The sequence below is a fragment of the Mycoplasmopsis agassizii genome, assembly GCF_002276225.1.
GTDB lineage: Bacteria > Bacillota_I > Bacilli_A > Mycoplasmatales > Metamycoplasmataceae > Mycoplasmopsis_B > Mycoplasmopsis_B agassizii_A.
Map to the genome: position 1 here is coordinate 1 of NZ_NQNY01000006.1, position 51,480 is coordinate 51,480.

32 protein-coding genes and 1 tRNA gene are annotated in these 51,480 nt (G+C 27.6%); 17 read left to right on the forward strand and 16 right to left on the reverse strand.

Annotation, left to right across the window (positions count from 1 at the left end; all coding sequences use genetic code 4):
• Positions 1 to 212 precede the first annotated feature (212 nt).
• The 4 genes from CJJ23_RS02255 to CJJ23_RS02270 all read left to right on the forward strand — a co-directional run bounded on the left by CJJ23_RS02255 (position 213) and on the right by CJJ23_RS02270 (position 10,477).
• Positions 213 to 1,208: a hypothetical protein gene (locus CJJ23_RS02255; RefSeq protein WP_095334756.1), complete on the forward strand. Its 996-nt coding sequence runs from the start codon at positions 213 to 215 to the stop codon at positions 1,206 to 1,208.
• 147 nt (positions 1,209 to 1,355) lie between these two features.
• Positions 1,356 to 3,020, forward strand: coding sequence for an arginine--tRNA ligase (gene argS / locus CJJ23_RS02260; protein ID WP_095334757.1), 1,665 nt, complete (start codon positions 1,356 to 1,358; stop codon positions 3,018 to 3,020).
• Between the two features lie 666 nt (positions 3,021 to 3,686).
• On the forward strand, positions 3,687 to 6,254 hold the full coding sequence (locus tag CJJ23_RS02265) for a hypothetical protein (RefSeq protein WP_095334758.1): 2,568 nt from the start codon (positions 3,687 to 3,689) through the stop codon (positions 6,252 to 6,254).
• 203 nt (positions 6,255 to 6,457) lie between these two features.
• A complete protein-coding gene (locus tag CJJ23_RS02270) occupies positions 6,458 to 10,477 on the forward strand; it encodes a hypothetical protein (RefSeq protein ID WP_095334759.1) in 4,020 nt (1,339 codons plus the stop codon).
• Positions 10,478 to 10,512: 35 nt separating this feature from the next.
• Here CJJ23_RS02270 and CJJ23_RS02275 read toward each other — a convergent pair whose 3' ends face one another.
• Positions 10,513 to 11,184: a 16S rRNA (uracil(1498)-N(3))-methyltransferase gene (locus CJJ23_RS02275; protein WP_095334760.1), complete on the reverse strand. Its 672-nt coding sequence runs from the start codon at positions 11,182 to 11,184 to the stop codon at positions 10,513 to 10,515.
• A 38-nt stretch (positions 11,185 to 11,222) separates the two neighbouring features.
• On the opposite strand from CJJ23_RS02275, the gene CJJ23_RS02280 reads away from it, so the two are divergent.
• Positions 11,223 to 11,975 carry a hypothetical protein gene (locus CJJ23_RS02280; RefSeq protein ID WP_095334761.1) on the forward strand — a complete coding sequence of 251 codons (753 nt, stop codon included), beginning with the start codon at positions 11,223 to 11,225 and terminating at the stop codon, positions 11,973 to 11,975.
• A 54-nt stretch (positions 11,976 to 12,029) separates the two neighbouring features.
• On the opposite strand, the gene smpB is transcribed toward CJJ23_RS02280, so the two are convergent.
• From smpB to secG, 3 genes are read right to left on the reverse strand one after another with little or no spacing between them, the layout of a single operon-like run.
• Complete coding sequence (gene smpB / locus CJJ23_RS02285; RefSeq protein ID WP_095334762.1) at positions 12,030 to 12,458, reverse strand: SsrA-binding protein; 429 nt, start codon at positions 12,456 to 12,458, stop codon at positions 12,030 to 12,032.
• 3 nt (positions 12,459 to 12,461) lie between these two features.
• A complete protein-coding gene (rnr, locus tag CJJ23_RS02290) occupies positions 12,462 to 15,443 on the reverse strand; it encodes a ribonuclease R (RefSeq protein WP_095334763.1) in 2,982 nt (993 codons plus the stop codon).
• A 33-nt stretch (positions 15,444 to 15,476) separates the two neighbouring features.
• Positions 15,477 to 15,707 (reverse strand): preprotein translocase subunit SecG, encoded by a 231-nt coding sequence (secG, locus tag CJJ23_RS02295; RefSeq protein WP_084232560.1) that lies wholly within the window; start codon positions 15,705 to 15,707, stop codon positions 15,477 to 15,479.
• 155 nt (positions 15,708 to 15,862) lie between these two features.
• Between secG and CJJ23_RS02300 the strand changes: the two genes are divergently transcribed.
• On the forward strand, positions 15,863 to 19,198 hold the full coding sequence (locus CJJ23_RS02300) for an SGNH/GDSL hydrolase family protein (RefSeq protein ID WP_095334764.1): 3,336 nt from the start codon (positions 15,863 to 15,865) through the stop codon (positions 19,196 to 19,198).
• Between the two features lie 39 nt (positions 19,199 to 19,237).
• Positions 19,238 to 21,628 (forward strand): PTS fructose transporter subunit IIABC, encoded by a 2,391-nt coding sequence (locus CJJ23_RS02305; RefSeq protein ID WP_095334765.1) that lies wholly within the window; start codon positions 19,238 to 19,240, stop codon positions 21,626 to 21,628.
• Between the two features lie 165 nt (positions 21,629 to 21,793).
• Here CJJ23_RS02305 and CJJ23_RS02310 read toward each other — a convergent pair whose 3' ends face one another.
• From CJJ23_RS02310 to CJJ23_RS02325, 5 genes are all read right to left on the reverse strand, one after another.
• Positions 21,794 to 22,447 (reverse strand): hypothetical protein, encoded by a 654-nt coding sequence (locus CJJ23_RS02310; protein WP_095334766.1) that lies wholly within the window; start codon positions 22,445 to 22,447, stop codon positions 21,794 to 21,796.
• An 11-nt stretch (positions 22,448 to 22,458) separates the two neighbouring features.
• Positions 22,459 to 22,668 carry a hypothetical protein gene (locus CJJ23_RS02315; RefSeq protein ID WP_095334767.1) on the reverse strand — a complete coding sequence of 70 codons (210 nt, stop codon included), beginning with the start codon at positions 22,666 to 22,668 and terminating at the stop codon, positions 22,459 to 22,461.
• An 8-nt stretch (positions 22,669 to 22,676) separates the two neighbouring features.
• Positions 22,677 to 22,877 carry a hypothetical protein gene (locus CJJ23_RS02320; protein WP_095334768.1) on the reverse strand — a complete coding sequence of 67 codons (201 nt, stop codon included), beginning with the start codon at positions 22,875 to 22,877 and terminating at the stop codon, positions 22,677 to 22,679.
• A 6-nt stretch (positions 22,878 to 22,883) separates the two neighbouring features.
• Positions 22,884 to 23,045: a hypothetical protein gene (locus CJJ23_RS05025; protein ID WP_180738007.1), complete on the reverse strand. Its 162-nt coding sequence runs from the start codon at positions 23,043 to 23,045 to the stop codon at positions 22,884 to 22,886.
• Positions 23,046 to 23,276: 231 nt separating this feature from the next.
• Positions 23,277 to 25,055 (reverse strand): Vmc-like lipoprotein signal peptide domain-containing protein, encoded by a 1,779-nt coding sequence (locus CJJ23_RS02325; RefSeq protein ID WP_095334769.1) that lies wholly within the window; start codon positions 25,053 to 25,055, stop codon positions 23,277 to 23,279.
• 305 nt (positions 25,056 to 25,360) lie between these two features.
• On the opposite strand from CJJ23_RS02325, the gene hsdR reads away from it, so the two are divergent.
• From hsdR to CJJ23_RS02345, 4 genes are read left to right on the forward strand one after another with little or no spacing between them, the layout of a single operon-like run.
• Entirely contained in the window at positions 25,361 to 27,709 is a 2,349-nt protein-coding gene (hsdR, locus tag CJJ23_RS02330; protein ID WP_095334770.1) for an EcoAI/FtnUII family type I restriction enzme subunit R, read from the forward strand.
• 14 nt (positions 27,710 to 27,723) lie between these two features.
• A complete protein-coding gene (locus CJJ23_RS02335) occupies positions 27,724 to 29,193 on the forward strand; it encodes an HsdM family class I SAM-dependent methyltransferase (protein ID WP_095334771.1) in 1,470 nt (489 codons plus the stop codon).
• Positions 29,194 to 30,534 carry a restriction endonuclease subunit S gene (locus CJJ23_RS05030; RefSeq protein WP_095334772.1) on the forward strand — a complete coding sequence of 447 codons (1,341 nt, stop codon included), beginning with the start codon at positions 29,194 to 29,196 and terminating at the stop codon, positions 30,532 to 30,534. It begins immediately after the preceding gene.
• Positions 30,535 to 30,566: 32 nt separating this feature from the next.
• Entirely contained in the window at positions 30,567 to 33,290 is a 2,724-nt protein-coding gene (locus tag CJJ23_RS02345; RefSeq protein ID WP_095334773.1) for an ATP-dependent DNA helicase, read from the forward strand.
• Between the two features lie 104 nt (positions 33,291 to 33,394).
• On the opposite strand, the gene fba is transcribed toward CJJ23_RS02345, so the two are convergent.
• The 3 genes from fba to CJJ23_RS02360 form a co-directional block, all read right to left on the reverse strand.
• Positions 33,395 to 34,261, reverse strand: coding sequence for a class II fructose-1,6-bisphosphate aldolase (gene fba, locus CJJ23_RS02350; RefSeq protein WP_095334774.1), 867 nt, complete (start codon positions 34,259 to 34,261; stop codon positions 33,395 to 33,397).
• 13 nt (positions 34,262 to 34,274) lie between these two features.
• The gene (locus tag CJJ23_RS02355) at positions 34,275 to 34,544 is read right to left on the reverse strand and encodes a hypothetical protein (RefSeq protein ID WP_180738008.1); all 270 of its coding nucleotides are present in this window, start codon (positions 34,542 to 34,544) and stop codon (positions 34,275 to 34,277) included.
• A gap of 53 nt (positions 34,545 to 34,597) precedes the next feature.
• Positions 34,598 to 34,674: transfer RNA gene (locus CJJ23_RS02360), tRNA-Arg, on the reverse strand.
• A gap of 400 nt (positions 34,675 to 35,074) precedes the next feature.
• Between CJJ23_RS02360 and CJJ23_RS02365 the strand changes: the two genes are divergently transcribed.
• The 5 genes from CJJ23_RS02365 to CJJ23_RS02385 all read left to right on the forward strand — a co-directional run bounded on the left by CJJ23_RS02365 (position 35,075) and on the right by CJJ23_RS02385 (position 42,033).
• On the forward strand, positions 35,075 to 37,537 hold the full coding sequence (locus CJJ23_RS02365) for a lipoprotein 17-related variable surface protein (protein WP_095334776.1): 2,463 nt from the start codon (positions 35,075 to 35,077) through the stop codon (positions 37,535 to 37,537).
• A gap of 85 nt (positions 37,538 to 37,622) precedes the next feature.
• Complete coding sequence (locus CJJ23_RS02370; RefSeq protein WP_143823614.1) at positions 37,623 to 38,045, forward strand: helix-turn-helix domain-containing protein; 423 nt, start codon at positions 37,623 to 37,625, stop codon at positions 38,043 to 38,045.
• A gap of 147 nt (positions 38,046 to 38,192) precedes the next feature.
• Positions 38,193 to 39,062, forward strand: coding sequence for a thymidylate synthase (locus CJJ23_RS02375; protein ID WP_095334778.1), 870 nt, complete (start codon positions 38,193 to 38,195; stop codon positions 39,060 to 39,062).
• A 2-nt stretch (positions 39,063 to 39,064) separates the two neighbouring features.
• Positions 39,065 to 39,535, forward strand: coding sequence for a dihydrofolate reductase (locus CJJ23_RS02380; protein ID WP_095334779.1), 471 nt, complete (start codon positions 39,065 to 39,067; stop codon positions 39,533 to 39,535).
• Positions 39,536 to 39,894: 359 nt separating this feature from the next.
• Complete coding sequence (locus tag CJJ23_RS02385) at positions 39,895 to 42,033, forward strand: S8 family serine peptidase (protein WP_095334780.1); 2,139 nt, start codon at positions 39,895 to 39,897, stop codon at positions 42,031 to 42,033.
• A 68-nt stretch (positions 42,034 to 42,101) separates the two neighbouring features.
• On the opposite strand, the gene CJJ23_RS02390 is transcribed toward CJJ23_RS02385, so the two are convergent.
• The gene (locus tag CJJ23_RS02390) at positions 42,102 to 42,308 is read right to left on the reverse strand and encodes a hypothetical protein (RefSeq protein ID WP_095334781.1); all 207 of its coding nucleotides are present in this window, start codon (positions 42,306 to 42,308) and stop codon (positions 42,102 to 42,104) included.
• Between the two features lie 223 nt (positions 42,309 to 42,531).
• Here CJJ23_RS02390 and CJJ23_RS02395 point away from each other — a divergent pair, with 223 nt between their 5' ends.
• The gene (locus tag CJJ23_RS02395) at positions 42,532 to 43,323 is read left to right on the forward strand and encodes a hypothetical protein (protein WP_095334782.1); all 792 of its coding nucleotides are present in this window, start codon (positions 42,532 to 42,534) and stop codon (positions 43,321 to 43,323) included.
• A 472-nt stretch (positions 43,324 to 43,795) separates the two neighbouring features.
• Here the strand turns inward: CJJ23_RS02395 and dcm are convergent, their stop codons facing one another.
• The 3 genes from dcm to CJJ23_RS02410 form a co-directional block, all read right to left on the reverse strand.
• Positions 43,796 to 45,790, reverse strand: coding sequence for a DNA (cytosine-5-)-methyltransferase (gene dcm, locus CJJ23_RS02400; RefSeq protein WP_095334783.1), 1,995 nt, complete (start codon positions 45,788 to 45,790; stop codon positions 43,796 to 43,798).
• Between the two features lie 444 nt (positions 45,791 to 46,234).
• Positions 46,235 to 48,766 carry a hypothetical protein gene (locus tag CJJ23_RS02405; RefSeq protein WP_095334784.1) on the reverse strand — a complete coding sequence of 844 codons (2,532 nt, stop codon included), beginning with the start codon at positions 48,764 to 48,766 and terminating at the stop codon, positions 46,235 to 46,237.
• A 476-nt stretch (positions 48,767 to 49,242) separates the two neighbouring features.
• A partial coding sequence (locus CJJ23_RS02410; RefSeq protein WP_180738009.1) for a hypothetical protein occupies positions 49,243 to 51,480 on the reverse strand: 2,238 nt, incomplete at its 5' end.

Below are 51,480 nucleotides of genomic sequence, written 5' to 3' on the forward strand. Positions count from 1 at the left end.
CTTGTTTGTATTTCATATTACTTATATTATAAAAAATAACTACAACCTTTCTGTTGCAGTTATTAGGCCGATGCGGGAATGAAAATTTTTTCATTTTTAAGCAGATTTTTACCTTAATTGTAACTAGCTAAATCTTGACTGCTATAATTTAAAATGAAAATGTTGAAAGCAAATTTTAATATTTTCAGCAATTTATGAGAAAGTAGGATTTTATGTTCCGTTCAAAAACTAAAAGCAATAAAAAATGAAAACATCTTTTTCTTGCTTCAACAGCAATAACTAGTGCTGCTTCAATAATAACTTTTATATCATGTAGCCAACATCCTGAAACCATTTGAAAAAAAGCAGCAGTTTATGAGAAAAAAACTGAAGAAGGTGATAAACCATATGTGCAATTAAACACATATGGATTTAAAGATTACACATTCAGCGATTTTAAATGAGCAATTACAACTGAAAGATTTTTAGTTTCAATGAGTGTTCCAATTGTTAAAGCAAATGGCTCGGTGATTACGGGTCAAGGTTTTCAAACTAGTGATGATGAAAAAGCTTTTAATAATGAATTGCTTTTCCAATATTTTGGAATCAAAGCAAAATGAGATTACAAGAAATTTTCGAAACATGAATGATTAAAAAGTAATTTTTATGTAGTTGATAAAGCAACGCAAGAAAGATTTGAAGATTATCAAAAATCAATTAGTTTAATTAAAAGTGATGATGATTTAAAAAAAGCTTTAAGATTAACAGATGAAGAGCAACTTAAATATTTAAATTATTATAAAGAGATCACTCCTGAAATTGATCTTGAAAATGTCAAAGATGAAACTGCTTATTTTAAAGAAAGATATATGCCATGATCAAAAACTTTTAATTTTGATGTTATAAAATCAAAATTAGATTTTAAAAAATATAATTACTTATTTATAAAAGATTTTCATAGGACAATTATAAATAGTGGTGAAGCAGTATCTAGATTAGATGGTGGCATTGATTTAAAAGATTATCAAATTGATGTTACAAACAAAAAGTTAACTTTAAAAACAGGAGCTAAACCCGAAACAAATGAAGGCGAACAATTCATTGTAAATACAGCAGTTTGAGTTGATAAATCTGGGAGATTAAATTCATTCATGATTCCAATTGAAAAAACTGAATTAACTGAATTTGATTTTAACGAATGAGAAATAATTTTTAATCCGAAAAATTAATTATAAAAATTAAATTAAAATTTAGAGAGATTTACTCTCTAGGTTTTTTTTATTCTTTTGATGTGATTAAAAATTAGCAAAAAACTGTTTAAATAAATTAATTAAATCATTAATTTAAAATCGTTTTTTATTGTTAAAATAAAAGATATGAATTTACAAACTCAACTTAAAAATTTAACACTTGAAATTTTAAATAAAATAATAAGAGAATCTAATTTTGAATCAGATTCAGAAATTAAAATAAATGACTTTTTTATCGGTGAAACCAAGATTCCTGATAATTTAAATTTAGAAAAAAAGTTTTATCATTTTAGTTCTAATGCTGCTTTAGTTAATGCTAAAAATTTTAAAACTAATCCATTAAATTTAGCAAATAAAATGAAAACATATTTTGAAGAATCTAATTTAATAAAAGAAGTTTTAGTAACATCTCCAGGATTTTTAAATTTCATTTTTAAAGATCAAATTTTAATTGATATTGTAAATTTAATTAATCAACAAGGATCAAATTATTTAAAAGATTCAGTTGAACATAAATTAAAAATTAATGATGAATTTGTTTCAGTTAATCCAACTGGTTTTTTACATTTTGGTCATGCACGTGGTGCAATTTATGCAGACACATTAAATAATTTTTTAATTCATGCAGGACATGATTTAATCAGGGAATATTACGTTAATGATGCAGGTAATCAAATTGATATAGTTAGTCAAAGTACTTATTTAAGATACTTAGAATTATTTGGAAAAGAAATAACTTTACCTGAAGAATCTTATAAAGGTGAAGACATTATTGAATTTGCAAAAATCATTAAAGATAAATATCAAGATAAATTTTTAAATCAAAAAGATGATTTTTATACTAACCCTGAATTTAAAAATTTAGTTACAGAAATTGCTCTGAATGAAATTAAAAAAGACATGCAACTTTTTAATATTAAGCATGATTTATTTTTTAGTGAAAAAACTTTATATGGTAAACAAATTGAAGATGCAATGGCAAAAATTAAAAAACATACTTATGAAAAAGATGGCGCTTTGTTTTTAAAAACAACTGATTTTGGTGATGATAAAGATCGTGTCTTAATTAAAAAAGATGGAACCTTTACTTACTTTTTACCAGACATTGCTTACCATAATAAAAAGTTTCAAAACGTTGATAAGTTGATTGCTTATTGAGGAGCTGATCATGGTGGTTATGTTAAACGTGTAAAAATTGCAATTGATATTTTAGGTTACGATTCTTCTAATTATGATATTGAAATTATTCAACTTGTAAGGTTAATTAAAGATGGCGCTGAATTTAAAATGTCAAAAAGAGCAGGTACTGGCTTATTTCTTAGAGAGATGCTAAATTATTCTTCAGTTGATGCTTTACGCTGATATATGATTGCTCGTGATTTAAATACAAAAATGGATTTTGATTTAAATAAAGCAAATGAAGCAAGTCAAGATAACCCTGTTTATTCAGTGCAATATTCTTATGTAAGAACCGTTTCTTTATTAGAAAAAGCAAGCACTAAAAATGTCACTTCTAGTCAATTAACTAATGATAAAGAAAGACAACTTATTATGTTTTTAAATGAATTTAAAAACATCTTTGATTTAATTGTTAGAACTTATAAAGTTAACTTAATTATTCCTTATTTAATTGATCTAAAAAATGCTTTTAATGCTTTTTATGCAGAAGAAAAAATTATTGATTCAGAAAATCAAATTTCTAAATTAGCACTAGTAAAAGCAACACAAATAATTATGAAATTAAGTTTTGATCTAATCGGTATTTCTTCACCTAATAAGATGCAAAAATAGATAGAAATTAATTATCTTAAAATATAATTAATCGATTCATAAGTAATATTTATGCAAATTAATCACCCACATTAGTGTTAAAGCTATCACATCAGTATTGCCCGTTGCCGTGATAGAAGTTGCTAAAGAACATAAGATATGAGAAAGAGTTTTTATAACTGTCTAACTAGTATGTTCTCAAGTGTGGAAGGGGCTGACATGCAAGGCGCATGCGTTCAGGTAAAAGAGTCCTAGCGACTCTTTTTTTATTTTAAATTTCAATAACTTTTAACTAGTTTATCTAGCATAAAACCTCTAGAATTTACTATTAATAGCGACTTAATCAGGTTATTTGAAAATAACCTGATAACATTTTTATCAATGAAGATTAACTAACTAAACTTAAACTAAGCAGAAAAAATAAAATTCTGCAAAAAAACCTTGGAAATTAAAAAAATCAGGTTTTTTTAAAAAATAGGGTAATATTTAAAAGTTATTCCAGGATTAAGTTCGCTGATAACAGTTGTAAGAAGACCTGAAATAATAACGATCGTGAAATTTTAAAAGTTTGTAAAAAAAATTAGAACAATTAAAAATATAGACTAATTTTAAAAAACTGGTAAAATTATAATGTAAAAATAAGCCTTAAAACGCAAAATTTTAAGGACACTAGGAGATATATAAAATATGAAGAAAATTAAATTTTTATTACCTTTAGCAGGAATAATGTCTGTTTCTGTAGCGGCAGTTGCCATTTCTTGTGGACAAACAGATCCTAAAAGATCAGATTTAACAATTATTGCTGACATTAAAGTTTCTGTCGATAATAAAACTGTAACAGCAAAAGGAGATAAAACTGCTGCTGAATTTGTAGCTGCTATTAATGGAATTAGTGCAACACAATCGATTACTCAAAAAATTGACTCAGTTTCTGCATTATTAAACGATGCTACAAAGGCACAATTTAATAGTGATTTAAAAACAGCACTTAATACTTCAGGTGTAACAGTTGCTCTAAATGCAGCAGTTGATTCAACAAATGCTAACCAAGTAAAAGTTACATTAAGTTTTCAATTAAATGATGCTAAAGATTCGGCAGTTGTAACAGTAAATGGATTAAAAGTTTCAACAGATGAAACAGCTAGCCAAAAAGCAAACAGAGAATTAACAGCAATTAAAGCAGCACTTGCAAATGTTACTCTAACAGCAGCTTCAAATCAAACTGCTAATAAGTTTTTAACAGACTTTAATGCTGCTGCAGATAACAGTGCAAAATTAGCAGTATTAAAAGCAGCTTCAACAGCAAATGCTAACTTAACTACATTCGAAACTGAATTAGCAAAAGCAACTGTAGTTTCTTTAACTGCAACAATGAGTGGAAATAATGTTGTAATTTCAACAGTTATTAATAAGGAAAATGCTACTGCAGAAGTTGCTGATAGAACTATTTCAACAACTGTAAGTGGTTTTGCAGCTGAAACAGATCCTGAAGTAATTGATAAACAATTACTTGATTTAAAAAATGAATTAACAGGTGTAGCACTTTCTTATAATTCAGGATTAGAAGTAAATACAACTGCAACAATATTTAAAACTACATTAGAAACAAAAACTACAACAGCTGAAAAATTAGAATACTTAAAATCAGTCGTTTTACAAAACGATAACTATACAAAAGTTACTACAGCATTTGATTCAGTTACAGTTTCAAGTATTGAAGCAACAGTTGATGGTACAACTGTTAAATTAAGTACAACAATTACTAGAGATAATGCAACAACACCTCAAACTGTTGAAACTTTAATTAACAACTTCCCAACAGAAGCTAATAAGACTGAAGTTGATGTTGAATTAGAAGCAAAAGTTACAAAACTAGATGCTCTAGATTTAACATATGCTAAAGGTGGAACAACTAACTATACAGTTGCAACTTTAGTAGCAGATAATACTTTAACTCTTGAAAAACTAAGAAGTTTATTAAGTTCTGAATCACAAGCATTATTAACACCTGAATTAGCAGATCTAGAATTAGGTGCTAACTTAACTCTAAAAGCAGTTGAAGGAAATAACACTGAAGTTACTGCAAGTTTCACTATTAATAAAGAAGGCTCAACAAGTGCTAAAACTGTAAGCCTAAAAATTAAAGGTCTATACACAACTGAAGAATTAGGTGCAATTAGTTCTGAACAAGATGCTAAATTAAAAGAAATTGTTGATGCACTTAAAGATAAAACTTTAACTTACGATAAAGATCGTGCAACTAAATTTACAGCAACAACTTTTGCTGCAACACCTAATCCAAACATTGACTTTATTTACGAATTCGTGACAAACGAAACAGAAATTAAAGCAAAATTAGATGAAGCGACATCAGTAAGCATTGTTTTAAAAGTTGAAGAACAAACAACTTCAGATTCTTCTGCTTCTGCAGGAACTACAGGTGGAGCAGACACTGGAACAAATTCAACTGGTTCAACAGATGGTGCAACTACAGGTAATACAGAAGGATCAGGAGATGCAACTACTGGTTCAGAAGGTGGAACAACTGCAGGTAATGCAGATGGTTCAGATGCTGGAACAACAGGATCAGGAGACACCACAAGTGGATCAACAGCAGGTTCAGAAGGAGATGGTACTTCTTCAGGAACAGGTTCGGGTGATGGTTCAACTTCAAGCACAACTCCACAAGAAGAAACACCAGCAGTTACTACTACAACTGTCAAAGTTGTTAAAGCAACTGTAACAGTTAACTTAGTTGGTGCATCAAATACTCAAGATGTTGAATTAACAATTACTGGATTCTATACAGATGATGAAATTGAAACTCTTAAAAAAGAAAATCAAGAATTCGCTGCAAAAGTTCAACTTACAGAAGCAATTATTTCTAAATTAACTACTGAGCAAGCTTCACTAAAAGCTGCTACAGATCAAGGAACTACTTTAAAATCTAAAGAAAATACTTCAATTGCTGAAATTAATGATGCAATGAAAGATAAATCTTCAATGGATGAATTTAAAGCACAATTGCCAGAAGATCAAGCAAGTGTTATTGATGCAATCCTAGCAAAATTTGATATCGAAAATTCTGTTAAAACAGTAACTTTTGAATCATTATTACCATCAGGTCCTGGAACAAGTGGTCTAACTACTGGGCTATTAAATTTAAAAGTTTCATATAAACAAAAAGAAGACGATGCAAACAGCTTCTACGAAACAATAATTCAAATTAAAGTTACAGAGCTAACTGCAAAATAAAAAATTTAATGCCAACAATTAATCTAATTGTTGGTGTTTTATATAAGTTCGATTTTTTACAAAAAAGTAAATTACTATAATGCTATGCAAAGCATATTTATCCAAAAAGCAGGAAAAATAGTCCAAAATCAACTATTTAACCCGTTTTTTTTGGAATTGGTATATATTTTGCGTGTCAGTGATTTGTTTTTTTAAGGAGATATATGAAAAAATTAAATCGAAGGTCATGATTATTTATTTCTGCTCTTACTTCAGTAGCAGCTATTTCTGCTACTGTGATTGCTTGTTCAAATAATGGAAATCCAGCAGATCCTAACCCTCCTGGCACCCCCCCAAATTTATCAACAATCACAGCGCAAACGATTTCACGCTCTTATGAAGCAAATGCAGTTTCACAGACTTTTAGTGCTAAAGATATTTACAAGCAACTAGATGCTGTCTCAGCTAGTGATTTTCTCTCAAGCTTTAAAAGTTTTACAAGTGACTTAAGTGAAGAAACAATTAAACAAGTAACTGTTAATAAGATTATCAAGGTTTATGAACCGAGCGAGCAATCTTCATCAGTTACTGTTGATGCTGAAGTGACAATTAATAATGTAACTTCAAAAGCAACTTTTATGATTAATGGGTTAAAAACTGATGCAACTGTAAAGCAACAAGCACAGACTTTTTATAATTCACTACCAACAAGTTTAAACTTAACAAGTGCTTACGCTGGCTTAAGCAGTGCAAGTGATTTTGTCAATACATATTTTAAAAGTGGCACAGCCACATATGATGTTTCATATAATATCTTCTTTACCGAATCAATCATTTCTGTTCCTGATAAATCATCAATTACAATCGTAGCTGATACAATTACGACAAATGATGTTACAGGTACTTTGACATTTAAATTAGCATTAGATATTGGTGGCTTTAGATATAACACAGCAGGTAATGCACAAGCTTCTTTTGAAGGTGTAACTATGAGTGTGAGAGGCTTTAAAACTAATGAAAACACAACTAACCCAGTTGTGCCAGTTGATCCTAACATTGCTTTAGTTAAAACTTGATATGCTAATTTAGTTGCAACAAATCGTGCAATTACAAGCAAAAGCACTTTAACAGCTAATGAATATTTAAATCAACTAAAAGCACTAACAAGTGTTACACCAACTACTTTAAACAACTTCTTAACAACCCAAATTGCTGCATTACCTAGTGGTTTTACTTTAGAAATTAATCGCAACTTATCAACCTCTAATAATTCTTCACGCAGCGTTATTTTAGTTCTAAGACTTAAAAAAGGTAGTGATTATTATGACACAACTGGTCTAGTAAATAGAAACTACACTGGCAAGTTAATGACAATTACTAATTTAGCAACAGAGCAAGCAGTTGCACCAAGTGGACCTGGAAGTGGTGGCACAACTACTCCTTCTAATCCTAATGATGCTTTATTAAAACAAAGTGCAACTGCTTTTTATACAGCAATTAACAACAAAACCTTTACTACAAGTAACGCTTCAAATAGAGCAGGTTTTGTTTTAGAAGAATTAAAATCATTAGGAAGTACAACTAATATTTTTTCAGCTTTAAATAATTTAACTTTAACTAGTTTACCTACTTTAGCAACAGGTTTACAAGCTAGAATAGTCGCTAATTCTTTAAGTGCAAATGATGCAAATGGAACTTTAACTTTCAAAGTTAATGTCTTTAGTTCAGTTGCAACTAATAATGCAAATTTATATGACACTTCAGGAAATTTAGTTACAAGTTTTGCAGGCGCTAATGTTACATTTACAGGTTTTAGCAAAGTAAGTTCTTCGCAACATGAAGTTGATAATTCAATTCTATCTAAAGTTGAACCAACAGTTACTTCGTTTTACACAAATTTAAAAAACAATGTTGCTTATACATTAAATAATACAGGTAAAGCTTTAACAGTTGATGAGTTAAAATCATTTTTACAAGCACAATATAAAAATGATGCTTACACTTATTTAAATAGTTTATTAACAACTAAATTACCTAATTTACCTAGTGGATACAAATTAGAAGTTAATCTAAATTATTCAGCATTTAACACAACCACTCGTGGTGTGACTTTAAATTTAAGAATTTCAAACGGAGTTAATACATACGACATCAGTGGTCGTGTTAATTCAAATACTTTTGGAAAAAGCATTTTTATCAACAATTTTGCAACTAGAAGTTCACAAACTTCAGTAGTAGATTCAGCACAATCTAGTGCAGTAAAAACATTTTATAATTCACTAACTTCACATAGTACTAACTTAACAGCAGTAGTTTCAAAACAAATTCTAGCTAATGGCGTGGATGAAATTTTACAACCTATTCAAAAAAATTTCACTAACTTAAATGCCTTATTAAATGCATCAAGTAAATTTAATGTGACTGTTCCAAGTGGCTATACAGTTGTCTTTAATATCGTTGAAAAAAGTAATCAAAACGGTGTTTTAAAATTCACGATTGCTTTAGCTAAAGATGGCAGAATCGTTAATAATTCAAACATTCCTTCACCTAATTATGCAAGCAAAACCTTTATTTTAAATCAACTGGCAACTGAAATAGATGTAAATCACGGTGAGAAATTCTTAAAATTATTACCACCTACTTTAACTATTAAAGACAGTTCAAGTTTTGCAAATGTTTTACCTAGCGAAGTTAATTTAAATTTATCAGGTGTTGCTAGTTTAAAAGAACTTGTACAAGAAAATTTAAGTGCTTTACCAACAGATGTTTCTTTAACTTGAGTTAAAGAACCTACAGCAGATAAAACAAGCGATTTTGACGGTACAGTTGTTTATGCTTTAACAGTATTTTATAGTTATAGTGGCTACAACAACATAGGAAGTGGAATTTATAGTTCAAAAGTTTATATTACTTTTAAAAACCTAAAATCAAGAGCTAAATATGTTAAAGAAGCCTATGCAAACTACAAACAAACTGCTAGTGCTATTAATAATTTAAGTTTCAATGAAGCAATTAAAGCACTACAAGAATCAACTATTGAAGGCCGTTTAGCATTAATTGGTGAGTGAACTTCATTCAAAGTTCCTGCTTTAGAAGGTTACTTATTAAAACAAGGTTATAAAACTAATGTAGATATAGCAGGCATGGATCCTATCAAAGGTGAAATTCGCTTCAGAGTGAAAATTATTAAGGATGATTTAACAGTAAATACTAATAATAAAGTTCATGATTCAAACTTCTTAGGTGTTGATTTAGTAATTAATAATTTAAATAATAATGCTATCTCAAGCGATGTTAATAATCCAAGCATCTTCTTAGAAGGGCAAAATCTTGAATTATTAAAAATGAAAATTCAACATCGCTATAGCGATGTTAACCAAGTTTATACACCAGGATTTGCTTCATTAACAGGTAAATATACAGACATAAATACTTCAGCTGAAAACTATAACCAAACTTGAACAAGTAAGCGTGAAGTGCAAAGTAATAAAATTGTTGACACAATTTATTTAAAAGTTAAAGAAAAATCTGAAACTGAATCTAAAAACGTAATTATTGCTTACCAAATTGTTTGAACAACTTCAAATAGTAATTTAATGTGAGCAAACCAATCAATGAAAATCATGGATGCCCCTGACACATTGAATTGATCAACCTTAAATTTTGTAGGTAGTGATTTAATTTATAATAATGATGAAACACCTCAAGATTTATTATTATTAACTTTTGATATTGTTAATCCTTCAGTTAATGGAAAAATTTATTACGAACAAAGTACACCATTAAAATCAATTGATCAGATTAATTACTGAAGCACTAAAAAAGATGCAAAATGATCAGTTATTAGCGATCCTGATAATAAGTTCAGTTCAGGTATAACTTTACCAACTAACTTAAATAAAGTTGTTGTTTATCCTTCAGGAAGTGAAATTGGAACAATTACTAATTTAAAAGTATTAACTGCAGATGCATTAAATGTTAATCAAATTCCAATCGGTTTCTATGATTCAGTTAATGATGTGACTTACATGATGTTTTTAACTACAAACGTCAAAAGAGACATAGTTCAATTCAGAGTTTGATACTGAAAAGGTAAACATGAATACGATACTAATGCAGAAAGTAAATACCGTTCATGAGCACCTGAAACTTCATGAAACTTCTTAAAAGATGTTAATGATGTTGATAGTAAACAAAGAGTAACTGCTCGAGTTGGAATTGATAAAATTTACTTCTTAGAATAAAATTAAACAGCCCTTAAAAGGCTGTTTTTTATTTACTATTTTACAAGCGCTAACATTTTTAAGGCAGAAGTTTCTGCCCTTAAAATTGTTTTACCTAGAGAAACTATTTGTGCATTATTTTTAAGTGCTAAATCAATTTCTGAATTATTAAAGCCACCTTCAGGACCAACTATTAATAAACAGTTTTGATCAAAACTATTTATTTTATTTTGACTATCATTTAGATCGCTATGAGCTAAATAAATATTTTTCAATTGGTGATTTTTAAATAAATTTTCATACTTAATTACGTCATCTAAAATAGGTAATTGATTGCGAAAAGACTGCTGTGCAGCAGCTTTAATTATCTTCATAAATCTTGCTTTTTTACGTTCAAAATTTTGCTCATTAAAATTAGTAAAATTTGAAGTAAAAGGAATGATTTTAGTTACCCCTAATTCAGTTGCTTTTTCTAAAATAAATTCAAATTTATTTCAATCAATTAAGCCAACTGCTAAAACAACTTCTTGTTCATATTCATGATTTAAATTTAATTCTTCTATAATTTGAGCATGCTTTTTATCCACTAATTTTACCTTGTAAAATTTGCTTTCAAAAACCACTATAAATTCTTTTTCAAGTGCTCTAATTACTTTTAAATGATTATATTGTTCATCACTAATGATGAACAAATTATCAGTTTTTTTATCTACAAAAAATCTATTCATTTTTCACCTACATTTAAATTTTAAACTAAAATTAAGAGATGAGAAATAATTACCAAGAACAAGATAAAAAGAAAAAAAGATTTAACTTTAATTTAAATATTAGTAGTGATTTTATTAAAGGCATGTTAATTATTTTAGCTGCCTTCATTTTAATAACAATTTTTTTAGCAGTAGGAGCCTGATACTTTATTGATAATCAAGGAAGCAACGAAAATGTTAAAACACTAGCGATCGTAATTGCCCTAATTACGGGCATTTCAACACTTTTTATGATGATTATCATTGACATCAAAATTCGTAAATTTACGTTTAAAGAAATTAGACTTTATATTTTTAGAAAGTTAAGACATAAAGATTTATTGCTAGGAAAGAAAATAAAAAAATATCCTAAACATTCAATTAGTATTTGTTCAATAGGATTTTACTATCAAATTTTTAAACACCTTCGTGCAGCGTTTTCAATGTCACTATTATTTTATTCATTTGCAAAAGTAGAAAGCTTTTTTTGATTCATATATTTATTTCTGGCATGAAATATCTTTTTAATTATTTTATCTTTTGTGCAGATCTTTTTATTCTCTCCATTTAAATTTAAGGCTGAATCATTGCACATGGAAAGTTTATATTTAAGTCGTAATTTAATTTATCCAGATGAGAAAGTAAGTCGTAAAAATATTGATGAGCAATTTTTTAATAAGACAAAAATTATGAGTACAATTCACCCTGATGATACTGACTTAATTGGCACTGAAATTATTGAATTAGAAAATAATAAAAACTTAAAAATTTAGCTTAAAAAGATACGAAAAATCAGCATCTAAAATTGATGCTGATTTACTTTTTTATTAACGATATTTTTGCACTTCTTTTGCTAATTCAAGTTCTTTTAAAACTCTGCGTTTATCGTGTTTTTTAATCCCCTTAACAGTTGCTATTTCTAGTTTAATTAAACTACGTTTAGTAAAATAAATTTTTAAAGGAATCATGGTTAAACCTTGTGTTTCAATTTTTGCTTGAATTCTTTTTAATTGATTTTTATGAAGTAAAAGTTTACGGGTTCTTGTTTCATTGGCTTCAACTAACATGTACTGGCTAACAAAAGCATTAGTTAAAAATAATTCATTATCTTTAAAAGTGCAATATGAATTTTTTAAATTAATATTGCCTGCCCGAATTGATTTTACTTCTCAGCCAAGCAGTTCAATGCCTGCTTCATAAGTATCAAGAATTTCATAATCACTGCGTGCAAATTTATTACTTGCAATGACTTTCATTTATTAATCGTTATCCTTATCACTTCAGAAAGAACTACTTCTTTTTTTGTAAGGCTTTGCTTCTTCTCTACCTTTTTCTTCACGTTTAAAACGATTGTCAGCGTATTTATTTTTATCGCCATATGTTTTTCTGTTTTGATAAGAATTGTCGCTAAAACGTGGCTTATATTCATTATTAAAGCCATTATCAAAAGAACTTGTTCTTGAATAGTTATCACGAGCTGGTGCTTTATCAAAAGTATTTGTTCGATTAAATGAAGGTCGGGGTGCATTTACATTATTATTGTAAGTTGCTCTTGGTGCATAAGGTTCACGTTTTTCATAAGTTCGTGGTCAATCTTGATCGCTTCTTCCATAATTAGAGCGTGGTCTATCATCGTTATTTCGATAAGAATTATACTGATTAGGTTCACGATTAAAACTTTTAGGTTTATCGACATAATTATTATTTCTATAACCACCGTCTCTAGGTGTTGAATAGTTATTACGGCTTTCTCTAGGTTGATATGAATCATTAGTTCTAGGTCGATAATCTGGATTAAAACTACGAGTTTGTTGTCCATAGTGATCATTAGAATAATTATTTCTGATAGGTCGCTCACTGCGCTCATTTCTTTCAAAACGGCGATTGTCGTTTGCATAATTATTTGAATAAGGTCTTCTTGAATCTGAATTAAAACGTGGTCTTTCTGAATAAGTTTCACGGCGAATTCTTTCATCGCGTTGTTGATTATCGATTTTTTTGCGATCTAGAAATTTTTGATTCACGCCACCTTTTGAGCGATCGTTAGTACGTTTTTCTTTAAATAAACGTTCTTTTTCTAGATATGCATCATAATCTTTTGCTAAAACAGCATCAACTTTACCTAGTTTGTCATCAACTTTAACAACGATAACTTCAACTGTATCACCAACTTTTAAACTATTATGGTGTCCACTAATTTGTAATTTATTTTCATTAACTTTGTATTCGTCACCCATTAAATTAGAAATATGAATCATTGCTGAAACAGTATCTTCAAATTCCACAAATAATCCAAAATTTAAAATTGAAACGATTTGCGCTTTTAAAGTTACACCGATATTACGTTTATAAAATTCAGCCTTTTTAATATCGTTAACAGCACGTTCAATTGTAACTCCGTTTTGCTCTTGCTCACTTGATTGTTTTGCAACTGAAGATAAAATTTGGTGAAAATGTTCAACATTTTCCTTATTTTTATCTGTCAAGATCATTCTTCTAATCATACGGTGTAAAATTAAGTCAGGATAACGGCGAATTGGACTTGTAAAATGGCTATATGCTTTTGAAGCAAGCCCAAAATGTCCTCTGTTAACATCTGAATAAATCGCTTTTTGCATGGTTCTTAAAACCATTAATTTTAAGAAATTGTCAAAATGACTTTTTTCTTTAATTGATTCAATTACTTTAGCAAGTTGCCTTGGGTCAACGCTTTGAGGTACTGCTACATCAATACCTAAAATTTTTAAAGTTGCTCCTAGATTTTGTAGTGAATCAAAATCGGGTGCTTCGTGAATTCTAAAAATTCCGGGTAATTTACGCTTTTCAAACTCAGTCGCTACAACTTCATTTGCTAAAACCATGAAGTTTTCGATTAAAACTTCACTTAAACCACGTTTATTAACTTTAATTTCTTTAGTGTAACCTTCATGATCTAAAATTACTTTAGCTTCTTCAATTTCTAATTCGATAAAACCATCACGTAATTTTTTAGCTTTTAAAACCTCTGATAATTCTAAAGCATCATCAAGCATCACCATTAATTCATCATTAAATGAAGGTGTTTGAGATTTAAATTCTTCTAAAGTATTTTCTGCTTTAGCTTTGTAATATTCATTAACTTTTTCATAAGTTAAACGATGTTTACTATTAATAACTGATTCAAAAATTTCACTTTTTACGACCTCACCATTTTTATCTACTCAAATTTCAGCAGACATTGTAAAACGATCGACATTAGGGTTTAGTGAACAAATACCGTTAGATAAACTTTCGGGTAACATTGGAATGACTGCATGAGGTAAATAAATTGAAGTACCACGTTTTAAAGCTTCTAAATCGATTGCACTATCTTCTTTAACATAGTGACTTACATCAGCAATATGTACACCTAATTTAAATAAATTATCTTCACGAGTGACAATAATTGCATCATCAAAATCTTTAGTGTCATTACCATCGATTGTAACAATTAGTTGTTCTCTTAGATCTTTTCGATTTTTGATTTCATCAGGATTAATTTCTTTTTCAATTTTTTCGCTTTCAGTAATTACATTTGCTGGTCAAGCAGTATCAACTTGATATTTTTCTAAAATAATATCTACAGGTGAAAGTACTAAATCAGCTTGGCTAATTTTTTTAATAAATTTTAATTCCAAGCGATCACGGTTAACTGAAGTTACTAATGCTTTAACAATGTCACCATGGACAATGTCAGCGATAGCATCAACATATCGACGATCTCAGAAAATACGGTATGGTCTGTATTGAAAATTATATGGACTAAAGAATTTAATGTTGTTAAATTCTTCAATAGTTCCAATTAAATAAGTTTCTTTTTCTTCAATATTTTTCGTAATGATTGCAAAAGTTTTATTTTCATCTTTTGTATCACGATAAATATTTGCTTCGACAAAATAATCATCTAAAGCATTATTAAAGTTTTCACGAGCTACGAAATAACTTTCGTTCTCGCTTACATCAACAAACCCAAAGCTGCGTTGTGATAATTTGAAAGTTCCTTGAACTACTTTGATAACTTCTAGATAAACGAATTTATCTTCAAAAGTTCTTATAATCTGTCTTTCTTCAACTAGTGATGCTAGTGTATCAGAGACAGCATGATTTTCACTTACTAAGGTTCTTAGAGATTTAACAATTTCTAAGAAAGTGAATGCCTTTGGTGAGTTGTTAATTAAAAAGTCTAATATTTGATTTCTTAATGTGTTTGATTCTTGTTTCATTGCTTCCTAAATTTTGGTTGTTGTCTTGTTTTTTTAAAAGAAAATTCTAATTACAATTCCTAAAATAATAAAAATGATTCCAGTGATGATCATGGCATATTTAATAAATTTTTTAAAACCACGTTCTTTTGAAAATTTAAATAATTCTAAGTCTCCTGAACCAACTAAGGCACCAGAAAAACCATTACTATCTGGTGACATAATTAAAGAAATTACAATAATGATTAAACCTAGTAGTATTAAAATTACTAAAACTGCTGTCATTTTTTTCCTTTTTGATGTTTATTCTTTTAAAATAATAAATAAATGGCATCTGAATAACTGTTTTTGATGCTATATAAATATAACCTATTATAGTAAAATAATTACTATATTAGTAATTATAAAATAATAAATATAAATAATTTAAAGAGGCAAAGATGCAAGAAGAATCTAAGAAGAAAACTAAATCACTTAATCCAGTAAAAATTGTTAAAAAAGACATTCGTTATGTTGCTTTTGGTGATTCAATTTCTGCTGGTTGAAATGCAAAATTGCCTCAAGATTATCCTGGTAAAATGATTGGTGAACAATCAAGTCGCTATAAAAAAATTATTGGCCTTTCATACCCTGCATATTTAGCTCGCTTTATTGATGAAATAGATTCTGGTGTTTTGCAATCATTTAATAATTATGGTTTATCTGGTTCTACCTTAGAGCATTGAAATTTACTGTTTGAAAAAAAATATGAACTACTAAAAGAAACAAAATTTTATGAACCACTTAAAGAAAACGAAGAAGAATTTATAGGCAATATAAAAAAGGCAAATTTGGTAACGATTTCATTAGGAGCAAATGATTTTTTAGAAGAATTATTTGTTTATGATTTGTGAACTTTTTTTGATATTAGATTCTCTGATGAAGCACTTAAAAATTTAAAAATTGTGAAACAAAAAACAATTATGAATATTACAAATGGTGTTAAAAGATTAGTACAAAATATTAGGCAAAATAATAAATCGGTGGTAATTAATTTTGTATCTTATCCAATGCCTATGATTCAACTAGTAAACGCTTTGGATAAGAAATTTAAAATTGCTCACCATGTAAAAAATAATTTTTCGGAGGACATGTTAGCATGATTAAACGGAACATTAAAAAAAGTAATTTCAAAATTAAAAGAAGAAGATGAATCAATTAATTACATTGAAATTTATGATGACGAATTTTGACTTAAAAATAAAAATTTATTAACTTCAGCAACCTTTGATATTCACCCTAACGAATATGGTTATAAAAAAATTGCTCAAGAAATTATTTCTAAAATTCTTGTTTCAAAAAAAGGAAGATTAACTAATTCTGAAAATAAAAAATATTTAGAAGCAGATGAAAAAACATTAACTCCTTTTTTACAAATTACTAATCAAATTGATAAAACTAAATTAATAATTTATGGAAACAAAAATGATTATTTATTTTTCAAAGATTCATTTATTGAACAATACGAACATCAATTTAATATTGAAAATTTAGTTAATAGAACTGTTTCAGGAAGTGTCTTTTTTAAGACATATATTCCATCATTATTGCAAAGCATTTTTGCTTCAAAATTTATGATCACTTTTGATGATAATAAGATGTTGCAATCTTTTATATTAGAAGGCGATAACATAATTAAATTTTTAAATTCAATAATCAATTATCGTTATTTTAATCATGTATATGTTTTGATCCAAAATCAAATTTATTCAAATATAAGAGAAGATGTTTCTTACACAATTGACTTTAAAGAACTTTCAAAAACAGTTGCAAATACATTAAGTAATATTGAAAGTTTGTCTTTATTATTAGAATCATTTGCAAATAGTGAATTAATGAAAACACCTTCAAATATTTCTAAATTCATGAATATAATATCTGTTTTAATTTATCAATACATAAACGAAAAAACTGAAATAAAATCTAAATTAATTGAATCATTTAAAAACTGAATCAATATCAAAAACGATAGTGCTAGCTATATTTTTGATGAATTGCTTTCACTTGAAAATATTTCAGCAGTAATTAAGAATGTAATAAAAACATTAAAAGAAAAAGCAAACAGTGGTAGTGTAAATGATGATGAGGAATTGTTTTTTATTTCAGTTATTAAAGAAGCATTTTTAAAAACTTTTCTTCATTATATTCCATCAATTATAAGAATAATTAAAACAAATGAATCACTTTTAGAATCACTTAGTTTTAAAGTTTCAAATTTATTTAATAATTTAGTAATAGATAAAAAATTTATTTTATCAACTCAATTAATAATTAAGGAATTAATTAAAGTTTTCGACAATAAAGAAATGATTTTTAGCTTTGCAAAATCATTTTTAAACAATATCAATTTCTATGATATATCTTCAAATAATTATTTAGAAATTTTTAAAAAGACATCATCAAATATAGTTAGAGAAAAAAATGTTGTTAGAACAGAATTTGTTAATTTTATTTTAGAATGAGTTAAGGACTTTTTTAATAATCAAAAAAATACAGAGATTTTTAATCAATGAATTGAAGACTTTTTTAGTGATGCAAATGTCAGGGGGGGATTTGTTCATACATTGTTTCAAAAATATATTTTTGAATCCAAAAATACTTCAAAATCGATTTCATTTGGAAGAAGGGCACTTAAATTAAATGAGTCATTAAATAAGTTTATTGATGTAATTTTTTTCTCTCTTGCTAAGTGTTATACAATGACAAGAATTAAGTTTCCTGATCGAAAATATTATGACATTAGGTCTTATAGAAACATGTTTAGAATTAATGCATTATTGCAATTAATTGTTTATGAAAATACACCTGTAAAATCAGTTTATTGGGCTAGAGAAAATTATGGAATTTATTATTTATTAAAACGAAGAATTTCTAGTGCAACTAAAAAGGGTATTACGTTTTTTAATAATTATCGTGATACAAATGACATTTTTTTATTGAATGATAACTTGATTGAATCAATGTATGGAAGTCAAGATAAAAATACTAAATTTAAAGAATATTCTAGTGACCAATTATTAATTTATATTTATATGAAGGGTACTTCAGAAAAGCCGACAATTGATCGCTTTCAACCTGATAAAAATATGTCAGAAGTTTTAATTGATTACATTATCAAAGGTTATTCAAGACAAGATTTAAACACTGAAAAAATTTCTAAAAATGCAATCATTATTAACGAAGTAAGAGAATTAAAAGATGATGATAAAGTTTATTTATTAAGTAATGAACAAACCAAATCGTTACTTGATGTTTCTGCATCTGATTATTTATCAAGATGATATAAAAATCATTTACCTAAAAATGTTTTTGTTGCTAATTCAATTAATTCGTGAATTGCCGAAGGAGATGATAAAGATATTACATTTACTTTAAGAGCAAAAAATAGGGCTATTAATATTGCAAACTTGAACTTATTGTTTAAAAATTCTCCTGATTATTTTAATCAAGAAGCGCACGATGCATTCTATAATGTCAAGTACAAAAGAGAAAATAGTAGTGATTTTATCTATGTAAAAGTAGCAAAAAATAACCTTAGCCAAATCAATAAATATATAACTCAAAAAATCATCTTTAACGATAAAATTACTGAAATAGTAATCACTTTCTTAAAAGATTTACAACCTCGCTATGTTTCAATTGTTTCTTTAACAATTGACATTTTTGCTAGTGCTAGTGACTCAAATACTGAAAATATTTTTCACAAAAAGCGCCAATTGAAACTATTTTCGCTGTAAAAATCTTTTTTGTTTAAAATAGTTTCTGAAAGGATTTACATGAATGTAGAAGTTATTTTAGACAAAAGTTTAAAATCACGAGACCATGCTCTTTGATTATTATCAATTGCAGCAGAGAAGTTAAACATCATTGAACAAGGTTCAAAAGAAGAAATTTATAGAGCCTTTATTCACCGTGAAGATGAAACAACTACTGGTCTTGAAGATGGCTTTGCCATCCCTCATGCTTTAAGTAATAAGATTACTAAAAGTGCAATTATTTATCTTAGAGTAAGTGAGGGTCTAGATTGAAAAGCGCTTGATGGAAAAGATAGCCGTTATATTATGGCTTTATTTATCCCTCAAAAAGAGCGCTCAAGTTCTCAAGTTGAAGTGTTATCGAAAATCGCAATTGCTCTTTTAGATAATGATTTTAAAAACTTATTAGTAGATTCTAAAGATCGCATCCAAATTAAGGAAGCTATTTTAAATAGAATCGAAGAAAAAGCTAAAACTGAAGTAAAAGTTGAACAAGCAGTTTTACCTAATCATCAAGCGCTAAATGTTTTAGCGCTTACAGCTTGTCCTGTAGGTGTGGCTCATACTTATATTGCTGCTGAAAAAATTGAAAATGCAATTAAGGACTTAGGTCATAATGTCAAGGTAGAAACTCATGGGTCAGTAGGACCTAAAAATGTTTTTAGTCAAGCAGAAATTGATCAAGCAGATTATATTGTAATCGCTAGTGATATTGGTTTAGATATGAGCCGTTTTGCTAATAAAAAAGTTTATTACACAAACACTAAAGAAGCAATTAAAGATCCTAAAGGATTAGTTGCTAAAGCTTTTAAAGAAGCTAAAGTAATTGCATCTGAAAATAAAAACCAAAGTCAAAATACAGGCTCAAGTGAGAAAAAATCTTACGTAGTTAAACACTTATTAGCAGGGGTTTCTTACTTAATCCCCTTCATTATATTTGGTGGATTATTAATTGCTATTGCTCTTGGTTTAGCTAATGCTTTATATGGTTCAAGTTCAACTCCTGAAGGAACTTTCATTTACTATATTTTCCAAGCGGGAGTAATTGCTTTTAATGTTATGATCGGTGTACTTGGTGCTTATATTGCCCATTCTATAGGTGGTAGGGCGGCAATAGCACCTGCGATGATAGTTTCGCTAGTTGCCAATAATGCTTCCTTATTATTTCCAATTACAGGAACAGCAGTGACTACACCAATGGGGTTCATTGGAGCAATTTTATTCGGGATTTTAATCGGGTATTCAACTAAATGAGTTAATTCTTGAACAATTAACAAAAATGTTTCTGCGTTAGTGCCAATTTTTATTATTCCTGTTTTAGTCACCTTATTTTATGCTTTCTTAGCAATCTTTGTAATCGGTGCACCAATTGGTTATGTGATGGATCAAATCAGTATTTTATTAAGAGGTGCCTTTGAAGGCAGTGCATCATCAGCAATTGCTACACGTGTTGGTGTAGGAATTGGCCTAGGTCTAGTGCTTGGAGCCATGATCGGCTTTGACATGGGTGGGCCTATTAACAAAATCGCCTTTGTTTTATCAGTTGCCTTGTTAAATCAAAATATTCAAAACCCAATGGGAATTGTCGCAGCTGCTATTCCAATTGCACCTATTGGTATGGGAATTGCTAGCCAAGTTTATAGAAAATCATTTGATGCAAATCAACGTGGTTTAGGTATTAGTGCAATTATCATGGGATTTGTTGGTATTTCTGAAGGAGCAATTCCTTTTGCAGTTGCCGACCCTAAACGTGTTTTCCCTGCAAATATCATCGGTTCAGCAGTTGCTGGTGCAATCGCAGGTGCTCTTGGAGTGACTTCAGCAGTAGGTCACGGAGGACCTTGAATTGGAATAGTTGGTGGAATTAGTGGTAATTTTATCGGTGTAGGTAATTCAGGATTACAATTTGGACTAGGAATTTTATTCTTCTTCATTGCAATCATCGCTGGTTCAGCAACAACTGTTTTAGTTTACGGTTTATTATTAAAAGTTCTTAAAACTAAAGAAGTTAAAGTTAGCGAAACTAAGGTTTCAAAAATGGCAAGTTTTGCAACTTGAAAACATTCTGTTAGAGTAAAAATGGCTAATTCTAAAGTCAACCTAGCAATGAAAAAACATAAAAAATTAGTAGCATTTAATTTCTTTATTGTGTTAGGTGTCATCACTTTAATCATTGGAATTGTTTTATTAGCCTTGAATTTTTCAGCAGTTATTGAAGCTTTCCAAAATGATATAGCTGTTGCTACAACAGCAACTTCAATTACAAAAAACAATTGAGGTCAAAATAATATTTATGGATTATTCTTATTATTCTTCGGAATTTTAAACTTGATCTTTGGATTTATTTACTCATTTACTGCCTTTAATTACCGTATTGGTAAAAAAACTGTTAAACAAGTGCAACAAGTTTAAATAAACTTTAAAATCTACCTATTTCTTGTAAAAAAGAAATAGGTTTTTTATTTTTAAAAAGCAAAATAATTTTAAATTTAATTTATTTAGAATTTAAAAGTAGTAAAAAATCGTGCTATCTTATGCACGATTTTAAAAAGTATTAATAGTTTTAGGTAAGTAAAATTACTTCTTGATGTTTTTAATTGCTTCAAGAAGTTGGTCAAAACGATCATCAATTTTCTTATTTAATTTTTCGTTTTGCTCTCTAGATTCTTGTCTAACTTCATCAATTTTTTGATTCAAAATTTCATTTTGCTCTCTAGATTCTTTTCTAACTTCATCAATTTTTTGATTCAAAATTTCATTTTGCTCTCTAGATTCTTTTCTAACTTCATCAATTTTTCGATCCATAGTAGCAACTAATTCAGTTTTTAGTTCTAAATTTTTTTGATCAATAATTTGAATTAATTCATTTTTCAGTTCTTGATTTTTCTGATTCATTGTAGTAACTAATTTAGATTCTAATCCTTGGTTTTTCTGATCAATGTATTTAACGATTTTAGGATCTATTCCTGAATTATCAGTTCCACCCTTACCATCGCCTCCACCTGTGAAAATAGTTTCAATGTCAGGTTTCTTCAGATCGCCTTTGATTTGTAAATCGTATTGAATACCTGAGGCATCATTAAACTGTGTAACCACACTTTTTGTAATGTTAGCATTATAATTCTTAAAAATTCAGGTAATTATTCTTCTGATTGTAGCCAAAGTAGCAGGTAAAGATTTAATCGTTTTAATTGCTCTTAAAAATTTATTTTCACTTTTATCTTTTGACATTTTTCTCCTAATTATTTTTTAATGTTTTCAATAGCGTCAAGAAGTTGATCAAAACGATCGTCAATTTTCTTATTCAATTTTTCGTTTTGTTCTCTAGATTCTTGGCGAACTTCATCAATTTTTTCATCAATGATCTGAACTAATTCATTTTTCAGACCAAGATTTTTCCGATCCATTGTTTCAATTAATTCATTTTTTAACTCTAAATGTTTTTGATCCATTGTTTCAATTAACTTGTTTTTAGTTCTAGATTTTTCTGATCAATAGTTGCAATTAATTTAGATTCTAATTCCTGATTTTTCTGATCAATATATTTAACAATTTTAGAATCTATTCCTGAAGTATCAGTTCCACCTTTTCCATCGCCACCTGGAAAAAATTTTTCAATATCAGGCTTTTTCAAATTACCTTTCATTTGTAAATCATACATAATTGATTAAGCATCATTAATTTGTGTTATTAGACTTTTTGTTATTTCTATATCATAATGAATGTTAATTCAAGTAAGTATGTCTCTAACTGCTTTTATAGTACGTGGCAAGGCTTTAATTTTTTTAATTGCTTTTAAGAATTTATTTTCTTTTTTATCTTTTGACATTTGTCTCCTTAAATAGATTCCTTTTAATTATAAACTAGAATGGTTAAAATTACTTGATGTAGGCTAAAATACCTATTTAAATGAAAATATTATGAAAAATATAGCCCCCATTTGCTATGTTTTTGAACTAATATTTTGAATTTTTAATGTGATAGTTGCTTAAAAAACTGATTAATTTTTGCTTTTAACTTATAAAAAAATAGAGTCAAAACATTGACTCTATTAAAAATTTTATTTCTTAAATTCATGCATATTATCGCTAGTTCTTGCTGCTTCAATCATGAAACGAATTGCTGCCGCTAGACCACTATTAAATAAGTTTCTTTGTGTATCTGTAACTTCTGGTGAATTAGTCCATGCTTTTCTAGCATTTACTGTTTCTAAAAATTTAGAATGAACATCCATGAAATAATATTTATATTGATCTAATACTAGATATGAATCTTGTCCTGTACCATCGCCTGCATTTTTTCAAGGTCAACCAGTTGCTTCTGCTGAATAAGTTAACTTTCTAAAGTTTTGTCATCCACCTATTACTCTTGTGGTTGAATTAGATCCTATAGCACCAAACTTATTATCTGTATTACCATGTGGTGTAACTGTAGTAGGTAAAGTAGATGAATCATAAGGATAGATGATGAACAATTCTTTTTCATCTAAACCTGTTGAAAATCTTTTCTTAATAAAATTAGCATAGTAATTAGCAAAACTAGTTAGTTTATTACTATCACCATCTGTCACAGCAATTGCTGTATCAATTAAGGTTTTGAACTTATCATAAGTTTCAAAACCTGCTACATGAATCTCTGCATATTTATGACTCTTATTAGCGGGTACATCTTTATTAACTACTAATGGTTCATAAACTTTATTTGAATCATGATCTTCAAAAAATAGTGGTGCAAATTCTGCTACTTCAATATCTTTAGTAAAATTTAGATCAACACCTTGTTTAGTTTGTAGTTTAAGATCTAACTTAGTTACTAATTTATTATTTGTTACTGATAAAGTAGAACTTGCTTGTGTACCTGGTTTTAATACTAAGTTATTAACTAGATCAGCACTTAAACTAGTATTAGTTAAAGCTGCTAGTGCATTAATAAAATCACTTAAGGTACTTGTTTTAGTTTTATGATCCTTATTAACATAATCAGCAATTTTTTCTAAATTAGTTGCATCTAATTTAGAAATTACTTTTGCTGCTAGTTTATCTAATTCTTGTTGCAATGACTTACTTAAGTCTTTGACAAAACCTGAAACAGTTGCTTTCATACCTGCTTCAGATTGAGTTGTGGTTTTACTTCCATCTTCTTTATAAAAGTCACTACCTTTAGAAAGAACTAGTTTAACTTCTAGTGTACCTTTAGCATCATCTGCAGAATTAGCAACTGCTGTAAAACTTTTAGTTAAACCAACTGGCACTGCTGTTAAAGTATGTAATAGATCTGTTTCTTTAAAAGTAGCTAACGCTTTTGAAGCTAGTTGTGATGATTTAGCAGCAATTACTTGTAAATTACGGTTAGCTTCATATCAAGAACGAATCTGCATAACATCAGCAGAAGCAGGTGCACCGACTGTGAATTTGACATTTTTTAATGTAGCATCTGCTGTTTTTTTAAGTTCGCCATACTTGATAGTAATTTTAATATTAACTTTATCATCAGCATCACCTTTAGTAACAGTAAGTGCTGTTAACTTAGTATGGGTACCTAAGATATTATTTAATGTTGTACTGCTTTTTTTAGCAAATAAAGCAAGTAAATTAGTTTTTAGATGATCATCTGCTTTTAATGCTTTAATAGCATTAATAGCATCTGTTTGTGTAGGATAAGAACTAAATAGATCAAGATCTTTTAATTCATTAACGCCTTTTTGAATTTGTTCTAGTGCTTTTTGATCATTATGATCTGGTTGAGGTTGTTCTGAACAAGCAACTGCAACTGCAGTGCTTGCTAAAAAACCTAAACCAAGCGAACTAAGTAATAAAATTTTTTTATGTTTCTTTTTCATTTTAAAATCTCCGATATCTCAAAACGTATGTTTTGGAGTGTTAAAACTTTTTTGTGCTTTTAACACAAAAATGTTACTACTTTGACAAAAAAGTCCAAAGATATAAAAAAATGAAAAATTTTTTCAGGTTTTTTATTTTATTGTGCTAGTCACTATAAAATTACATATTAAAACTACCAATTTTTGGTTAGTTTTTACGCTATCGAATATATGATTTGCTTATCTACTGGAAATTAAAAAAATGTTATAATTAAAGAAGTTAACTGCCTTTTGTTAATTAAAATGATCTAGTTTAAAGGTGAAAAATGTCAAAAAATTCTGAAGAAGATGTAAAAAACAAAGTTATTCTCCCTGCAATTGAAGCATCTGGTTGAGACAAGAATCAAATGAATTTTGAACTCGGTGTAACAAGTGTTGGTGAAATTACTGTTGTAAAAAATATTGCTAAAAGAAAACGAGAACGTAAAGCAGATATTGTTTTAACTAAAAAAATTAATAAAGATTTTAAGCTTGCAGTAGTTGAAGCTAAAAATGATCGTAAACCTGTTAGTGAAGGACTTGAACAAGCAAAATATTATGCAGAAAAATTAGATGTTTATTTTGCTTATTCAAGTAATGGCAAAGGCTTTACTGAATATGATTTTTTTACAGGTATAGAAAAAAATCTAGGTATCAATGAATTCCCAACTGAAGAACAATTATGAAATCGTTATCTAGAAGGTAAAAATCTTAATCAAGATCAAGTTAAAGTTATTAGTGATCCTTTTTATGTAGATTATAGTGGTGATTCTAAGAATTCTAAAAAACCACGATACTATCAAGCAGTTGCTATTCAAAAAACAATTGAAGCAATTGCCAAAGGTCAAAAAAGAATCTTATTAGTAATGGCAACAGGTACTGGTAAAACCTATACTGCTTTTCAAATTGTGCATCGCTTAAGAGAAAATAAAATCGCTAAAAGAGTTTTATTTCTAGCTGATCGCAATATCTTAATTGATCAAACAATGAATCAAGATTTTAAACCGTTTGCTAAAGTAATGACTAAAGTACAGGATAAAAAACCTGATAGTGCTTATGAAGTTTATATGAGTTTATACCAACAACTAGATGGTGATGAAGGTAAAGAACCTTTTCGAGAATTTGATAAAGGTTTTTTTGATTTAATTATCGTTGATGAAGCACACCGAGGCAGTGCTAAAGAAGAATCTAGATGAAGAAAAATTTTAGAATATTTTTCTTCAGCGATTCAAATCGGGATGACTGCAACACCTAAAGAAACTAAATATATTAGTAATATCGAATACTTTGGTGAACCTGTTTATACTTATAGTTTAAAACAAGGAATTGAAGATGGTTTTCTAGCTCCTTATAATGTTACAAGAATCTTTTTAAATAAAGATATTGAAGGATATTATCCTGAACCAGGAAAATTAGATGTTGAAGGTGAATTAGTTGAAGAACGTTTATATACAACTAAAGATTTCAATAGAAACATCGTTATTGATGAAAGAACTAAAGTTGTTGCTAAAGAAATAACTAAGTGATTACATGAAAATGGTAGATATAGTAAAACTATTGTTTTTTGTGTTGATATTGAACACGCCGAAAGAATGCGACAGGCACTTGCTAATGAAAATTCTGACTTAATGAAAGAAAATCATAAATACATTATGAGAATTACTGGTGATAGTCCTGAAGGTAAAAAACAACTAGATTATTTTATTGATGTTGATTCAAAATATCCTACAATCGTTACCACTTCTAAATTATTAACAACTGGGGTGGATGTCAAAACTTGTAAATTAATAGTACTTGATAGTAATATTACTTCAATGACAGAATTTAAACAAATTATTGGCCGTGGTACTAGAATAGTTGATGTTGCTAATAAAGACATTCAAAAGATGTTTTTTACAATCATGGATTTTCAAAATGTTACGCATTTATTTAAACACCCTGATTTTGATGGTACACCTATGGTTATTAAAGAAATCAAAAATGGTGATGAAACAGTTATTAAAACAACTGATGAAGATGATAATCAGGACACAACTATTTGTGAACCTGCACCTGATTTAGATGAAACTAATACAAAAAAGAAAATCAGAGTTAATGGTGTTGATGTTAAAGTATCTGCTAAACATGTTGAGTATATTTTAAATGGTAAATTGACAACTGAGAGTATTGTTGATTATTCAAAAAGAAATATTTTGAATCAATATGCGACTTTAGATGATTTTATTCATAATTGAAAGGCAGCAGATAAAAAATCTGTAATTTTGGAAGAACTTGAAAAACATGGTGTTATGTTAGAGCATCTTAAAGATGAAATCAAAAAAGATTATGATGATTTCGATTTAATTGTTAAGATTGCTTTTGATCAAGAACCCCTTACTAAAACACAGAGAATCAAATGAGTTAGAGAAAAAGGACTTTTAAGTAAGTTTTCAAAAGCGTGTCAAGAAGTCTTATCTGCATTACTTGATAAATATCATGATGGAAGCATTAAAGATCTAGAAAACACTAAAATTTTAGAAACTGCCCCTTTTGATAAATTAGGTAAGCCTTGAAAAATTACTGATTATTTTGGTGGTAAAGAAGCATATTTACAAGCAGTTAGTGAACTGCAAAATTGAATCTATGAAATTAGATAAATAAAGGATTATAAATGAGTTTAAATACATTTGTTAGATCAATACAAAATATCATGCGTGGTGATAGTGGCATTAATGGTGATGCCCAACGTATTGAACAAATGACATCATTTCTTTTTTTAAAAGTATATGATGCAAAAGAAAAAGATTGAGAGTTTCATGAAAGCAATTATGAATCAATCATTCCTGAAAAATTAAGATGAAGAAATTGGGCAGTTGATAATAAAGATGGCAAAACAATGACAGGTCAAGAATTACTTGATTTTGTTAATAATTCATTATTTCCATCTTTAAAAAATCTAGTAATTGATTCTTTTACACCAATGCGTAAAAAAATTGTTAAGGCTGTTTTTGAAGATGCTAACCAATATATGAAAGATGGGATTCTTCTTAGAAAAGTAATTAATGAAATTGATGAAATTGATTTTGATGATTATAATGAAAGACATTCTTTTGGTGATATCTATGAAACTATATTAAAAGGCTTACAAAGCGCTGGTAATGCTGGTGAATTTTATACACCTAGAGCTGTTACTGATTTTATGGTGCAAATGATTAATCCTAAATTAGGTGAAACAGTTGCAGATTTTGCTTGTGGAACTGGTGGATTTTTAACTTCTACTTTAAAATTATTAAAACAAAGTCAAGTTACAGTTGATGATCTTGAAAAATATAATCAAAGCGTTTACGGTGTAGAGAAAAAACCTTTACCATATCTTTTAGCAATTACTAATTTATTATTACATGATGTTGATAGCCCTAAAATTATTCACGGTAATTCATTAGAGAAAAATGTTAGAGAATATAGTGAAGAAGAAAAATTTGATGTTATCTTAATGAACCCACCTTATGGTGGTACTGAAAGTGATGCAGTTAAAAATAATTTTCCAGCAGATCATAGAAGCAGTGAAACTGCTGACTTATTTATTTCCTTAATTATGTATCGTTTAAAAGAAAATGGTAGAGCTGCTGTAATTATTCCTGATGGTTTTTTATTTGGAACAGATAATGCAAAAAGTGCAATTAAAAAGAAATTATTAGAAGAATTTAATTTACATACAATTATCAGAATGCCAAAAAGTGTTTTTTCTCCATATACTTCCATAGCTACAAATATTCTGTTTTTTGATAAAACTAAGAAAACAGAAGATGTTTGATTTTATCGTTTAGATATGCCTGAGGGGTATAAAAATTTCTCTAAGACTAAACCAATGAAAACTGGACACTTTAATGATGTAATGATGTGATGAGATAATCGTGAAGAAATTATTGAAGGTACTTTAGCAAAAGCAAAAAGATTTACAACCTTAGAACTTGAACAATTGGATTATAATTTTGACCAATGTGGATATGATATTGAAGAAGATGAAATATTAGATCCAAAGGATTTAATAAACAAATATAATAAAGAAAGACAAGAACTAAACCATAATATTGATATTGTCTTAAAAGAAATATTAGACATTTTAGAAAGCGATGATTAGATGAGCCCTGAAGATTTAAAAGCTAGCATTCTTAAATGAGCAATGACTGGTAAACTTACAAAACAAAAACCTGATGATGAACCAGTTGAAATTTTATTGGAAAGAATTAAAATTGAGAAGCAAAAATTGTACAAAGAAGATAAACTTAAAAAACAAGTTGTAGAGAATTATCTAATATATGAAAATGAAAATTCTGTTTATTACGAAAATAAATCTAACTCATTAAAATCTGAAATAATAAATGTTCCTTATGTAATACCAAAATATTGAAAATATAGAAGATTTAAAGATATAGTAAATTTTTATATTGGTAAAACACCTCCTAGATCCAACCCTGAATGATGAGGTAATGAAATACCTTGAGTTTCTATTGCAGACATGACACCAAATGGAGTTATTAATAAGACAAAAGAATCACTTTCAGACAAAAGTCAAAAACTATTTAACAATAAGATATCCCCAAAAGAAACACTTATCATGAGTTTTAAATTAACAGTTGGGCGCGTCTCAATCTTAGGAATAAATGCAACTCATAATGAAGCAATAATTTCAATATTTCCTTATAGTGATAAAAATTATGTTTTCAGAAATTTCTTGTTTAATATACTTCCAACGATTTCTAATGAGGGAAAATTTAAAAACGCTATTAAGGGAATGACATTAAATTCATCAAGTATTAGCAATTTGCTTATACCTATTCCAAGTATTGATGAACAAAATCGCATTAATAAAAAAATACAAATACTAGAAGAAAAATTAGCCAAATATTCTGAGTATTATTATAGGTTACAAGAATTAAATATCAGTTTAACAAAAAAATTATCTGTAAGTGTACTAAAAAAACTTATTCAAAATGATGGATTTAAAAAACGAAAAATTTACAAAGAAAAACTTATCGATATAGCAGGAATAACTATTGGAAAATATATTTCTTCTAAGGAAATTATTGATGATGGAGAGTTTGTTGTTATGGGTGGTGGGTTTAAATCTACAGGAAGATACAACAAGTTTAATTTTGAAAAAGGAATTGTAATACCTAACCGAGGAAGCTATTCTGGATATGTAAATTATTTAACGGAAAAATTCTGAGCCACTTCTAATGCTTTTGTTATCAACCCAATAAACAATATTTTGCTAGATAAATTTCTGTATTATTATTTAAAATCGCTTGAGTATAAAATAAGAAATTCAAAATTTGGAGGTGCAATTCCTATGTTGACAAGAAAACAAATTGAAAATGTTATAGTAGAAATACCATCTTTGGAACAACAAAATAAAATACTTGAAAAATTGGATGAGGTATTTAAAAAAAATAAGAACTTAGAGTTATTAGTTAAGTAGTTTAAAATTTTTAAAAAACATAAGGAACTAAGATGGAATTAAATAAATGTCTTGAGGATAATAATAGTCAAATTGAAAAACTTATATCTGTACTTTCAAATGATAAAGGATTATTATTTTCAACACTATTCGATAAATTAAGAAAATTCTTAGAATCGTTGTTTATACAAATATACAATCACAGTAATCAAAATCAACTTTTTTGTAATGATAAGGAAAATATTGATACTGCAACAAAGTTTGTTTTAGAAAATAATAAATACAAAAAAATCATGCCCCTTTTTGATTCTTATCAAGTATCTTCATCTCATTTTGGGCATGGATATGATGGTTACGAGCGATTAATGTATTGATTTCAAATAAAACTAATTGAATTAAAACAATTTATGAAAGATGATCTTGAAATTAATATTTTAGGAAATATAGAAAGTATAATTGCGCAACAAAATATCGATTTACATGAATACTATTCTAACATTCACGAAAAAGTTTTTGATTTTCGTAATCTTGAATTAAAGGAAGAATTTTCAGACAGGTTTTATGTTGAAAAAATTAAACCAGTTTTTATTAATAAAGATTTATTTTACGAAATAACTGTTTTTAATTGAAGAAATAGTCAAGCAAAAAATAATAAAAAAATATTTTTTTCCAAAGAACTAATACCTGATAATTATTCTGTTCAACTTAGATGATACGAAGAAAAAATACAATTTTTCAATAATGAATCTTCTATTAACATAGTAACTAAATGAATGTTTAGAATTAGGATGTGTGAATTAGAACATTTTGCTAAATTATTAAATTTAAATATTTCATTTGGAAATACACATGAATTTGAACAAATAATGGAATATTTGACAATCAATAATCTTAATCTTTTTGATGTTGTTTCATTATCTGACGAAGAATACGATATTTTAAATACTAAAATACACAAAAATAAAAGGATTAGTTTATCTTTTTTTAACTTTTTGAATAGATGTAGAGAAATTATTAAAAATAATGAGTTTGGAAAAAACATAATAAGTTATTTACTTTTTAAAATGAATAATGATGTTATTAAATCACAATTAAGTTATTGACCAAATGAACGGGCACCATTGCTAAATATATCATCATCTGCAAATTCATTTGAAAGAATGCCTTATGCAAGATCATTAATTGCACATAATCCTAAATTAACAGATTTGCTTAAATGTATATCTCCTAAAAACAGAAGTCACGAATTATTATTTAGAAGAATTGAAACTTATACAGAATATAGTTCAAAATTATATACATCTATTGATGAGTTAGGAAAAGATATCCCTATAAAACTTTTAGTCAGTAAATTCAATTCATCATTTTCAACAGAATATGATGATAAAAAAATCAAATTTACAGATAAAAGAGATTATATTTATATTCAAAAATATCAAACTGTTATTCTAAAATTGATTAATAAACTTATTGAATTATCTAAAGAAAAAGGTGAAGAATACAAAGAATTATCTAAAAAATATTTGTTAAATAAAAATAATATAAGAACTAAAAAAATAAAAATAATTAAAAATTTATTTTTAAATTCAAGAATAGCAATAATTACTGGTGATCCAGGCACTGGAAAAACAACAATCATAAATAATATTGCAGAAATATTTAAAGATTATAAAAAACTATTCTTGGCAGTGACAAATAATGCGGTTGAAAATCTAAGGCTAAAAATATTAGATAGAAATAATGCTAGTTTTTCAACAATTGCAAAAAATATTAATCAATATAATCAGAATGGCAAAATTGAAGTCGATTTACTGGTGGTTGATGAAGCAAGTACTATAAGTAATAAGGAAATGTTAGAAATACTTGAAAAAAATAAATTTAAATTTTTGTTAATTGTTGGAGATGTTAAACAAATTCCGTCCATTAGATTCGGTAACTGATTTCGCTTTATTAATGAATATTTTAAAGAAAATATTTATGTTTTAGATGATCAATTTAGAACAAAAGATAAAGGTTTAAAAAAGGTTTGATATTCAGCAAAGAAAGATTTTAATTTTTTTTTTGAAAATTTGACTAAATATAAAATAAATCATAAATTAAAAGATTTTATATTTGAAAAGAATCTGAATGAAATTATTTTAACCCAAAATTATAATGGTATTTATGGCATTAATAATATAAATGAAACTATGCAATATAATAATTTTAATGAAGCTTTTATATGAAAATCTGAAAAATTTAAAATCGGTGATCCAATTGTTTTCAATCAATCATCTAGATTTCCGAACACTTTCTATAATAATTTAACAGGTACTATAAAAAATATTGTTTTAACTGAAAATAAAATTAATTTTGAAATAGAAATTAATCAATCACTAGATAAAAATAATTTAGACCCAGGAATATCATTTGTATCCGAAAAAGATAACAAAACCACAGTAACTATATCAGCCATTAAGCATGAAGATTATGACAAAGATGTTTCTGCAAATGAATCTCAAATACCATTTCAAATTTCATATGCAATGTCTATACACCGTGCTCAGGGTTTAGAATTCGATTCAGTGAGGCTTGTGCTTACAGAAGAAAATAAGGAATTAATAACAAAAGAAATTTTTTATACAGCAATTACTAGAGCAAAAACTAAATTAGGTATATATTGAAGTAAAGAAACAGAAAAATTTATTCTTGAATCATTTGACAATAAAAAATATAAAGACACAGATGAATTTAAAATACTAAAAGGTTTAATAGAAAAACAGAATAAAGATAACTAGGTTAATTACTAATTTGTTATTGAAACAAACAAGAAAAATAATTGGTTGCTACACAAAAAAAGATGAAACCCTTGACAAGTTTCATCTTTTTTAAATCAATTTAATTAAGCTTTATTAACTGAACCAAATTCTTGCATTTTTTCAGTTACTGTATTAATCATAGCTTCAATTCCAGGCGCATAAATTTTACGTGGATCAAAGTTTTTACCTTGATCAATTTTACCTGAAATAACAAAATCTTTAATAGCAGCAGCATTTGCTAGTTGTAATTCTGTATTAACATTAATTTTAGCAACACCTAAAGAAATTGCTTTTTGAATTTGTTCTTTAGGAATCCCGCTACCACCATGTAAGACAATTCCTACACCTGCAGCTTTTTTAATCATTTCTAATCTTTCGAAGTTTAATGATTTTCATGATTCAGGATAAGGTCCATGGATATTACCAATTCCTGCAGCTAAAACATCAATACCTAAAGCTGCAATAGTTTTAGCTTCTTCAGGATCTGCTAGATCACCATTACCTACGATCCCATCTTCTTCACCACCAATAGTTCCTACTTCTGCTTCAAAACTAACTCCTTTAGCTTTTGCTAAAGTAATTAGTTCTTTAGTATTTTTAATATTAGTTGCAAATTCTTCATGGCTACCATCATACATAACAGATGTATACCCTGCTTCAATTGCTTTTTTAACACCTTCATATGAACCGTGATCAAAATGAAGGGCAACTGGTACTGAGATTTTTAAATCATCTACTAGGGCTGAAACTAAAGCAACCACTGTTTTAACTCCACCCATATATTTAACAGCACCTTCGCTAGTTGCTAGCATAATCGGGCTATTATTTTTTTGTGCCGCTAATAAAGCTGCTTTAGTTCATTCTAAATTATTAATATTAATATGAGGAATTGCATATTTTCCTTGCTCTGCAGCTTTTAGCATTTTTGATGCTGATACTAATTTTGACATTTTAAACTTCCTTTTATAATGTTTCTTTGAAACTAAATAAGAAACCATCATCTAAATTGTTAACACTAACGTTACCATCAGAAATTAAAAGGGTAAAAATTTCACCTCTTTTTTTATCTAGTAATTTAGCATATTCAATTTGATTTGCTTCAGCTCATGCTGCTCATTTGATTCTAAAATGATTTTCAATCACTTCAAAGATTTCTTCAAATCTTTTTTCACCACTTTCAAATAGGTGGTAAATAATTTCTTGTACAGATGATAATCCTGAGATATTTTGCATATTAAGTTTCACTTTCTTAATTTTATTTATAACTTGATCCAATTGCTTGGAAATGGTGCGCCAGAGAGGATTTGAACCCCTAACCCCTTGGGCCGAAACCAAGTACTCTGTCCAATTGAGCTACTAGCGCAAAATTTAAAATTTGCTTTTAAATTTAGCTTTAAAAACTTTTTCAAATCAAAGATTCCAAGCTTTTAATAAAACATTTTTATTTTAATATAAAAAGTATAAATCATTAACAAATTACTAACAATTTTTAAGCACTATATTTTATGCTAGCAATAGCATAAAATAGTTGCTAGAGCATTTATATCAAAAGTGCTAAAAATCAGTCACTTAAACCAAAAACCTAGTTTTTAAAACCCAAACAATATTATTTTATAAGATTTTGGTCTTTTAAAAAACGGCAAAAAATTTTAAAAAATTTTTACAGTTTTTTCTGCAAATAGTGTAGCGATTGTTTTGGTATAATTAAAAAAGTTAAAAAATATAAATATCATTAAGAAGATATTTATAAGTAAGGAATACTTATGAAGAAACTAAGTAAAAATTTTTTAATCCTTTCAGCTTCATCTGCAAGTATTGTTGCTGCTTCAGCAGCATTAATTGCATGTGCACCTGAAACTGATAAACCAAGAGTACCTGAAGAAGGTATTGATAATGCTGTTTTAAATGAAGTTTTTAAAAATCTTTTATCACAATCATCATATGAATCAGCACTTTATGAAAATATTGATCAACTAGAAAAAGGATTAAGTGAAGCAACCACAGTTGCTGATTTTGTTGCCCTATTTAATACTGATAATAAAAAAACAATTGAAAATGCTGTAGGTGCAGCACAACTTGAAAAACAAGCAACTGTTAATAAAAATGCTAGTGAAGTAATTATTGCTTTAACATTAAGTTATGGTAGTGCAAGTAAAACTGAAAATGTAACTATTAAGTTTAAAAAAGCAACTTCATTAGACAGAGACACTGCTAAAAACTTTTTTACTAATTTAGGAACTGAATTTTCACTAGTAAAAAAAGATAAATCATTTGCCATAGTAGCACCTTCAGCAGTTAGTGATCAAAAACTAAATACTTTAATTACAAATGACACATTTGTAATTCCACGATCTTTCAATTTAAAAATTGATAAACTAGCAAGTGGCGCTAATGATGAAAAAGGGACATTAAAAGTTAAATTAACTTTATCTAAATTAGGTGAATTTTATAATGCTAAAGGTGAAAAAGTTGATCAAGCTAATGCAGGAGTAGAAATTACTTTACAAGGATTATTAGAAACTAACTCTGCTGCTACTTTAGTTAAAACTTGATATAGTAATAATTTAAAAAATGATGCTAGTCAAAGCTATATAACTTTAACTAGTGAAGCAGTTAAAGATTTACTAACTTCACAAGTAGAAGGACAAAATTTAAAAAGTTATTTAAATTTAACAATGCCTTCTGATGCATTTGATTATAGTGTAAGGTTTACAACATTAAATCCTTATTCAGAACTAGATGGACTAGTTAATGCAATTGTTACAATTACATCTAAAGATGGAACTACTTATTATGATCAAAATGGACAAACTTTTTTAAGAACTTGAGATTCAGGTAAAGTGGTTACTTTAAGTGGCTTTAAAAAAGGTGTTGATTATGCTAAAGATCAATTTGAAAAACATACATCTAAAACTAATACGATTGATTTAGCAACTTCTAACCTAACAGTTAAACAAGCTTTAAAAGATTTAAATAGTATTAGTTCAGTTAAAACTTATTTAGATGAAGTTAATCAGGGTTTAAAACCAGGATATGCTTTTGAACTTCATGAAGTTCAAAATAATACTAGTTATGATACAGGGGTAGTTAATTTAAAACTAGTTTTAAAATATAAAGATAGTAAAAACGTAGTTAAATATTTAAGTTTTAATCCTACTTCAAAAACTATTAGTGTTGAAGATAATTTAACTAATGCTTTGGGCATTGAAGTTAAATTAACTAACTTAGTAACTGATGCTAAATATTTAGAAAATAAATTCAAAAATTTTGAAGTTAAAGATTTAACTAAAGAAGATTCTACTAACGTTAAAGCGTTAGCTAAATTAGTTGAAGATAAAGCAAACTTTAAGACTTTTGTAGAAGCGTTTAATAAGGTTGCAAAAACTGGTGAAATGAAAATTGATCTAAGTTTAATCAATAATTGAGAATTTGATACAACTAAAGAAAATGATATTAAACTAACTACAGCAACAGCGAATTTAAAAGAAAATAAAACCAGTTTAAATCTAAACTTAAAAAATACTAATAATGTCACTGTAGCAGTTTCTAAAGAATTAGATTTTGATACCTTCTTTGTTTACTTTTTAAGACTTTTAAATAGTGAATCAGTAGAAAAATATAGTGAAACTGCTTTAAATTTAATAATTATTAAATATCAAGGTATTGACACTTATGAAAAAACCAAACTATTTATCGATGCAGTTGTAAATAAATACAAAGAAAATGAAGCCAAATTAATTCAGTTTTCAAATAATTATGCTGATGTAATTAATCAGCAAATGGCTATTAAAGGTAGTGAATTAACAGACACATCAATGGAGCATTATGGTTTTGTTTGAACCTTTGGTAGAGAATCCATGCCACATGAATTAAGAAATAAAATTGCTTGAAATAGTCAAACAACTTTACCTACTCAGTATGCAGGGGCTAATAGTGAAACATATGTAATTGCGGGTTTTCAATCTAAAGAGCAATTATCAAGTGATGCAAATGGAAATGCTTGAGTTACAGGAGAAACTAACACTACAAGTACAACTAGAAATACTTTCTTAAAAATTGGTGAAGCAGAATTTTATATTACTCGTTTAGGTGGTAATTTAACAAGTTCTAATACCCTTAAAAAAGCAGCAGGTGATTACACTACTTCACCATTTAATAATGGTCTAGCAGTGGCAATTATGTTCTTATTAAGAGAAGTTGAAAAAACAGTTTTAACATCAAATTAATCACTAGTTTCTAGTGATTTTTTTATGTCAAAATAATAATTATAAGTTCAAAAATTTACTAAATATTTTTTATAATATTTTTACTATGGCACATAAACAATTATCTGATAATGGAAGGTTTTTAATTGATAAGTTTTTAAAAGAAGGTAAAACAATTACAGAAATTGCAATCTTAACAAATAGAGACAAGTCATCAATTTCTAGAGAAATAAAAACAAATTCAACTGAAGATGGATACGATTATTTAAAAGCCATTGAATTGACTAAAGTCAGAAGGGCTAGTCACAAGTTGAATTATATGAAGAAATATGATGAATTTATAAGACTGTTTCCTAAGAATTATCAAAAGCATTATCATGGTGTAAAACCAACAATAAAATTGATGAAAAGTGAATATCCTAATTTAGTAATACCTCATTGAAGAGTTGTTTATTTACTAATAGATAATGGCACTTGAGTACTTACTCCTGAAGGAAAATTAATAACACCACTTCAAAAAAATGTCTAGGTAAAATAAGAAAACCTTATTTTTAAAACTAGCAATAATCATTAAGAACTTTAACTCTAGATTCTTCAAAATTAATATTTCTAAATTAATTTTAATTTAGAAGCCTTTTGCAATAAAATAAAATAAGTAAGAATTAAAGAGGTATTTATGAAGCAATATTTAGAATTATTAAAACATGTAAAACAGACGGGACAAAAGCGTTCAGATCGCACCAATACAGGTACAATTGGTGTTTTTGCAACGCAAACTCGTTATCCTTTGGATAACGGTTTTCCTTTATTAACAACTAAAAAAATGGCTTGAAAAGCAATTGTTATGGAACTACTTTGATTTATTAATGGTGATACAAATATTAAGTTTTTAGTTGATAATGGAGTCAATATTTGGAACGAATGACCTTATGAAATTTATAAAAAATCAAAAGATTATCAAGGTGAAAACTTAAAAGAATTTGCTCAAAAAATAAAAGATGATGCAGAATTTGCTAAAGTCTATGGTGAACTAGGTCCAGTTTATGGCAAACAATGAAGATCTTTTTTTGGTGTTGATCAGATTCAAAATGCACTGGATGATTTAAAAAATAATCCTTTTTCTAGAAGAATTATAGTTAGTGCTTGAAACCCTGTAGAAGTTAAAGATATGGCATTGCCACCTTGTCATGCATTTTTTCAATTTTATGTTTCAAGTGATAATAAATTATCACTGCAACTTTATCAAAGAAGTGGAGACTTATTTTTAGGTGTACCTTTTAATATTGCTTCTTATTCACTTTTACTAGCAATGGTGGCCCAAGTAAGTAATTTAGAAGTAGGTGAATTCATTCATACAATTGGTGATAGTCATATCTATTTAAATCACCTTGATCAAGTTGATTTACAATTAAGTAGAACACCTTTAAAACTACCTAGATTAGAATTAAATAAAGAAATTAAAAGTTTATTTGATTTTACTTATGAAGATATCAAATTACTTGATTATCAATCACATGAAAAAATTAAAGCAGAGGTTGCAGTTTAATTATGATTAAGTTAATAGTAGCAGTAGGACAAAACAATTTAATAGGTAATAAAGATAAAATGCCTTGACATTATCCCGAAGAATTTAAACATTTTCGCAATACTACTTTAAATCATTATTTACTATTTGGAAGAACTACTTTTTTAGGTTTGCCTGCAGTTTTAAAAAATCGTTTTCATTATGTTTTATCAACTACTGATGAAGGTCTAGATAAAGCTCATAAAGTAATTCATAATGATCAAGAACTAAATTCATTATTTAATGAATTTAGAAATAGTGATAAAATTTTATTTATTTCAGGTGGCAAAAGTATTTATGAACGTTATGTTAATGAAGCAAGTGAATTAATCATTTCACGAATTAAACATAAGCATCAAGGAGATGTTTATTTAAATCTTAATTTAGATAATTTTAAACTTGATCATAAAGATGATTATGCAGATTTTGCTGTGGAATATTGAGTTAAAAAATAAATCAGTTAACTTAGTAATTGTTGCTGATTAATCATAAAATACAAATCTTAGAAATTTAGTTATTAAAAAGATGAAACCTATGCCTTGTTTCATTTTTTTTAATGTAAAAATAAAAATTTTGACAATTTATATATTTTTTATATCGTTTAAAAACGTGAACCTTCAAATTATGTGTAAAAAAAATTAAAAAAAATTGTAAATTTATTTAAATTTTGCTAATATAAAGTTGGCTATAAATTAAAAACAAAAAATTGATTTTATTCAAAACCTTTTACTGTTTTTTATTCATACCTATTTAAAAATTAATTTTTTGTTAAATATAGCCTTAAAATATAATTATTTATTAAAGGAGTATAAAAATGAAAAAATTTTTATTTACATTATTTAACAATGTTAGTGTTGCAGCAGTACCGTTACAAACATTAACACCTGTTACACAACAATTTATTGAAGATTCAACCTTCTTAAATACTATTTTTAAAATAGAACGCATTGGTTATTCTCAAGAAGATTGAGAAAAAAACATTGATCAACCTGTCGAGGTTTTGGTTAGACTAAGTGAAAACAGCAATGATTCACTTTCTTTCGACCAATTAGTTGAATATTATGGAGGCCAAAATTCAAAATTTGTAGATATTATTACAAAAGAACTTGTTGATATTGCAAATATAACAAAAAGTGAAACCTCACCATTTGTTACTTTTACTTTCAAAAATAGAAAAAATTTAGGATTAAATTTAGTAAAACTTGCACTAAATGAAAAAACAATAAAAGTAACTTCATTTGAAACAGAAGCAACATTTGATGTAGAACCTATAAGCAACTCTTCTTATTCAACATCAACAACTATAAATGGTATTGAATATCATGAAATGAACAAAAAAATATTCGAAACAGTCAGTGTGTTCAACCAAATGGTAAAAGATAATAATGCTAATGGTAGAATAATTAACTCACATAAACCAAAAATAAAAGTTGGTGTTTACGAGGCAAATGCAACTGTCTATAGAAATAATCCAAATTTTATTAATTCAAGTGTTAAAAACATACATTATTATGAATTAACTGATAAAGAAACAAATGAAAGGGTCGACTTACTAGGTCGTGGATCTAGTGACCATGCTGACAAGGTTGCATCAGTTATTACTGGTAAAAATGGTATAGATAACTATATTACTGATATTTATTCAACTTATCAAAAAAAACAACCTCATTTTCTTTCTGGAAAAGAAAGAAAAGATTTGTTATCTACATGAATAAGAAAAATTGACTGGATGATCAAAAATGGAGTTTCAGTAATTAATAATAGTTGAAAAGTTAGACTTCCTATGGATACAGTAAGAAGTGATTTAAGTAAATTTGGTTATAACGAACAAGCCTACTATCTAGATTTTATTGCAAGAAAATATGGAATAATAAACGTAATTGCTTCAGGTAATGACGACCAAGACCAAAAGTACAGAAGCATTAATTCTTTTGCTCTTTCACATAATTCGGTTGTAGTTGGATCAACTACTGAAGATGGTAAAAAAAGAAGTTATTTTTCAGAATACGAAACACCTGACCCAAAAATACAAACTAAACCTCTATTAGTAGCTCCAGGAGAAAATTTTGCTTTTTCTTCAACTGAGCACGGCACAAGATTTAATGAGGTAAGATTTACTCATTCTGGAACAAGTTTTGCTGCACCAATTGTTACAGGTTTGATTACAACATTACTAAGGCATAACCCAAAATTATTTAAAAAACCCGCTGCCATGTTAGCTGTTCTTACAGCAGGCTCAAAAGAAATGAAAGGTTATGCAAAAAATAAAACAAACGGCTTGAATAATGAAGTTGGTGCAGGATTAATTAATTATGAAAAAATGCAAAAAGCAGCCGATAACGTAAGTTTTATTGATTCATACAATTTCCAAAATTTTACATCTAAAGAGATATATTTAAATAAAAATGATAATTTAGATATTTCAACCGCCTGACTTTTTAATGCAGGTTATATTGATATTGGAGAAGGAAAACCAGTAGAGCCAGAGGACTTTAATAAAAGACCTGATTGAATAAAAGACTGAAATTGATTAAATTTCGTACCTTTTGGATCTTTTGGTTATTTAGGTAAATATTCACTATTTCAAGAAGATGTAAAAAGATGAGAACAAAAAAGACAAAAACATCTAGATGAACTAAAGGAGTATAATAATTCTTTAAGTGATTTATCATCTAATAAATATGATAAAGCAAATTGAAAATCAATTGAAACAATGAAGAAACAATTTGGAAATAGTTGATATACACCTATTGATATAGACCTTAAATTAGAAAAATATAACTCATCTTCAGGACAGTGAAATACAGTAGTGTCTTCAATCTCATCTTATAGCAATGTAGAATTCATAAGACATAAAGTTACTGAAAGTGGTAGATATAGAATAGTTGTTTACAAACATGGAAAAGTAAGTAGCGAAAGAACTATAGGCGCAGTAACCTATGTGGTTAACTAAAAAAAATTATTAATCACAGGAATTCTATTTATATCATTAGCATCAACTTCATTTGTTTCGTGTCTTAATTATGAAGAGCCTATAAATATAGCTAAAGGTTTAGCAAAATTAGACGATAAAAAAGTAGTTAAATACACAGCTTTAGGAAAATCATATTTTGAATATTTATTTGAAAAATATGACAACCATCAAGGTAATTCTTTTAAAGAACCAATAATTATAAATAATAAGACACTTTTAAAAGAAACCATTATTTCATGAAAAAATGATTTCATAAAATACCAAAAAAAAGAGGAAAATACTTCGAAATCCCTTGCTGATTTTGAACTCATTGTAAATAAAGCAATTGAACAACTTGATGAATTTTATTCTGATTCTTTCTTTAAAGAACACAGTTTAATAATTGACTATGGTGGTTTTATCGGTGCAAAAGTTACAACTAAAAGCATAGATTATTTTCTTGAAAATGCCAATGTAACAAACCTTAAAAATATTTCATTGAAACAATATCCAGATAATGTTGCAAAAAATGAAAAAGAAATTGAGATAACTTACGATAAAGTTGATAGAAGTTTTGATCCACATACTTTTACACCTGTTCTTTATGAATTAAAAAACAGTGATTTTGGTATAAACAATAATGAAAAATATAAGATTTCTAAGTATTGGAATACATCTATTAAAGCATTAAAAAGTGAAAGAATAATTAGTGCAAGTTCATATTTAAACATTGATCTATCTCAATACAGTGAAGGTTGAAATAGAATAAAAATAAAAGATAATACTTTTAGTAATGAAATAGATGAATCATACTCAGAAATATTAATAAAATCAAAAATTGAATTTGACAATCTTATAGATACATCTAGAAAATCATATTTGATTAACATGGAAAATGATAAAAACGCACTAATTGAATTTGGTAGGCTTAAAGGTTATTTTGACGATAATTTTTTTCAAAATAACGTTTTAACAATCGTATCAGTTCTTGATTGGATTCATTATTTCAAGCAAGGTAGTTCGAGGTTCATTGATGATTATTACAGTGAGATTTCTGGTAATAATATTAACATAAAACTTTTGAAAAGAGAATATGTGGCAAATCAAGATCCTGGTTATAACGCAAAAAAAGAAATTAAATTCATTTCAAACAAAAATAAAGAAAAAGGTATTCCAATAGAGATTGAACTTCCGAATATGAGCGCAACACTTTTTATGCCCATTAATAAAAGTAGGTTGTCAAATTTAGAAGAAGTTAAGATAAACTTATCTATTTCAGATTTGGAGTAACTAATTCAACATAAAAAATCAGCAGTTTTTAAAATTGCTGATTTTTAAATCTTTAACTAATATAAAATTAAAATATTTGATATCTATATGTTTTTAGTAATCGCAAAAAGTGAAAAAGTATATATTTTTACTAGGGAAATAGCTAAAGTGCAATTCGAAAGCAATATTCATGAAAGAATATTTATTATTTAGACCAAGATTAACAATTGTCCAAAAATTATTACAAGATAAGAATTTGAAATAATGAAAGTTTATTAAAAGAATGTATTAATGCCTACAGTGAAAATATAAATTATTTTTTTCTAGAATAACAACAACTTGACAGAAATTCTTAAAACAAAGTTTGGTCTATCTGATCGATTTTTACCAAACAAATATCAAAATGTTATAAAATTGTTTTAAAACCTACACAAAAAAAGATAGTAGTCTGAATAAATAACAAGGTTTTACTAATTTTGTTATTTCTTTTAGTTTATATAGTTTTTGTTTTCAAGATTCTTACTAATTCTTCTGCTAATTTTTCAATCACCGGAACTACAACACTATTACCTATTTGTTTGTAAGATTGATATCCTTTTTTTATTTTATAACTTTTTGGATAACCCATTATTTGTAAGCATTCTCCTTCGGTTAATTTTCTATTTTGATTTATCACAACTGGTATATTATTGCCACCTGTACCCATTTTTGCAGTTAAGGTTGGCGCAATACCATCCAGCTTAAATTGGCATCTTGAAGGTCTAATTTCATATGCTAAAGAATTATTTTTAACTTCTACATTTTTTTTGGTAATAAAAAAATCAATATTCTTTTTAGCTGTTTCAGTTATTCGATATTTTGGGTCATTATTAGGTTTTATTATTTGGTTTAAATTGATTTTTCTTTCTGATTTTGTAGGAAAAACAAAATCCTCTGCAGTTACATTTAATCCGTTTTTGATACCAATACAATATCATCTCTCTCTAGATTGGGGAATTCCAAAATCTTTGGAATTTAAAACTTTATATTGATATGAATAACCTAAATCATTAATAATATTTAAAATCGTTTCCAAAGTTTTTCCACCATCATGATTAATAATTCCTTTAACATTTTCTAAAATAAATGCATTAGGTTGTTTATCTTTTAAAATTCTTGCAATTTCAAAAAATAGTGTTCCTCTTGCATCATTAAAACCAAGTCTTTTTCCTGCGACTGAAAAAGATTGACAAGGAAAACCTGCACATAAAATATCGTGATTTGGAATATCATTTGAATCAATTTTTGTTATGTCACCTTTAGGAGTTTCATTAAAATTTTCTTTATATGTTTCAACTGCATACTTATCAATTTCAGAACTAAAAACACATTTACAATTATTTTTTTCAAAGGCTAATCTAAAACCACCTAAACCTGAAAATAGGTCGATAAATTTTAACTGAGTTTCATTTTCAAATGAAATGTTTTTATATATTTGTTCAGCGATTGCTTTACCTAATAATGGCGGAACAGCATTAGCTAGTTGCTGATGCTGATCAGAATTAGAACCTGTAAATTCAAAATTGTCATGAAAGGATTGTAATCTTGCAACTTCTCTAACTGTTAAAATTCTGTCTTTTAAGGGATGAATAATCATTGCTTTTGCTGCGTGTTTAATTGTTATTGATGGTTTGTTTGAATCTAATCTTTTATAAGCATTTGAATGAGTTCCTCCACCTGTGCCTAGTTCAATTGGTATATTTTGTCAATTACCACCTTGTGGTATATATGACATTCTTTTAGTTACTAATTCATTTGAGATTCTTCTGGAGTGGTTAGTTATTTTTGAATTACCTTCCATTAATTTTTGATATTTTGTTGAAGGACAAAAATATATGTCACCATCAGGATCTACATTCCCTAGAGCATCACCTACTGTAACATAATTTTCTTTATCATAAATTGGGTCTGGAAAGTCAAGAGGATAGTTCTTACTAATTAAAAAGATTACTCTTTTTCTAGATTGAGGTACTCCGTAATCTGCAGCATTTAATACTTTATAATTAACTCTATAACCAATATTTTCAAAACTTTTTTGAATCAGTTCTTTAATATCTTCACCTTGATCATTTTTCATTGATAAAAGACCTACAACATTTTCTATAACAATGTATTTAGGCTCAATTATTTCAGCAACATTTACTACTTGTTCGAATAGTGTATTTCTTACATCGTTTATTTCGCGTTTTCCAGACATACTAAAACCTTGACATGGTGGACCTGCAATTATTACATCTATTTTATTTTTATATTTTTCTCAATAACTAAGTTCAACTTTAGTGATATCATTTAATAAAAGATTTGTTGAAGAGTGATTTTTTTTAAATGTGTTTAAGGCAGTTTCTCAAATATCAACACCTAATACAACTTCATATAAATTTGTCATTTCAAAGCCATATGAAAAACCACCAACTCCACAAAATAAATCAATAACTTTTAGTTTATTCATATTACCTCGATAAAGAACTTGCTATTTTAATTATAACATTTTAGCCGCAATAATTTAAGAAAAATGCGGATAATTTAACCGATTGTATTGGTATTAAAACAAAACAATTATTAAGCAATGATTAATAGTATCAATATTATGAAAAATATCAACTGGATTAATTTTAATATTTTTATGACAATACAAAACCGTCAAGAAAACAAACGATTTTTAAATACTTAATTTACATAAAAAATACGCAACATGTATATGTTTTTAGTAATTTTTAAAATTGTTAACCTGTATATAGTCTCAGAATAAAATGTTCCAAAACATAGTACAGGTCACTAGTTTTTAATGAAATTAATATATTTTTCGAGGAAGGCATTTTTTAGTTTGAGTTGATTATAAATATTTGAAAAGTCAATAAAAAAATACGAGTTTTTAATGACTCGTATTTTGATTTTATTCGTAAACTACACCGTAGTGATATAAATCGTAGTTGTAGAATTCATACTGTAAAGTGTAAGCTAAATGGTCGTAATGTAAGTAGTAAATTGTATTTTCAGCTCTTAAATAAGGAACTGCTTTACCATCATTATCAAACATAACAATCTCTGCACCAAATCCTGCTTTACTGAAGAAATCACTTGGTCCATCTGCAGCAAATAGATATAATCTATTATATTCTGGGTGCATTAATAATTTATACACTCCATCTTTACCTATTGATTTTTCTGAAGCAGGTGTTTCTAATAATCATAATGGTGCTCAAATGTCTTGTTTACCTAGATACATTCTTTCATTTTCGTGTTGATTGTATTTTAAAGCAAGCGACATTCATTTTGATTTAATTCAACCATAATTGGTCATTAAATGGAAAAAGAAGTTTGCTTCAACTGCACGTGTAAAGTTTTCAATTGAAACGTTTTTATATTCAAGTGGGTTTGTAAATTTCAAGTTAAAGTAACCTAATTTTCAAACATCTTCTTCAACCCCTTGAGCATTTTTCTCTCTTACTTTAATTTGTAAGACAACTTTTAGTCTGTCGTTGACTGTTTTGTCAGTAGGCGGAGAAATTTTTATACCTGTTCAAGGTAAGTTATATAAATAAGCACCAAGATCAGTTTGTTCCATATTAGCTAACATAGAACGATCATTTTGTAATAGTTGTGGTCCTGCTAAACTAACATTTCTCTCAACCTCAATGAAGTTTTTAAGTTCAATTCCAGGTAGTGCAATATCAATTGGGTTTTCTGGATCGATAAAATCATCAAAACTTTTAACACCTAAAATATTTAAGTTATCAGCAGTTACATTAATTTTTGTATCATCTGAAAAATGAACATCTAAACTAAGACTTAAAATTTTGTTTGCATCTTTAGCATTAATATCAGTTGTGAAGTTTAATTTAGTTGCTTTGGCTTTAGCTAATAAAGCACTTAATTCAGTGTTTCCTGATGATTCTGCTAATAATGTTAAGTATTCAGATTGTTTCTCTGTATCTGATTTACTTGAATTTTTAATTGAGTTTAATTTTTTAATGAAAGCAACAATACCAATATCTGATTTTAATGAAATTGAAGGCATTTTTGTCAAGATATCTTTTAAGGTTGCTTGATCTTCTTTTGCTAGTTCTTCTTCAGTTTTTTCACCCAAATTTGGTAATCCAGGTTCAGCATCTGCTTGCTCATTTGCACTAACAAAACCTTTGATTTCGTTTGTTGCAGTGTAAGTTCTTGAATTAAAAGTAACACTAGTTGTTACTAATAAAGAACCTGCACTTGTAGTAGTTTCTGCATCTACTAAAGTAATTTCGTTTTTAGTAATTGCTGCAAATTTAGAAGGTAGTGGTGTTACTAATTCAGCAAAAGCAGCTAAAGTATTTGTATCATCTGCATTTACAACTTTTGCTAAGGCATAAAGTTGGTTTGCAAATGTCATATCTTTAATTAAGTCATAAAAACCTTTAGCAGTTCTTTTACCTGTAACATTCATAGCATTAGTTTTTAATGTTTCAGTATATGTTTGTCAATAATCAGTAAATTCTTTTTCAGTATTGAAAAAGTCATTAATTGAAAATGCTAAAACACCTAGTTGGGCATTTCTTTTTAGAATAATTTCAACTGTTAAAGTACTGCTATATTGTGCTGGCTGTGCTAAAACCATTGATAAAATTAAATTTGCTGTGAAACTTTTAGGTAAATCAACATATTGTTTTAATAATGCTAATTTTTTATCATTATCATCACCTGCTAATAAGAAGTTAGCAAAAACAACTCCTGTTTTTACAGTTTTATCTTTTGATTCAAAAGTTTTTCCGTTCAATGCATCGGTAATTTCTTTAATTAATGCACGGTCATTAACTGATTCATCTAAACCAGGTGTTTCTGGAGTAGAAGGGTTTGCAGGATTTTCACCACCTGGATTTGGGTTTAAAATTACTGTAGTTTCATCAGTTGTTTTTGTAGATGAAATTCTAATTACAACATCACGTTCTAAATTAGTACCATCAGCTTTTGCAATTGTTAATTTAGCACTAGCTTTAAGTACATCGTCAGTAAAACTAACACTACTAATTGTAATTTCTAGTGAAGGGAAACCATCAATAAAAGTTGTAAAACTACTACTTAAAGCTTTAATAATATTTAACTTAGTAGCAGCTTGAGTAGTTGATTCTAAACTTGTAACAACTTGAGCAAAATCTGTTTCTGTTTGACCTTTAGCAAAAATAGTTGTTGAAATAGTTTTAGCAACTAATTCAAGCGCTTCTTCGCTAGTTAAAACACCTGTTGAAGTTGCTTCGTTTTTGTTAATTACTAATGTTCCACCATTTTCATTAATATTTTTAAATTTCGCTAGCAATAAGTTCTGGATTGGATCAGTGATTAGCGGTCCTTGTTGTTTGCTGATAACTACACCAGCAACAACACCTGCCCCTGCTACTAAAGCGGCAGAGGCAAGCGCTGAACCAATAATTAAAGTTCGTTTTTTCATATATATTTCCTTACAAGAATATGTATTTTTTCTCATGTAAATTTTACCATAATACATGCTTTTTTGCAAAATATAATCTGTTTGCAAATTTTTAAATTTTTTTGAAAATATGCTTATGGAATAATCTTGTAAGACCCAGTTTTATCCAAAAAGTTATTTTTATGGCATATTTAAAAACCAAAAAACTTTTTTTGGAAAAAAGTAATTAAATTTTGAATATCAATAAACTGAGTTGCTTTGGTAAGGAAAATGTGTATAAAACTGATATTGGTAGGTTTAATCTATTTAATCATAGTTTTGGATATAACTCAAAATTTATAGTGAAATAATGAGAAAATCTATTTAATAAAAATAGAATTTTGTTAAAGCATAACAAAATCCCTAAATTGTAATATGTACCACAAAATTTCTTAAGTAGTGGTTTTTACAATTTAAGGAAAGTAATATTATTATTTTAATGAATTGTATATTAATTTTTAATCGTAAACTACACCATAGTGATATAGGTCATGGTTATAGAATTCATATTGTAAGGTATAAGCTAAATGATCGTAATGTAAGTAGTGGATCGTAGTTTCTACTCTTTTATATGGAATTGCATTACCATTATTATCGATCATGACAATTTCTGCACCAAAACCTGCTTTGTTGAAAAAGTCAGTTGGAGCATCTGCAGCAAATAAATACAGTCGGTTATATTCAGGCTGCATTAATAATTTATACACTCCATCTTTACCGATACTTCTTAATGATGCAGGTGTTTCTAATAATCATAATGGTGCTCAAATGTCTTGTTTACCTAAATACATTCTTTCGTTTTCATGTTGATTATATTTTAAAGCAAGTGACATTCATTTTGATTTGATTCAACCATATTTAGTTACTAAATTAAAGAAATATACAGCTTCTTGTGAACGTTTAATATTATCTGGTTTAATATTGTTGTAGCTTCTGCTTTTAGGGGAATATCCCTTATCAAATTTTATGTAAAAGTAAATTGATTTTAGAACATCTTTATCTACACCTTGTGCATTTTTTTCTTTAACTTTAATTTTTATATGAACTTTTAGTATAGGTCTAAGTTCATTAGGGCCTAGAGTTGAAATTTTTACTCCTGTTCAGTTTAAATTAAATAAATAAGCACCTATATCTGTTTTTACTATATTTGCTAAAAGTTTACGATCATTTGCTATTGATGGAGGTTGCCCTAGATCATATTCTACTCAAAGTCCAATAAAGTCGAATATCTCAACTCCGGGTATTGCAATATCAATTGCATTTGTTTGATCAGTAAAGTCTTCATAACGTTTTGTACCTAAAATATTTAAGTTATCCACCTTTACATTAATATTAGAATTTTCTGAAAAATGAACATCTAAATTCAGACCTAAAATCTTATTGGCATTTTTAGCATTAATATCATATGTAAAAACTAATTTATTTGCTTTTGCTTTTGTTAATAAATCACTTAATTCTGCGTTCACTGATGATTCTGCTAATAATTTTAAGTATTCAGTTTGTTTATCAGTTTCTGATTTACTTGAGTTTTTGATAGCATTTATTTTTTTAATGAAAGCAACGATTCCAATATTTGATTTTAGAATAAATGAAGGCATTTTGCTCAAAATATCTTTTAAGGCTGCTTGATCTTCTTTTGCAATTTCTTCTTCAGTTTTTTTAACCCAATTTGGTAATCCAGGTTCAGAATCTGCTTGTTCATTTGCACTAACAAAACCTTTAATTTCATTTGTTGCAGTGTAAGTTTTTGAATTAAAAGTAACACTAGTTGTCACTAATAAAGAACCAGCAGTTTCATTTGTTTTTGCATCTACTAAAGTAATTTCGTTTTTAGAAGTTGCTGCAAATTTAGCAGGTAATGGTTGTGCTAATTCTGCAAAAGCAGCTAAAGAATTAGCATCATCTGCACTAACAACTTTTGCTAATGCATAAAGTTGATTTGCAAAAGACATTTCTTTAATTAGATCATAAAAACCCTTAGCAGTTCTTTTATCTGTAATAGTTAATGGATTGGTTTTTAATGTTTCAGTGTATGCTTTTCAATAATCACTAAATTCCTTTTCTGTATCTAAAAAGTCATCAATTGAAAATACTACAACACCCAGTTGCGAATTTATTTTCAAAATAATTTCAACTGTTAAAGCATTACTATGTTGCTTTGGTTCTGCTAAAACCATTGATAAAACTAAATTTGCTGTTAGTTTTTCAGGTAAATCAACATATTGTTTTAATAATTCTAGTTTTTTATCTTTATCATCACCTGCTAATAAGAAATTAGCAAAAACAATTCCTGTTTTAACAGTTGTATCTTTTGATGAAAATGTTTTTCCGTTTAATTCATTTGTTATTTGCTGAATTAAAGCCTGATCATTAACTGTATCATATAAAATTGGTTTTCCCTTGATAGGATTAGGTGGCTTAACAGGTGTATCAGGCTTAGTTGGTTTATCTTTTTCAGGATTAGGATTTAAAATTGCTGTAATTTCATCAGTTGTTTTTGTAGATGAAATTCTAATTACAACATCACGTTCTAAATTAGTACCATCAGCTTTTGCAATTGTTAATTTAGCACTAGCTTTAAGTACATCGCCAGTAAAACTAACACTACTAATTGCAATTTCTAGTGAAGGGAAACCATCAATAAAAGTTGTAAAACTACTACTTAAAGCTTTAATAATATTTAACTTAGTAGCAGA